The organism is Arachidicoccus ginsenosidivorans (genome assembly GCF_007971385.1).
Taxonomy (GTDB): domain Bacteria; phylum Bacteroidota; class Bacteroidia; order Chitinophagales; family Chitinophagaceae; genus Arachidicoccus; species Arachidicoccus ginsenosidivorans.
The window spans coordinates 3171930-3229600 of record NZ_CP042434.1 but is presented as its reverse complement, the minus strand read 5'-3'; the positions used below and the strand labels follow the sequence as shown (position 1 = coordinate 3229600).

At 41.8% G+C, this 57671-nt stretch carries 52 protein-coding genes and 3 pseudogenes (2 of these 55 cut by a window edge); 30 read left to right on the top strand and 25 right to left on the bottom strand.

Going from position 1 to position 57671, the window contains the following annotated elements; genetic code table 11:
* The 16 genes from rpoC to FSB73_RS12860 form a co-directional block, all read left to right on the top strand.
* Positions 1-3962, top strand: partial view of a DNA-directed RNA polymerase subunit beta' gene (gene rpoC / locus FSB73_RS12920; protein WP_146782846.1) — the 3' portion only. The gene continues 331 nt to the left of window position 1, outside the view; only the last 3962 of its 4293 coding nucleotides appear in the window; its start codon lies off the left edge, out of view; it ends in the stop codon at positions 3960-3962.
* Between the two features lie 340 nt (positions 3963-4302).
* The gene (locus FSB73_RS12915) at positions 4303-4923 is read left to right on the top strand and encodes an OmpH family outer membrane protein (protein ID WP_146782843.1); all 621 of its coding nucleotides are present in this window, start codon (positions 4303-4305) and stop codon (positions 4921-4923) included.
* A gap of 375 nt (positions 4924-5298) precedes the next feature.
* Positions 5299-5631, top strand: coding sequence for a hypothetical protein (locus FSB73_RS23515; protein ID WP_192904059.1), 333 nt, complete (start codon positions 5299-5301; stop codon positions 5629-5631).
* Between the two features lie 83 nt (positions 5632-5714).
* Positions 5715-6068: a hypothetical protein gene (locus FSB73_RS23510; RefSeq protein WP_192904058.1), complete on the top strand. Its 354-nt coding sequence runs from the start codon at positions 5715-5717 to the stop codon at positions 6066-6068.
* Positions 6069-6080: 12 nt separating this feature from the next.
* Positions 6081-6521 carry an ATP-grasp domain-containing protein gene (locus FSB73_RS24965; RefSeq protein WP_225973982.1) on the top strand — a complete coding sequence of 147 codons (441 nt, stop codon included), beginning with the start codon at positions 6081-6083 and terminating at the stop codon, positions 6519-6521.
* The gene (locus FSB73_RS24960; protein ID WP_225973981.1) at positions 6473-7045 is read left to right on the top strand and encodes an ATP-grasp domain-containing protein; all 573 of its coding nucleotides are present in this window, start codon (positions 6473-6475) and stop codon (positions 7043-7045) included. The genes FSB73_RS24965 and FSB73_RS24960 overlap by 49 nt, the downstream gene beginning before the upstream one ends.
* 48 nt (positions 7046-7093) lie before the next feature.
* Positions 7094-8191 carry a carboxylate-amine ligase gene (locus tag FSB73_RS12900; protein WP_146782840.1) on the top strand — a complete coding sequence of 366 codons (1098 nt, stop codon included), beginning with the start codon at positions 7094-7096 and terminating at the stop codon, positions 8189-8191.
* A 205-nt stretch (positions 8192-8396) separates the two neighbouring features.
* A complete protein-coding gene (locus tag FSB73_RS12895; RefSeq protein ID WP_146782837.1) occupies positions 8397-8597 on the top strand; it encodes a hypothetical protein in 201 nt (66 codons plus the stop codon).
* Between the two features lie 53 nt (positions 8598-8650).
* Complete coding sequence (locus FSB73_RS23300) at positions 8651-8821, top strand: hypothetical protein (protein WP_158639535.1); 171 nt, start codon at positions 8651-8653, stop codon at positions 8819-8821.
* A gap of 26 nt (positions 8822-8847) precedes the next feature.
* A complete protein-coding gene (locus FSB73_RS12890; protein WP_146782833.1) occupies positions 8848-9123 on the top strand; it encodes a hypothetical protein in 276 nt (91 codons plus the stop codon).
* Between the two features lie 119 nt (positions 9124-9242).
* A complete protein-coding gene (locus tag FSB73_RS12885) occupies positions 9243-9749 on the top strand; it encodes a toxin-antitoxin system YwqK family antitoxin (protein WP_146782830.1) in 507 nt (168 codons plus the stop codon).
* Positions 9750-10157: 408 nt separating this feature from the next.
* Positions 10158-11015 carry a type 1 glutamine amidotransferase gene (locus tag FSB73_RS12880; RefSeq protein ID WP_146782827.1) on the top strand — a complete coding sequence of 286 codons (858 nt, stop codon included), beginning with the start codon at positions 10158-10160 and terminating at the stop codon, positions 11013-11015.
* Between the two features lie 345 nt (positions 11016-11360).
* Positions 11361-11840, top strand: coding sequence for a GNAT family N-acetyltransferase (locus FSB73_RS12875; protein WP_146782824.1), 480 nt, complete (start codon positions 11361-11363; stop codon positions 11838-11840).
* A 230-nt stretch (positions 11841-12070) separates the two neighbouring features.
* A complete protein-coding gene (locus FSB73_RS12870) occupies positions 12071-12382 on the top strand; it encodes a nucleotidyltransferase family protein (RefSeq protein WP_146782821.1) in 312 nt (103 codons plus the stop codon).
* A 420-nt stretch (positions 12383-12802) separates the two neighbouring features.
* On the top strand, positions 12803-14161 hold the full coding sequence (locus tag FSB73_RS12865) for an AAA family ATPase (RefSeq protein WP_146782818.1): 1359 nt from the start codon (positions 12803-12805) through the stop codon (positions 14159-14161).
* A gap of 11 nt (positions 14162-14172) precedes the next feature.
* On the top strand, positions 14173-14388 hold the full coding sequence (locus FSB73_RS12860) for a hypothetical protein (protein ID WP_146782815.1): 216 nt from the start codon (positions 14173-14175) through the stop codon (positions 14386-14388).
* Positions 14389-14461: 73 nt separating this feature from the next.
* Here FSB73_RS12860 and FSB73_RS24955 read toward each other — a convergent pair whose 3' ends face one another.
* The 6 genes and pseudogenes from FSB73_RS24955 to FSB73_RS12835 all read right to left on the bottom strand — a co-directional run bounded on the left by FSB73_RS24955 (position 14462) and on the right by FSB73_RS12835 (position 22797).
* Positions 14462-15190 (bottom strand): DUF4982 domain-containing protein, encoded by a 729-nt coding sequence (locus FSB73_RS24955; protein WP_225974829.1) that lies wholly within the window; start codon positions 15188-15190, stop codon positions 14462-14464.
* A gap of 396 nt (positions 15191-15586) precedes the next feature.
* Positions 15587-16863, bottom strand: a pseudogene (locus FSB73_RS24950) (glycoside hydrolase family 2 TIM barrel-domain containing protein); the annotation flags it as partial.
* A gap of 286 nt (positions 16864-17149) precedes the next feature.
* Positions 17150-17530, bottom strand: a complete 381-nt coding sequence (locus tag FSB73_RS12850) for a YccF domain-containing protein (RefSeq protein ID WP_146782810.1) — start codon at positions 17528-17530, stop codon at positions 17150-17152.
* Between the two features lie 120 nt (positions 17531-17650).
* Entirely contained in the window at positions 17651-18223 is a 573-nt protein-coding gene (locus tag FSB73_RS23505) for a hypothetical protein (RefSeq protein WP_192904057.1), read from the bottom strand.
* 40 nt (positions 18224-18263) lie between these two features.
* Positions 18264-20942: a DNA mismatch repair protein MutS gene (mutS, locus tag FSB73_RS12840; RefSeq protein WP_146782806.1), complete on the bottom strand. Its 2679-nt coding sequence runs from the start codon at positions 20940-20942 to the stop codon at positions 18264-18266.
* A 355-nt stretch (positions 20943-21297) separates the two neighbouring features.
* Positions 21298-22797 carry a catalase gene (locus FSB73_RS12835; RefSeq protein ID WP_146782803.1) on the bottom strand — a complete coding sequence of 500 codons (1500 nt, stop codon included), beginning with the start codon at positions 22795-22797 and terminating at the stop codon, positions 21298-21300.
* Positions 22798-23290: 493 nt separating this feature from the next.
* Here FSB73_RS12835 and FSB73_RS12830 point away from each other — a divergent pair, with 493 nt between their 5' ends.
* Complete coding sequence (locus FSB73_RS12830; RefSeq protein WP_146782800.1) at positions 23291-25690, top strand: TonB-dependent receptor domain-containing protein; 2400 nt, start codon at positions 23291-23293, stop codon at positions 25688-25690.
* 54 nt (positions 25691-25744) lie between these two features.
* A complete protein-coding gene (locus tag FSB73_RS12825) occupies positions 25745-26701 on the top strand; it encodes a hydrogen peroxide-inducible genes activator (RefSeq protein ID WP_146782797.1) in 957 nt (318 codons plus the stop codon).
* 298 nt (positions 26702-26999) lie between these two features.
* On the opposite strand, the gene FSB73_RS12820 is transcribed toward FSB73_RS12825, so the two are convergent.
* Positions 27000-28034 carry a c-type cytochrome gene (locus FSB73_RS12820; RefSeq protein WP_146782793.1) on the bottom strand — a complete coding sequence of 345 codons (1035 nt, stop codon included), beginning with the start codon at positions 28032-28034 and terminating at the stop codon, positions 27000-27002.
* Between the two features lie 338 nt (positions 28035-28372).
* On the opposite strand from FSB73_RS12820, the gene FSB73_RS12815 reads away from it, so the two are divergent.
* Positions 28373-29032 (top strand): response regulator, encoded by a 660-nt coding sequence (locus tag FSB73_RS12815; RefSeq protein ID WP_225973980.1) that lies wholly within the window; start codon positions 28373-28375, stop codon positions 29030-29032.
* A gap of 568 nt (positions 29033-29600) precedes the next feature.
* Positions 29601-30779 (top strand): aminofutalosine synthase MqnE, encoded by a 1179-nt coding sequence (gene mqnE, locus FSB73_RS12810; RefSeq protein ID WP_146782790.1) that lies wholly within the window; start codon positions 29601-29603, stop codon positions 30777-30779.
* A gap of 201 nt (positions 30780-30980) precedes the next feature.
* Here the strand turns inward: mqnE and FSB73_RS12805 are convergent, their stop codons facing one another.
* Complete coding sequence (locus FSB73_RS12805; protein WP_146782787.1) at positions 30981-31394, bottom strand: BrxA/BrxB family bacilliredoxin; 414 nt, start codon at positions 31392-31394, stop codon at positions 30981-30983.
* Between the two features lie 323 nt (positions 31395-31717).
* Here FSB73_RS12805 and FSB73_RS12800 point away from each other — a divergent pair, with 323 nt between their 5' ends.
* A complete protein-coding gene (locus tag FSB73_RS12800; protein ID WP_146782784.1) occupies positions 31718-32146 on the top strand; it encodes an Hsp20/alpha crystallin family protein in 429 nt (142 codons plus the stop codon).
* 142 nt (positions 32147-32288) lie between these two features.
* Here FSB73_RS12800 and FSB73_RS12795 read toward each other — a convergent pair whose 3' ends face one another.
* Entirely contained in the window at positions 32289-33281 is a 993-nt protein-coding gene (locus FSB73_RS12795; RefSeq protein ID WP_146782781.1) for a GlxA family transcriptional regulator, read from the bottom strand.
* A 207-nt stretch (positions 33282-33488) separates the two neighbouring features.
* On the opposite strand from FSB73_RS12795, the gene FSB73_RS12790 reads away from it, so the two are divergent.
* Entirely contained in the window at positions 33489-33941 is a 453-nt protein-coding gene (locus FSB73_RS12790; RefSeq protein WP_146782778.1) for a VOC family protein, read from the top strand.
* Between the two features lie 75 nt (positions 33942-34016).
* A complete protein-coding gene (locus FSB73_RS12785) occupies positions 34017-34481 on the top strand; it encodes a VOC family protein (RefSeq protein WP_146782775.1) in 465 nt (154 codons plus the stop codon).
* A 115-nt stretch (positions 34482-34596) separates the two neighbouring features.
* On the opposite strand, the gene FSB73_RS12780 is transcribed toward FSB73_RS12785, so the two are convergent.
* Both FSB73_RS12780 and FSB73_RS12775 read right to left on the bottom strand, forming a co-directional pair.
* Positions 34597-35040 carry a hypothetical protein gene (locus FSB73_RS12780; RefSeq protein WP_146782772.1) on the bottom strand — a complete coding sequence of 148 codons (444 nt, stop codon included), beginning with the start codon at positions 35038-35040 and terminating at the stop codon, positions 34597-34599.
* On the bottom strand, positions 35012-36238 hold the full coding sequence (locus FSB73_RS12775; protein ID WP_158639534.1) for an AAA family ATPase: 1227 nt from the start codon (positions 36236-36238) through the stop codon (positions 35012-35014). Before FSB73_RS12775 ends, FSB73_RS12780 begins: the two co-directional genes overlap by 29 nt.
* Before the next feature lie 860 nt (positions 36239-37098).
* Here FSB73_RS12775 and FSB73_RS23295 point away from each other — a divergent pair.
* Positions 37099-37821 carry a carboxypeptidase-like regulatory domain-containing protein gene (locus FSB73_RS23295; RefSeq protein ID WP_158639533.1) on the top strand — a complete coding sequence of 241 codons (723 nt, stop codon included), beginning with the start codon at positions 37099-37101 and terminating at the stop codon, positions 37819-37821.
* A gap of 125 nt (positions 37822-37946) precedes the next feature.
* Positions 37947-39845, top strand: a complete 1899-nt coding sequence (locus FSB73_RS12770) for an outer membrane beta-barrel protein (protein WP_158639532.1) — start codon at positions 37947-37949, stop codon at positions 39843-39845.
* A gap of 4 nt (positions 39846-39849) precedes the next feature.
* Here FSB73_RS12770 and FSB73_RS24945 read toward each other — a convergent pair whose 3' ends face one another.
* The 14 genes and pseudogenes from FSB73_RS24945 to ileS all read right to left on the bottom strand — a co-directional run bounded on the left by FSB73_RS24945 (position 39850) and on the right by ileS (position 52635).
* A complete protein-coding gene (locus FSB73_RS24945; RefSeq protein ID WP_449371701.1) occupies positions 39850-40383 on the bottom strand; it encodes a DEAD/DEAH box helicase in 534 nt (177 codons plus the stop codon).
* Between the two features lie 120 nt (positions 40384-40503).
* Positions 40504-41489 (bottom strand): annotated as a pseudogene (locus FSB73_RS24940) (DEAD/DEAH box helicase); the annotation flags it as partial.
* A gap of 833 nt (positions 41490-42322) precedes the next feature.
* Entirely contained in the window at positions 42323-42811 is a 489-nt protein-coding gene (locus FSB73_RS12755) for a hypothetical protein (RefSeq protein WP_146782758.1), read from the bottom strand.
* 170 nt (positions 42812-42981) lie between these two features.
* A complete protein-coding gene (accC, locus tag FSB73_RS12750) occupies positions 42982-44325 on the bottom strand; it encodes an acetyl-CoA carboxylase biotin carboxylase subunit (protein ID WP_146782755.1) in 1344 nt (447 codons plus the stop codon).
* A gap of 218 nt (positions 44326-44543) precedes the next feature.
* Complete coding sequence (accB, locus tag FSB73_RS12745; RefSeq protein ID WP_262712637.1) at positions 44544-44915, bottom strand: acetyl-CoA carboxylase biotin carboxyl carrier protein; 372 nt, start codon at positions 44913-44915, stop codon at positions 44544-44546.
* A complete protein-coding gene (locus FSB73_RS24935; protein ID WP_225973979.1) occupies positions 44885-45028 on the bottom strand; it encodes a hypothetical protein in 144 nt (47 codons plus the stop codon). The genes accB and FSB73_RS24935 overlap by 31 nt, the downstream gene beginning before the upstream one ends.
* Positions 45029-45260: 232 nt before the next feature.
* Entirely contained in the window at positions 45261-45827 is a 567-nt protein-coding gene (gene efp / locus FSB73_RS12740; protein WP_146782752.1) for an elongation factor P, read from the bottom strand.
* A gap of 99 nt (positions 45828-45926) precedes the next feature.
* Positions 45927-46538: a DNA-3-methyladenine glycosylase family protein gene (locus FSB73_RS12735; protein WP_146782748.1), complete on the bottom strand. Its 612-nt coding sequence runs from the start codon at positions 46536-46538 to the stop codon at positions 45927-45929.
* Positions 46539-46596: 58 nt separating this feature from the next.
* Positions 46597-46896 carry a hypothetical protein gene (locus FSB73_RS12730; protein ID WP_146782746.1) on the bottom strand — a complete coding sequence of 100 codons (300 nt, stop codon included), beginning with the start codon at positions 46894-46896 and terminating at the stop codon, positions 46597-46599.
* Positions 46897-47034: 138 nt separating this feature from the next.
* A complete protein-coding gene (gene surE, locus FSB73_RS12725) occupies positions 47035-47649 on the bottom strand; it encodes a 5'/3'-nucleotidase SurE (RefSeq protein WP_225973978.1) in 615 nt (204 codons plus the stop codon).
* Positions 47646-47846: a hypothetical protein gene (locus FSB73_RS12720; protein WP_146782743.1), complete on the bottom strand. Its 201-nt coding sequence runs from the start codon at positions 47844-47846 to the stop codon at positions 47646-47648. Before FSB73_RS12720 ends, surE begins: the two co-directional genes overlap by 4 nt.
* Before the next feature lie 116 nt (positions 47847-47962).
* Positions 47963-48115: a hypothetical protein gene (locus FSB73_RS23500; protein ID WP_192904056.1), complete on the bottom strand. Its 153-nt coding sequence runs from the start codon at positions 48113-48115 to the stop codon at positions 47963-47965.
* Positions 48116-48276: 161 nt separating this feature from the next.
* A complete protein-coding gene (locus tag FSB73_RS24930; protein ID WP_225973977.1) occupies positions 48277-49215 on the bottom strand; it encodes a TraR/DksA family transcriptional regulator in 939 nt (312 codons plus the stop codon).
* A gap of 4 nt (positions 49216-49219) precedes the next feature.
* Positions 49220-52635, bottom strand: a pseudogene (gene ileS, locus FSB73_RS12710) (isoleucine--tRNA ligase).
* 569 nt (positions 52636-53204) lie between these two features.
* Here ileS and FSB73_RS24925 point away from each other — a divergent pair.
* The 5 genes from FSB73_RS24925 to FSB73_RS12690 form a co-directional block, all read left to right on the top strand.
* The gene (locus FSB73_RS24925) at positions 53205-53828 is read left to right on the top strand and encodes an HD domain-containing protein (RefSeq protein ID WP_225973976.1); all 624 of its coding nucleotides are present in this window, start codon (positions 53205-53207) and stop codon (positions 53826-53828) included.
* A gap of 26 nt (positions 53829-53854) precedes the next feature.
* The gene (locus FSB73_RS24920) at positions 53855-54421 is read left to right on the top strand and encodes an HD domain-containing protein (protein WP_225973975.1); all 567 of its coding nucleotides are present in this window, start codon (positions 53855-53857) and stop codon (positions 54419-54421) included.
* Between the two features lie 90 nt (positions 54422-54511).
* Positions 54512-55552, top strand: a complete 1041-nt coding sequence (gene lpxD, locus FSB73_RS12700) for a UDP-3-O-(3-hydroxymyristoyl)glucosamine N-acyltransferase (RefSeq protein ID WP_146782740.1) — start codon at positions 54512-54514, stop codon at positions 55550-55552.
* A 114-nt stretch (positions 55553-55666) separates the two neighbouring features.
* Positions 55667-57088, top strand: a complete 1422-nt coding sequence (locus FSB73_RS12695; protein WP_146782737.1) for a bifunctional UDP-3-O-[3-hydroxymyristoyl] N-acetylglucosamine deacetylase/3-hydroxyacyl-ACP dehydratase — start codon at positions 55667-55669, stop codon at positions 57086-57088.
* 268 nt (positions 57089-57356) lie between these two features.
* A protein-coding gene (locus FSB73_RS12690) for a helix-turn-helix domain-containing protein (protein WP_146782734.1) crosses the window boundary here: on the top strand, positions 57357-57671 show its 5' portion. 606 nt of this gene lie beyond the right edge of the window; 315 of the gene's 921 nt are visible here — the first part of the coding sequence; the start codon lies at positions 57357-57359; its stop codon lies off the right edge, out of view.

Genomic DNA, 57671 nt, shown 5'->3' with positions numbered 1-57671 from the left:
GGTACTTTAAATCCCTGCCCAATAAGATTGGTTATTTACTGGGTACCAGCTCTAAAAAGCTGGAAACCATTGTATATTATGAAAGATATGCTGTCATCCAGCCGGGTGTCCTGGAAGAAAAGGGCATGAAGGTCGGTGATTTGTTGACAGAAGAAGAATATTTGGATCTGCTGGAAACCCTTCCAAAAGACAATCAGTTCCTGCCTAATGATGATCCTCAGAAATTTGTCGCCAAAATGGGCGCCGAGGCTGTGGCAGATCTGCTGAACTTGTTGGATCTGGATCAGCTGAGCTTTGATCTGCGTAATGCTGCCGCCAATGAGACCAGTCAGCAGCGTAGAGCGGATGCACTTAAAAGACTAAGCGTTGTGGAATCATTCCGTGACGCCTCTACCCGTATTACCAACCGCCCTGAGTGGATGGTAATGCAATATATTCCGGTGATTCCACCGGAGCTTCGTCCATTGGTACCATTAGACGGTGGCAGATTTGCCTCCTCTGATCTCAATGACCTTTATCGCCGGGTTATTATCCGTAATAACCGTCTGAAAAGGCTCATGGAAATTAAGGCGCCTGAGGTGATCCTGCGTAATGAAAAACGTATGTTGCAGGAAGCCGTGGACAGCTTATTTGATAACTCTCGTAAATCCAATGCGGTTAAGGCTGAAGGTGGACGTGCCCTGAAATCTTTAAGTGATGTCTTAAAGGGTAAACAAGGTCGTTTCCGTCAGAACCTGCTGGGTAAACGTGTGGATTACTCCGGTCGTTCTGTTATCGTGGTTGGCCCTGAAATGAAAATGCATGAATGCGGTCTGCCAAAAGATATGGCAGCCGAGCTCTTCAAGCCATTTATCATCAGAAAACTGATTGAAAGAGGTATTGTAAAAACGGTAAAATCCGCTAAGAAATTAGTGGATAAGAAAGAAGCCATTGTATGGGATATCCTGGAAAACATCATGAAAGGACATCCGGTACTGCTGAACCGTGCCCCAACCCTGCACCGTCTGTCTATCCAGGCCTTCCAGCCGAAGATGGTAGAAGGAAAGGCCATCCAGCTACATCCGCTGGTAACCGCTTCTTTCAACGCTGACTTTGATGGTGACCAGATGGCCGTACACGTGCCGCTGAGCAATGCAGCGATCCTGGAAGCACAGTTATTAATGCTGGCCTCTCACAATATCTTAAATCCACAAAATGGTACGCCTATTACCCTGCCTTCTCAGGACATGGTACTGGGTCTCTATTATATTACCAAACAAAAGAAAAGTACACCAGAGGAAATCGTTAAAGGGGAAGGCATGACCTTTTACAGTGCGGAAGAAGTACTGATTGCCCGTAACGAAAAAAGGGTGGATTTACACGCGGTCATCAAACTGCGCGCTGCTGTGCGTGAGAAAAATGGTGATCTGGTAACCAAACTGGTGGAAACATCTGTGGGTCGTGTACTGTTTAATCAGTTTGTACCTAAACCAGTAGGTTATATCAATGCCCTGCTGACTAAAAAGAGCCTGCGGGAGATCGTAGGGGATATTATAAAGATTACCGATGTTCCTGCTACCGCAAAATTCCTGGATGACATCAAACAATTAGGTTTCCGTATGGCATTTGAAGGCGGTCTGTCCTTCTCCATCAATGACCTGATCGTTCCTGATACCAGGGATGAACTGCTGAACAATGCGAAGATTGAAGTAGAAGAGGTATGGGACAACTACAATATGGGGCTGATCACCAATAATGAAAGATACAATCAGGTGATCGATATCTGGAGCCGTGTGGATACACGTCTGACAGAAACCCTGATCCATGAGATGAAGACCGACAAACAGGGCTTCAACTCTGTATACATGATGCTGGATTCCGGAGCGCGTGGTAGTAAGCAGCAGGTTAAACAGCTGGCTGGTATCCGTGGTCTGATGGCCAAACCAAGAAAATCCGGTAGCACTGGCTCTGAGATCATTGAAAATCCGATCCTGTCCAACTTTAAAGGCGGTCTTAACGTACTCGATTACTTTATCTCTACCCACGGTGCCCGTAAAGGTCTGGCGGATACGGCACTTAAAACAGCGGATGCGGGTTATCTGACCCGTCGTCTGGTAGACGTTTCTCAGGATGTTGTCATCACAGAAGAGGATTGTGGTACGCTGCGTGGTATTGCGACTTCTGCACTGAAAGACAATGAAGAGATCATCTCACCGCTCTCTGACAGAATAGAAGGGAGAACATCACTGCATGACATCTATAATCCGCTGACCGGTGAGCTGATCATTAAAGCAGGGGAAGAAATCACGCACAGCAAAGCCGTTGAAATCGAAGAAGTGGGCGTGGATACCGTTGAGATCCGCTCCGTACTGACTTGTGAGGCTAAACGCGGTGTTTGTGTAAAATGTTATGGTAAGAACCTGGCTACTGGGTACATGGCCCAGAAAGGGGATGCAGTAGGTATTATCGCTGCCCAGTCCATTGGGGAACCTGGTACACAGCTGACGCTGCGTACATTCCACGTGGGTGGTATCGCAGGTTCTTCTTCTGTAGAATCTTCTCTGCTCGCCAAATTTGACGGAACGGTCCAGTTTGACGGTCTAAGGACGGTTCAGACAGAGAATAATGACGGAGATAAGGTAGAAATTGTTATCGGTCGTACGGGTGAAATCCGTATCTCTGATGTTGAAAATGACCGCCTGCTCAATACCCATAATATTCCTTACGGTTCTACACTGAGCGTGAAAAACGGTCAGAAAATCAAAAAAGGAGAAGTGATCTGTACATGGGATCCGTTCAACAATGTAATTATTGCTGAACAGGCCGGTACAATCGGATTTGAACATATCATTGATGGTATTACTTACCGTGAGGAAGCAGATGACCAGACTGGCCACCGCGAAAAAGTAATTATCGAATCCAAGGATAAAACCAAACTGCCTTCCATTATCATTGATGGTAAGGATCAGAAAGAATATAACCTGCCAACCGGTAGCCGTCTGGCTGCTGAAGAAGGCGACACCGTCAGAGCTGGACAGGTAATCGTTAAGATTCCTCGTACCATGCGTAAAGGTGGGGATATCACAGGGGGTCTGCCTCGTGTTACAGAGCTGTTTGAAGCCCGTAATCCAAGCAACCCGGCTGTTGTAACCGCTATTGATGGTGTTGTTACCTTTGGTAATATCAAACGTGGTAACAGGGAAATCGTGGTAGAAGCCAAGGATGGTATCGTGAAAAAATACCTGGTGCCGTTAACGCGTCAGATTCTGGTGCAGGACGGTGACTTTGTAAAAGCCGGTACGCCAATGTCTGATGGACAGACTGCGCCGATCGATATCCTGTCTATCAAAGGACCTTATGCCGTTCAGGAATACGTTGTCAACGAAATTCAGGAAGTATACCGTCTGCAGGGTGTAAAAATCAACGATAAACACATTGAGGTAATCGTTCGTCAGATGATGAAAAAGGTTGAAATCGTGGATGCTGGTGATACTAGATTCCTGGATAATGACCTGGTGGATCGCTTTGAATTCAATGACGAAAATGATAAGATCTTCGACAAGAAAGTAGTAACCGAAGCTGGTGATTCTCAGACCTTCAGGGCCGGTCAGATCGTTGGTGTACGTGAACTCAGAGAGGAAAACTCCCTGCTTCGCAGAGAGGACAAAAAATTGGTTGAAGTTAGAGATGCACAGCCAGCTACCGCTCATCCGGTACTGCTGGGTATTACCAAAGCTTCCTTAGGTGTGCCTAGCTGGATCTCAGCGGCTTCCTTCCAGGAAACAACCAAGGTATTAAGCTCTGCAGCTATACAAGGTAAATCTGATGAAATGATCGGTCTGAAAGAAAATGTAATCACTGGTCACCTGATTTCTGCAGGTACTGGTTTACATGAATTTGAAAACCTGATCGTAGGCAGCAAGGAAGAATATGAATTGCTGGCTACCGCCAGAGAGGCCATGAGTTTTGACGAAGAAGAATAAGGTTTATAAATCGAGACCTCATAAGAGCTCATAATTGAAAGAAGGCAGGAAAACGCAAAAGTGCGTTTCCTGCCTTCTTTCTTTTTTACTTTCTTTCTTCTCGCGACCAGCGGCTACCTTCCCTCCACTTTAACTATCAGTGTTGCCCTAGGTATGCGAAGCGGCCTGTTTGAACGGGATTTAAAAAATTAGGCAAAGTTTCCCAGAATTAAAGGGGCTGCTTAACAGTTTTTAGTACAATAATTGGTATTTTCACAGCTGAAATAGGAGCTCCTGCTGATAAGGAGCTAAAAACAAAGAAAATCGCAAAAGAAAATAGAAATTAGAAATCAAAAAGAGCATGAAGAAATTTTTTATTGTATCTAACATAGTGCTGATTGTAGCTGTCATTATTTTGTTTTTCCTGCAATTTGGCGGTAAGAACAAAACGGCTGGTCACCATGTGACTGCCTCCAGAGATTCTGCTGGTACCGTGCTAGCCGCACAACATATTGCTTATTTTGAGATGGACTCCATCGATGATAGTTATAAGTATATGAAAGAAGCCAAAGAGGCACTTATCAAGAAAAACAAACAGGTGGAAGATCAAATTGGTGACCTGCGCAAGGAAGTGGCGGCCAAAATACAGGAAGCCAACCAAAAAGGTCCTTCCATGAGCCAGGCGGAACAATTGTCGTACAGCAAAGAAATTGATGAGTTGACCAAGAAAAACCAAGATAAGGCGCAACGTCTGGGGCAATCGCTGAGCATGGAAAGAGATGTCCAATTGCAAAAAGTCAGAAGTAAAATCCAGGCATACCTGAAGCAATTTGCACAGGAAAAAGGCTATAGTTTTATTGTGGGAACCAATGAGAATGATAATTTCTATTACAAGGATTCTACCCTGGATATTACTAATGAGTTACTCTCTGCCTTAAATGCGCAGTATGATAAGGAAAATAATAGCAAAAAAGGAAATTAACCTGACCTTACTGGCCTCTTTGAAAAAGCGAAGCCAGTGGTCCTAAATAGCAAATAAAGCGAGCGCTTAAGTATTAGCGTAAAGTATTAACAGCCCGGCCTCCGTTATACACTGGAGGCCGGGCTGCTTTTGTTACCTGGACTTACTAATTGTGCAATTGGAGTTTTTTTAAGAAAGGCTTGCGTCGCGCTTTGGAGAAGGCTTACCTCCCACCCGACCTTTGCTTCGCGTTTCTTTATTTTGATTTGATTGGATTGGATTTGCTTATAAAAAAAGATTGTTTGATGGTTGGTTTTGAAGAATTCGTATCTTTAGTTGGAAGGATCAGATGGGGGAGAATCAAAACCCGCAAACACCCGTCTGAATAATTAGAGCGTGAAAGAAGCTTATCACAAATGGTATTCGCCAAATTTGCAAGAAGATGCTGAAATGCTGGTTTTTGGCTATGCAGGACGGCCTGTGGTATTATTTGCTACTTCTATGGGCCGGTATTTTGAAGCCAAAGACCGGGGTTTGATTGACAGTGTGCAGTGGTTTATTGAAAATGGGGATATTACGGTCTATTGTCCAGCTAATATAGATCACCGCAGCTGGTATAATAAAGAGATTCATCCTGACCAGCGGGCCCAGGCACAGCAAAGCTATGATCAGTTTATTTTGGAGGAAGTCTATCGCCGGGCCACGGCGGAAACGGGTCGAAAAAAATAATCACGGCCGGTTGTAGCTTTGGAGGGTACCATGCCGCCAATTTTGGTTTTCGCCATCCGGAAATTACGGAGGCCATTATTTCTATGAGTGGGATTTTTGATATCAGCAGTCATACAAACGGTTTTGAAAACGACACGATTTATTATAATAACCCAATGGCCTTTTTGGCAGAAGATAACAGAGCGGAATTATGGGAACAAAAGATCATTTTAGGGACTACCTGGGCGGATATATGCCTGGAACAAAATCAGCGACTTGCCGGGATTCTGGAACGCAAAAATATGCAGCATTGGCTGGATATCAGAGGCGATGAGCCTCATGACTGGCCCATCTGGAAACAGATGTTCCCCATTATATATCTACGCTTTAAATTTGATTTTAACAACAAAGACGCAACTGGTATTCTGACACCTGTTACCCAACACGCAAACCCTTAAACAAACAAACATATGAACGATGCAAAAAAAATCGGGATTCTATTTGGTCAGGAAAACAGCTTTCCTCAGGCCTTTATTGACCGGGTGAATCAATTGGGTCAAGGAGCCTATAAGGCAGAAGCAGTGCTCATAGATAAGGTTTTCCAGGGGATGCCAACGACTTATCACGTAATTGTAGACAGGATCTCCCATGATGTGCCTTTTTACAGGGCTTACGTGAAAAATGCAGCCCTGCAGGGAACAGCCGTCATCAATAATCCGTTTTGGTGGAGTGCTGATGAAAAATTCTTCAATAATTGCCTGGCAGAAAAGATAGATATCGCACTGCCCAAAACAGCCATCCTCCCTCTTTTGACCTCCCGGAGGATACCACGGGTGAATCCTTCCGCAACCTGGCCTACCCTTTGGACTGGGATAGCATTTTCAGCTATGTCGGTTTCCCGGCCTATATGAAGCCTTTTGCCGGCGGGGGCTGGAAATCCGTTTACCGGGTGGAAAACGCAGATGATTTTTATAATATTCATCAAAAGACCAGCCGGCTGGTTATGCTCTTGCAGGAGGAGATCGTTTTTGACCAGTATTACCGCTGTTATGCTGTTGGCGGTAAATATGTTCGCATTATGGGCTATGACCCCAGAAATCAGCCCCATTTGCGTTACCAGGCTGATTTTAATCCCAGTCAGGATTTACTGACTCGTATGGAAAATGATGTACTGAAAATCAATCAATATCTAGGGTATGATTTTAATACGGTTGAATTTGCGGTGAAAGACGGGATTCCATATGCGATTGATTTTTGCAATCCCGCTCCGGATGCGGACAAAAATTCGGTCGGAGTGGAAAATTTTGAATGGGTCGTGGAGCATATGGCCAGGTTCGCTATCGAAAAAGCCAGTAATTTTAAAGAAGGTATAGATAATCTCACCTGGGGTAAGTACCTTCGTCAGGTCATCAAAAGAGAACCCTTGATTTCATAAATAAGTTATACCTTAATCACTTAACAGCCGTTTTTCAATTTTCCCAACATGAACTTAGCGCAATTTACCATCGGGATTGAGGAGGAGTATATGATTATAGATCCTCAGACTTTTGAACTCAAAAGTCATCAGAACAGGATTGTTGAAAAAACAGAACTGGCTCTGGAGGGCAAGGTGAAAGCAGAAATGCACCAGGCGGTGGTAGAAGTGGGGACTTCTATCTGTACAAATGTCGAGCAGGCCAGCCAGGATATTCGTCAGCTCCGAACCACCATCGCTGAAATAGCTGCCTCGGAAAACTTACTGGCCGGTGCCTCCGGCACCCACCCTTTTTCATTATGGCACAAACAATCCATTACTGAGAATCCCCGCTACCATGAAATCGTCAATGAAATGCAGGATGCTGCAAGGTCAAATTTAATTTTTGGCATGCATGTACACATCGGCGTTGAATCCAGGGAAATGGCGATCCATATTGCCAATTCCGTGCGTTATTTTATACCGCATATCTATGCGCTATCCACCAACTCTCCTTTTTGGGAGGGAAGAAATACCGGTTTTAAATCTTACCGATCTAAAGTTTTTGATAAGTTCCCCAGAACGGGCATTCCTGACTTTTTTGAATCTATCGAAGAATATGACAATTATATAAAAATACTGGTCAAAACCAATTGTATAGATAATGCAAAAAAAATATGGTGGGATTTAAGGGTGCACCCCGTCTATAATACCATTGAATTTAGGGTCTGTGATGTGGCGCTTACTACAGATGAATGTATTTCACTGGCAGCGCTCTTCCAGGCGATCTGCGCGAAGCTCTATAAGCTGCGCATCCAAAATATGAATTATATGATCTACAAGCGCTTTTTGATTAATGAAAATAAATGGCGCGCTTCCAGATATGGCCTGGATGGATTATTAATCGATTTTGGGAAAGAAATCGAGGTGCCGGTCAGGCTTTTGATTGGTGAACTACTGGAATTTGTAGATGATGTAGTTGATGACCTGGGCAGCCGTAAAGCCATTGCTGATGTGGAGAAAATCCTGCGCGAAGGCACAGGTGCTGACAAGCAACTTAGTATCTTCCAAAAAACCGGGCGTTTAGAAGATGTGGTTAAATTTGTAACCGATGAGTTTTTAAAATAACCAGCAACCCATTATGAGTACTTTCTGCCAAAGAAAATGGCAGCTATGGAAGATAAAATAGCGAGTGTAAAATATCGATGTAGCTTATCTAATACAAATTGAATTAAGATTCCAAAACCAGGATAACACCTATATCGGAGGAACCGTCTATCGCAATGACACACTGTAGTTCTTTGGCACTCCGAAAGGCGCATTATGGGTTAATATGGCCAGAAACATCTGGGTATATGATTACTTCCTGAAGGATCACCTGGGTAATACCCGGGTGATCACAGATGATTATAACTTATCCAGTCCAACACTGGAAGCCTATAGTTACTATCCATTCGGCTTGCAGCAAAAAAGAATTGGGGTACAGCAAACTACAGAGCCTCAGCATAACAAGTATACTTATAACGGAAAATAATTACAGATAGATTTTGGGCTTGATCAATAATCCATTATAATATTGATGAGCAAGTGATGCAGCATTTCGGTGACAAGAAATCTTTATATTTAGGAGGCGAGGTCAGAGGTATGGCTGGAATATTTTCTTCTTCCGTTTTTTACCTTGGAGATTATGATATTTTAAACCTCGCATATCGCTATAATGCAGGATATGCAGAAGGTGAACACAAAGCAGAAAAATAATTATAAGTTTTGCAAAAACAAATGAAGTGATTACTGAAATTATTAAAGTTATGGCTCACAGAATGGCTGGAGCATATGCAAAAGTGTTGATTCAAGCTATTGCAAATGCAATAAAGCATCCTGATGAATGCCGAGAGCTAAAGATTACTGAATTTTATTTGGCTTCCTTTCAACAAAATGACCCGTCTAATAAGGCTGTTATTGGTACTTCTTTAAAGCAATATGAAAATGCAAGAGATAACGTCAATTGCGATGGTTACACGGCAATGATTTTTCAAATGAAAATGCACAGAAAAGGGTAAGGAATCATGGCTCAGGAAAAGGACATTCTATTTTTTATTTTTGGAATCAGATTAATACACATCCAGAAGGAACATATGTTTTTCAGAATGAGAAATTTATAAAAACTAAATAACGGAACATGTTCAAGAAATTAAATCCATTCAAATTAATATTACTTTGGTTAATTATTCTTTTTATAATAGGCGCTTTAGTTATACCTATACTATTCGCCACAACGGTTGGAGGAGAACAAAAGCCACTCACTTTCTTTGTTACTTTGCTGTTGGCTGCAAAATATGGCGTTCTAATCATCACTATAATTACTCCTTTTTTTTATTTTAATTGGATTAAAAAATACTGGTACATAAGTTTAATAGCATTTATAATAAGTGGATATTATGTCTTTAAACATCAACAAGGAAAATCCAAAATTAAGTATGGCTTCGATCAGGAAATTGAGTATGTTGGCAAAGATGAGATAAAGCATATAAAAGAATACTATAGTTTTAATCCAAAAAAAATTCGAAGTGAAAAACATTGGATTAACGGAAGAAAAGATAGTATATGGACTGTTTATACTAAAGAGGGCAGCATCCAAAGTCAAGTAGAATACAAAAATGGTTCTTTGATTAAAACAATAAAATAAAGAACTTCTTTAAAGCGGAGAACTTTTATCTGATTGTATTACAGAAGAAGAAATTGAACGGAAGTTAACAGCAATCAACCCTGCGAAAGAATTTAAAATTTTGCCTCTATGTGGGGAGTGTGCTGTTTTGTCACCTCTATAAACATGAATGATGAGGTCTCAATTAGCTTAAAATAAATAATTTTACTTTTAAAGATGTGGAGAAAATCCTGCGCGAAGGCACAGGTGCTAATAAACAACTCCTTTATCTTCCCAAAAAAGCAGCCTTTAGAAGATGTCGTTAAATTTGCAATGAAATATATTCAACAACAATACATTACTACCTGATAAATAATGTATTATAAAACTGTCACCGTTAAAAAAGCCATATCCAAATTCTTAAAAATATAATTTTCGTACCTTTGCAGGATGTTAATCAAGGAAACGCAGACAACTAAAATCAATATTGCGGTGCTGGATTTAAATAATGGTGTCCCCAATCAGGGGTTGCGCTGTATATTAAACATCCTGCAGCAATATCAAAATGAGCATGAGCTTCCCTTTGACATTACCGTATTTGATGTACGGCAAAAAGATGAAGTTCCGGACAGCTCTTTTGATATCTACATCTCCAGTGGAGGCCCAGGGTCTCCTTTTGATGAAGAAGGCTGGGAATGGGAAAATAAATACTTTGACCTGATCAATCAGCTTTATTATTACAATACCCAGGCTACTGAAGACCAGAAAAAACATGTGTTCTTTATTTGTCATTCGTTTCAACTGGCCTGTCGCTTCTTTAAAATCGGCAAGGTTTGCCAAAGAAAATCCACCTCATTTGGTGTATTCCCAGTACATAAGATCTGGGGCGGTCTGCATGAACCGATCTTTGAACAGTTACCTGAACCATTTTACGCCGTAGATAGCCGGGATTACCAGGTTATACAACCCGATTTTGACCAACTAAATGGCATTGGTGCTACTGTATTGGCTCTAGAAAAAGAAAGGCCTCATGTCCCTTTGGAAAGGGCAATCATGGCTGTTCGATTTTCTGCAGAAATGATCGGTACCCAGTTCCATCCGGAGGCAGATGCAATCAGTATGCGGGATCATTTGCTGAAAGACATCAATAAAGCCCGCGTGATTGCAGAACATGGAGAAGCTAAGTACTGGGATATGTTGGATAAACTTGATGATCCAGATAAAATTCTGCTAACGCAAAAAGTAATCTTACCCGCATTTTTAGATAAAGCACTTGAAAAGAAACTGGTAGCGACCAGTTTGGCCTAACAAAAATTGAATCGTTTTTTACACGCGGATTGATGGATAATATACCCACATAATTTTTATAAATTTTGGGTTCAAATTAATTATGGCGCTGCTTCCACAACCATTCCGAAGGAATAACATCATTATAATGTTAACACATTTAACGTTTATAATCCGCCAAAAGTCGAAAAAAAAAAGGACTTTTGGCGGATTATAAACGTTAAATGGCACTATAGTACTGTCTGTAGTCTGCTTATATATTATTAGGCGCATTCATATAACGCATCAATTTACTATCTGGGGAAACAAAGATTAAATGTTATATTTGTTTTTTGCGATATTGCACCTATTCATAAAGGCCATCATATGCCCTCCTACGAGCTACAACTTCACCCGTCCAAGCTAGCAGACCTGGATCAGTTTTTCAAATTTCAGTTAGATCAGGTGGCTGGAAATATGGCTGCTTTTACAGCCAAGGATCCTACAGATAAAGAGGCCTATATGCAAAAGTATACTCCCCTGTTATCCGATCCCACTATCAACATGAAAACCATTTTTATCATGGACAAAATTGTGGGCAGTATTTCTAAATTTGAGATACAAGGAGACGCAGAAATCACTTATTGGATCAACCGTAAATACTGGGGAAAAGGTATAGCAACTAAAGCACTTGAACTATTTCTAATCCAGGAAAGAATGCGGCCCATATTTGGGCGGACTGCTTTTGATAACATCGGTTCGCAAAAAGTACTGCTCAACAATGGGTTTTTCAAAACAGGTAGTGACACTGGATTTGCCAATGCGCGCCAGGCAGAAATTGAGGAATTTGTATATCGATTAGATTGAAATTAATTAAAAACGAACACGCTAAAGCCACTTTTTAACAAAATTTATTAATTATAAGTCCTTAACCAAATTACTCATATCCTAATCAAAATAAATTATCCCTTAGATTCTAAAACTTCCACTTTGACAAAGCTGTCATATATATTATATATGTGTGTGTGATTGGGGACAATAGAATTCCCTGTAACATTCTAGGTGAAGATAATTCAAATATTTCATATCTTTATATAGTGAAACATAATATTCAAAATAAGGATCAATTACTTCTTTTATTGAAGCTAAACGGATTAAAAATTAAGGCTTTCGGTGTTGAAAAAATAAGCCTTTTCGGCTCCTTTGCCCATGGTACGCCCACTGCAAAAAGTGATGTTGATTTGCTCGTTTTTTTCAAACCTGAGCAAAAAAATTTCGACAACTTTATGGATCTTTCCTTTTTTCTTGAAGAGTTACTAGGTCGAAAAGTAGAACTTGTTACTCCGCAGTCTTTAGATAAATATATTGGACCTCAAATTTTAAATCAAGCGGAGAATGTCGTCATCTAATTTAAAATTGTTACAACATATATCCGATGAAATATCCTTTATTCTAGATGCAACCTGAAACTTAAAGATAATTGACATCTTTGAGGAAACTAGCCAGATCCACAATTCCAAAATAGGAATTTCTGGTTGGGAACGGATAGAGAGTAAGTTCGTCAACATAAACAAATCCTGTCCAAACACACCTACTGCCCAAAAAAGGTAAGTTGAGTAACCCCTTCAAATTTAAATTCTACTCATGGATTAATCTCCAGGGGGCAGAATTGTTGTCATAGGCGGAGCAGACATAATCTGGTGCTCCCTCCTTTTATCACCATTAGTAAAAACATAAAAAACGTCAATAAATTCCTGTAAGATAAATACTCAAATAAATAATCAATTGTGAAAAAATCACTACATTTGCATTAAAACATTCAATAAATTATGCTGATTAGGTACTCAGTAGAGAATTTCCTGTCTTTTAATGAACGACAAATATTCTCTTTAATCCCAGGTAGAGGCACGCTTAAAGCGCAACATAAATCATCACCCGTTAATGGATTAACGGTTCTTAAGTCAGCAGTAATTTATGGGGCAAATGCATCGGGTAAGTCAAACCTAATAAAGGCAATTGAATTTGGTAAAAATCTGATATTGAAGGGAACTAAGGCCGAACAACCAATCAGTTTTGAATCATTCAAATTGGATAAAAATGCAGCCAATGCTGATTCAAGGTTTGAATACGAAATCCAACATAAAAATAAAAATTATGCCTATGGTTTTGTTTTCAATTCCACCGAAATTAAAGAGGAATGGCTCTTTGAGATAACAAAAACATCCGAAACAAAAATATTTGAACGCGAAACAGTAAAAGGATTTGATTTAAGTTATTTTAAAAAATTAAATAAGAAAGAAGAAAATCAATTTATTGAATTTACCGCCAAGAGCACTCCACGTAATCAATTATTTCTAACACAGATAAGGAATAGCAATATTACAGAACATGTCAGCAATATTGAAGACCTCTTAAATATTATTGATTGGTTTCAAAATGCATTAACCGTAATTTACCCTAGTTCCAAAAATAAAGAAAATTCATTTAAACTGTTTGAAAATACGGATTTGCAGAATTTATTTACTGAAATGCTTGATTATTTTGATACAGGTATTAACGGAATCGATCTTAAGGAAATATCATTCGACAAAATTGATGTACCAGAAGACTTAAAAGAAGATATCAAAGCAGAATTATTAAGTAAGAAATCAGAAAAAACAAGTGCCTTTCTATCAAATCCACAAGATGATAAATATTATATCATTTTGAAAAAACAACCTGACAAATTAGCGGCAAAAATCCTGAAAACAAAGCATGAGATTACTGGTGGCGGCCATGAATTATTTGATTTAAGAGATGAATCAGATGGAACAAGACGAATTATGGACTTAATCCCCTTAATGATTGATCTATTCAAAGGGAACAATGTATTTATTGTCGATGAACTTGAAAGAAGCTTGCATCCAAATTTAGTGTATGATTTAATGGATTTCTTTTTAGATAAATGCGAAGGCATAAACAGTCAATTTATTGTCGCCAGTCACGAATCAATATTATTTACGCAAAAATTATTAAGAAAGGATGAGATTTGGTTTATCGTTAAAGATAAAAAAGGTGGCAGCCATTTGCATTCTTTGGAAGACTATAATATTCGATTCGATAAAGAATTAAGGAGAGACTACTTACTGGGTAGATATAAAGGAGTGCCTAAATTAGGAAATCGAAATAATTTAACAATATTGCCATAAAAAAGATTTAAATGCCTAGAGACCCGATACCACTAATTCGAATTGGAGGATTTATGGATGCTGAGAAGTTATATGTTCTCTTATATGAAGGAACCGTGACAGAAAAAAAATATTTAGAGGACTTAAGCCACTCTGAACTTTTTAATGATAATGGGCTGATAGAAATAATACCTCTAAAAAGACCAAAAAACAAGGGATCCGATCCTTTCAGTGTAAAAGGGTTATAAAAGCAAATAATATAAAAGCCCCGACTGATCGGGGCTTTTATATTATTTGTGCTTGTTCTATCCAACGCTTATTTTATTTAACTTCGATGTCTACGGTAGCAGGCTGCAGGCCTTCACTGGTCACTGTCAATTTTAGATTGCTTTTACTATTATGCGCTTTAATGATGGCAAGGCCCAAGCCGTTATAGGCACTCCGCGCTTCTTTATCACTGAAAGGCCTGAGATCCGTCTCTTTACCATTATCCAGAGCAGCGATTTCCCCATCCCCGCTAAGGGAGAAATGCAGCAAATTATCTGCATAAGGCACCAGGTTGCCATTTTGATCCTCTACCTGAATTTTGACAAAGGATAAATCATGGTTATCCGCCTGTAAAGTAGAACGGTCAGCAGTTGCGATCAGTTTGTACGGCTTACCTGCTGTATGGATTTCCGTTACCTTAACAATCTTGCCATTTTTTCTGGAAATGGCTTTTAAGGTGCCTGCCACAAATGGAATACTGTCCCAGGCCACATGCAGGTCATCTCCCGTCTTTTTACGGACACCCAGAGACTTACCATTAAGCAATAGTTCTACTTCGTCTGCATGATTATAATAGGCCCAGATATCGATCTTTTGACCGGGTTTCCAATTCCAATGGGGGAAAACATGCAACACATCTTTATCCGTAAACAGGCTCTGATAAAGATAATAGACATCTTTAGGGAAACCTGCCAGATCTACAATACCAAAATAGGAACTTCTGGCAGGGAATGGATAAGGAGTCGGTTCGCCTAAATAATCAAATCCGGTCCAAATATACATACCGCTCAAAAAAGGATATTTGAGTAATTCTTTCAGGGTTTCCTCATGGGTAGATCCCCAGGGGGCAGAACTGTTGTCATAGGCGGAGCAGATATAATCTGGTGTTCCCCCATTTTTTTCTTTGGTAAAACCTGCCCAACGTCTGATTGAATCGGAAGGTTGTAAATATTCGCCCCTTGATTGCAGTGATGACACAGTTTCTGTCAGTATAAATTTCTGTCCAGGGAATTCCTTTGGCAAATTCGCCCAGCCCTTATGATGATAATTGACACCAATCAATCCCAGTTTTCCGGTACGGGCAATATTATTGTCTTTTTTGGGATCATTCAAGGCAGCAGTTGTCGGCCGGTTGTCCAAACTGTCTATAATATGGGTCAATGCTCTGGTAATATTACGACCTGACGTATCCTTATCTCCTCCCCATTGCTCTGGGATCTCATTGCCGATGCTCCAGATAAATACACTGGGATGATTGCGGTCTCTGAGCACCTGATCTACCAGGTCTTTATGGTACCACTGATCCCAATACAAATGATAGTCAAAATTGTTTTTCTTTTTCTTCCACATATCAAACGCTTCATCCATGACGATAAAGCCCATCTTGTCACAGAGCTCCAACCACTCAGGTGCCGGGGGTTATGCGAGGTTCTGATCCCGTTTATCCCCATGTCTTTAAGAATCTGCAACTGCCGCTCCATGGCACGGTAATTCACAGCACTTCCAAGAGCTCCCATATCATGATGCATACACACCCCAATAATCTTTATGGATTTGCCATTTAAAAAGAAGCCTTTTTCCCTGTCAAAATGGAAGCTTCTAATGCCAAAGCTGGTGGTGTACGTATCTTCCTTTTTGCCACCTCTGTAAACTTCTGTTACGGCCTTATATAGATGTGGCGTTTCCAGACTCCATAATTTAGGGGCAGTGATAGGTGCCTCTTTGCTTCTTTCCAATAGCTGGCCAGCCGCGAGTGTAAATTTATCGGTTAGAATTTTTACTACTCTTTTATCATCGTCAAAAATTACCGTCTTGACTTCTACCGGAACGGATCTGTCCAGCGTGTTTTTGACTTTGGTTTGCAGTTTTATCGTAGCCTGACTGCTGGAAACTTCAGGTGTCGTAATATATGTGCCGTAATGCTCTACGTAAACATCTCCTTTTTTCTCCAGCCAGACATTGCGGTAAATACCACTGCCACTATACCATCTGGAATTAGGCTGATGATTGTGCACTAATACCTTGATTTCATTTTTGGCACCAAATTTTAAATAAGGAGTGAGTTCATACTGAAAGGAGATGTAACCATTAGGGCGCGTGCCGAGCTGATGCCCATTAATCCAAACGGTACTGTTCATATACACACCGTCAAAATCAATAAAAAGGTGTTTGTCCTTATCTGAAGCTGGCAGGGTAAATTCTTTTTTGTACATGGCCGTTCCACCTCTGAGTGATGCGCCCCCATTGGTACTGGGGCTATACTGATCAAAAGGTTGTTCAATACTCCAGTCATGGGGTAATTGCACGCTTACCCAAGGTTTGCTTTCTAATCTGGATGGCACATAGATATTGGCCGTATCCAATTGGATCTGCCAATCATTATCAAAAGATTCGCGGGTGCTTTGTGCCTGAAGTGTTAGTACTGATGCCAATAACAAGCAGGTGCCTGCGAGCATCTTACGGTTTGTTTTCATCGATCGTCCTTAAATGTTTTAAAATGATCCTGAACATCTGCGCTCCCTTTGAAATTAAAACAGTTATCCAAGTAGCCGTCAATTCCGGTGATTACAGATATCCCGAGTGATTTGTGAATGGGTGTTATTTGATAATACTTATTCAAAGCATGATCAAATAGCATGCTTCCTCCAAAAATAGGAAAATAAAACAATAATGCGCCGGCAAAGCGCATTTAAGGATAAAAAGTTAGTTTGACATTTCTTGTAATACAACCGTGCTAATTGTCTAAATCAGTGCTTTACCAAAAGGCATCAAAGAAAGGCTCATTAGTTTAAAATGTTGTCTGCCAAAAGGAATGCCGATAATGGTAATACATAATATTACCCCGAATACCAGATGGGTCAGTGCAATCCAGATCCCGCCACATAAAATCCAAAGTATATTTAAAAAGGTGGTAAGGCATCCTGGGGCGCTGCCCTTAATGGCGGCCTTATCTATAATTTTTAATCCAAAAGGCGCCAGGGAGGCAATCCCCAGTTTAAAACTTTGCAAACCAAAGGGAATACCGATTATGGTTAAACAAAGAATAATACCGCCAATAAAATATTCCAGGCCTACTAAAAGTCCGCCAAATATCAACCAGATAATATTGCCTATCAAATTCATATGGATTAATTTTATTATTTATAAATGCATTATTTTTTAGGTTGATGCAAATAAGTTATTCTTTATTCTTTATTCTTCATTACCCATTCTCTATGCTTTAGCCTTAGACTTATTTTTAATTTACTGATTTTCAAGGTCAGTGTGCTTATCAGTATCTCCTTTCGTATCTCCCTGCGAATCAGCTTCTGCATCAGTGTTGCCACTGGCTGGCTGATTTTCAGAAAGTTGATCTTCTGCGGCTGGCGCTGGGTCCGTTTGCGCTAAGTCCACTTCATTTTCATCATTTTCATCATTTTCGCTGCCTTGATTTTCCGCAGGCTGCTGATCTGCGCTTTGGGTCTCGCTATCTGTATTAGATTCAGTGTCAGCTGCCGTAGCATTATCCTCATGCTCATTATCTTCTTTTGGACGCTCAATGCCTAGTTTCTCCAGCCGGTTTTCTGTCAGAAAATCAAAGAGTTTCTGGGAGTTAAGCGTCAGCTTATCATAATCAATTTTTAGCTGCGGAATCAAATCAACCAGTGTATTAACCCTTCCTTCCGTATTTAAAAACTTATTGAGCACCACCACCCTTTTATGGTCGAGCAAACACCAGCCACTCTGAAAATTGCCTCTTTCATAGCGCACAGTGTATTTAGATTCTTCTAAGATATCCTCTAATTTATCGACAAATCCAGTGGTATATTTAATCATTTTTAGTTTTCTAACTTTGTGTGAATATATTCTAATTTGTTTATTTGAGCAAACCCTTGATCTGATTGAGTTTTAACAACGCCTCTACCGGCGTCAGCTCATTAATATTTATCTCATTAAGCGCACTGCGGATCTGGTCAAAAACCTCCGTATGCGTATCAAAAATACTCAGTTGTAAATGCGGCGCATTCGCTTTTTTCAAGCCTTCCGAAGCAGTTTGAACGCTCGGCATCCTAGCCCCTTCTGTTTTACCCTCTTCATGACTGTTTAAGTTGGAAACACTACCACCTAATCCGTCGTCATCTCTTTTCAGCTCCAGCTGTTTTAAGATTTCTGTGGCTCTGTCTGTCAGAGATGGCGGCATGCCGGCCATCTTTGCTACATGGATACCAAAGCTATGGGTACTACCTCCGGGTGCCAGTTTACGAAGGAAAATAATCTTATGGCCGATTTCTTTATTGGTGATATGATAGTTTTTGACCCTGGGTAAATAAGACTCCAGGTCATTGAGCTCATGATAATGGGTGGCAAACAAGGTCTTTGGTTTTCCAGCAGCCCCATGCAAATACTCTACAATGCTCCAGGCAATAGAGATCCCGTCATAGGTGGATGTACCCCGGCCGATCTCATCGAGCAAAATGAGGCTCCTGGTAGAAATATTATTAATAATACTTGCCGTCTCGTTCATTTCTACCATAAAAGTACTTTCACCGCCACTCAGGTTATCACTGGCCCCTACACGCGTGAAGATCTTATCGGTCAAGGGGACTTCTGCCTGACTAGCCGGCACAAAGCTACCCATATGTGCCATGAGTGTGATCAGGGCCGTCTGGCGCAAAAGTGCACTTTTACCACTCATATTAGGACCCGTCAAAATAATAATCTGCTGGTTATCGGCGTCCAGTACAATATCATTGGAAACATAAGGTTCTCCAGGTGGCAGATGCCTTTCTATGACCGGATGACGGCTTTCTTTCAAATGTAAACCTGTGCCTTTGTGTAAGGTCGGCTTATGGTAATTATATTTTAATGCATTACTGGCAAAAGTCCCCAATAAATCAAGCGTGGCCAATAACTGCGCATTGACTTGCAGACTACGGGTATGACCGGCAAGCACTTCTAATAATTGCGTATAGATCTGGCTTTCCAATACGGCTATTTTCTCCTGAGCACCGGTTATCTTTTCTTCGTACCCTTTTAACTCTTCTGTTATATATCTTTCGGCACTGGCCAGCGTCTGTTTACGGATCCAGTTGTCAGGGACTTTATCTTTATGCAGATTAGTCACTTCCAGATAATAGCCAAATACGTTATTGAAGCCCACTTTTAAAGAAGAAATGCCTGTGGCCTCCGCTTCTCTTTTCTGCATGGCTTCCAGATAGCTTTTGCCATTAGCGGATATCTCTCTGAGTTCATCCAGCTCGCTGGATACACCTGGTGCAACAATACCTCCTTTTGAGGCCTGCGCAGGCGGCTCAGCCACCAATTCCCGGCAAATTTTTTCTCTGATTTCTTCCAGTGGCGTCAACTGTCCCGACAGACTACCAAGCAGCGGATCTTTTTGGCCTTCCAAAAGCGATCGTACCTGCTGACAGACCTCCAGACTACTGGCTAGTTGTACCACTTCTCTGGGGCCTACTCTTTTCATAGCGACTTTGCTGGCCAGGCGTTCCAGATCGCCAGATCCGGAGAGCAAATTTTGCAAAGATTGTAAGGTGTCGGGGCTGAGAACCAGGGCTTCTACACTAGATAAGCGCTGCTGGATCTTGCTTAGATCAATGAGTGGCATAATCAGCCATCTTTTCAAGAGCCTGGCCCCCATAGCGGTGCGGGAATTGTCCAGTACCTGTAACAGGCATTGCTCCCCGGCCTGCCTGCCGGCAGGCAACAGTTCCAGATTACGAATCGTAAAACGATCCATCCAAAGAAAATCGTCCTTTTCAATGCGTTGAATCTGGGTAATATGATCCAGATCCGGATGCTGGGTTTCTTTCAGGTAATAAAGGATTGCCCCTGCTGCAATGATGCCACTATCCAATTGGTCGATCCCGAAGCCTTTGAGGCTATGGACCTGAAAATGTTTTAAAAGCGCCTCTTTTGCAAAGGACAGTTCAAAAATCCAGGACTCTAAAGTATAAGTGAAGATGTCGGTTCCAAACTGTTCTTTTAATATTTTCTGGTGGCTGCGCTGATAGATGATCTCTGCTGGTCTAAGGGACTGTACTAATTTTTCAATGTATTCTCCACTTCCCTCGGCCACAAAAAACTCACCAGTAGAAATATCTAAAAAAGCGGCCCCCATCTCGTGGGGCGTATAATGGATGGCGGCTAAAAAGTTATTGCTGCCGTTTTCCAATAGCTTATCATCAACCGCCAGACCGGGTGTCACCAGCTCTGTTACCCCTCTTTTGACAATCCCCTTGGCAGCCTTTGGATCTTCCAACTGATCCACGACTGCTACCCGGTAGCCACCCTTAACCAGTTTATGCAAATAAGCATCCAGGGCATGATGCGGGAATCCCGCGAGCTCCATGGCATCGGGATTGCCACTGTTACGCTTGGTCAGCGTAATACCCAGTACCCTGGCTGCATTGACAGCGTCCTGTCCGAAGGTTTCATAAAAATCTCCTACCCTGAATAGCAGAATTGCATCGGGATATTTTTGTTTGATTTCCCGGTGTTGCTGCATTAAGGGTGTTTCACCTTTAGTTTTTGCCATAGGGACAAAGATAGGCGTCACCGCAGGATTTTAAAATGACCATTAAAAATTGTGTATAAAAAGTGGAAATCCTATGATTTAAAGGTTTGGCAGGCAGATTTAAATTGATTTCTAACTGCTTTTAGCCTGAAAAAAGCGATAATAGGTGCGTAGTAAGTGATTTTTTATGGGTTTGGGTCAAAAAAGCCGCCGGCTGTGACAACTTTTGGTGGCAAAACACCTGTGCACAACCAGCGGCTTGTTATAAAAAACTAACGCAAAATCCCGGAAATATTAGAAGTATTTTAGGGATTAGTAATATTGAGCGTCAGCGTGGCAAGACTGCCCGAAAGGGCAGCAGTCACTAGCCTCTTTTCTAAATTTCCGTTCTCGGCATCTGATCCATTACTTTGGTCACATCTACGCCCAGGCCCTCGGCAACACCCATACCCAAGCCCGTATCTGCCCGAAAGAAATGACAAAGTTGCCTGTTGATAATCTCCGCTCTTTTAGGACCTGTAATGCCACTCATGGCACCTACGATATTTTCAATCAGGTGTTGCTTACCGGTAGCGTCAAGCACTTCCCTAAAGAAAATGCCCGGTTGAGTGTAATGATCATCTTCTCCAGGTCCATTGCGGTCAAACCAATCTGCGACATCGCTGTCCAGCTGATCTGCCGGACGTGTATAAGACGGATCGGGGCGTACATCACTGAAGCTATTGGGATAATAATTGGGCGATTTTCCCCCGTTGCCATCGATACGCATATGCCCGTCCCTTTGGTAGTTATTAACTGCAAAGGGGCAACGGTTAACCGGAATCTGTTCATAATTGGCCCCCAAACGGTAACGCTGGGCATCCGTATAGCCCAATATACGACCCTGCAGCATTTTATCCGGTGAAAAACCAATCCCGTCCACAATATGAGCCGGCGCAAATGCCGACTGTTCAATCTGGGCAAAATAATTTTCGGCATTCTCGTTGAGTTCAGCAATCCCTACTTCTATGAGCGGAAACTCTTTCTGTGACCAGGTCTTGCTGACATCAAACGGATTAAACCGATGGGTTTTGGCTTGCTGCTCAGTCATTACCTGAATGCACATTTTCCACCTAGGAAAATCGCCTTTATCAATGGACTCCAGCAAATCTCTTTGGGCAAAGTCGGCGTCCACACTTTTCATCTGGGCTGCGTCCTCACTGCTAAAATTCTTAATGCCTTGTTCGCAGCGCATATGAAATTTTACCCAAACTTTTTCACCCTCTTTATTGATCAGACTGAAGGTATTGCTACCATAGCCGTGCATATGGCGGTAGCCATAAGGCGTTCCTCTGTCAGACATCACAAATAGCACTTGGTGCAAACTCTCCGGACACAGGCTCCAAAAATCCCAAACAGCTGTAGCACTCTTACAATTAGTGTAAGGATCTCTTTTTTGTGTATGGATAAAATCCGGAAATTTCTTAGCGTCTTTGATAAAGAAGATCGGGGTATTGTTTCCTACCAGATCCCAGTTCCCGTCCTCGGTATAGTATTTCATGGCAAATCCCCTGGGATCTCTTTCTGTATCTGCACTGCCTCTTTCTCCCGCTACTGTAGAAAATCGAAATAGAATTCTGGTTTTCTTCCCTATCTCACTAAACAGCTTCGCCTTGGTATATTTTGTAATATCGCCGGTTACGGTGAAGGTGCCAAAAGCGCCGGAGCCCTTGGCATGCACAATGCGTTCGGGGATTCTTTCCCGGTTAAAATGAGCCAGTTTTTCATGGAGGATAAAATCCTCTAATAATAACGGTCCTCTTGGACCAACACCCTTGGTGTCTTCATGATCTACATAAGGTATGCCGGAGGCACTGGTTAATTTTTTGTCACTCATGATTATTTGGTTTTAAATTTTAAATATTTTTTGAAGGATCGTTTCTGTAATTGGACGATGCGTTAGACAAATATAGGCAAACAGGAAAGGACTAACGATTGATAGCACCTATATCCCATAGACGAAATCTATCAACCTTTCAAATCACATCGACACCATTAAGTCTTATTTCCCTAGGCTGCTTCAGTCCGCTATGAAGACTCATGCTACCATTTATAATAAAGTTTTTAAAGGCTGCAATCCTCCGATTCGGGGATAAATGAGCAATAATTTGTCTCGATAATGGCCTCGATTTTTGCCTTTTTATTTAAAAAATCTATTAAAGCAAATTCCCTCATTCGATTTAACATTTCATTAATTACTATTAAATAATTGTATTAAAACAATATACATTTTATCATATAAAAAATATAATAAAATACATAATACTATGCATTGCATAGTACCAATAGATACATAGTTTTGTGGTATTAATAGTACTAAACAAACTACAATGAAAAAGTTTTTGCTCCTTTTAGTGATGACCGTAACCGTAATGAGCGGTTTTGCCCAAAAATCTGCCGCTGTGCTTTTAGGCCATGTGGAAGATGAGAACGGTCAGCCGGTGGCTTTCGCCACCCTGCGTTTCCTACCTTCAGATTCCTCATCCAAGGCCGTAGCCGAAAAGATCGCGGATCAGTCGGGTGATTTTATTATCGATTTGCCGGTGGGCAACCGGTATTACCTGATCGCTACAGGTGCCAGTTTTACCCCCACTAAAAAATGGGTACAAATCAGTGATAGCGCCATGACAATTACATTATTTAAAAAGACAGAAGAGCTGGAAGCTGTCACTGTCAAGGCCAAGGTTCCATTGGTTACTAGAAAAATCGACCGGGTTGTACTCAATGTTCAGGACAATGCACTGGTGGCAGGCAAAAATTCTATGGAGATTATGGAGATGGCGCCCGGCATGTTTGTAGACCGTAACGGCGGTATATCCATTAACGGCAATACGGGTGTCCGGGTAATGGTGGATGGGGTCATGTTGCAACTCAGCGGTGATGATCTGACGGCGTATTTAAATAACTTGCAGGCCGCAGATATTAAATCTATCGAGGTGATTGCCCATCCTTCCGCTGAGTATGATGCGCAGGGTAGCGGCGGTATCATCAATATTATTCTAAAAAAACAACGCACTGCAGGTCTTTCTGGTAGTGTTAATACGGGCTATTCCATCGGCCGCTATCCTGGAAACGACCAGGGGTTGCAACTGAATTATCATAATAACAAACTGACGCTCACAGGTAATTATAGCCATTACCAGAATAAAGCCTTTAATGATATCCATCAGTCCAGGACTTTTCCTGAAAATGGCCTGTATACGGCCTCTAATCTGATTATTAACCGTTACAATGGACAAAGTGTTCGATTGGGCGCCACCTATGATATCAGTAAGGGACAATATATTGCCTTGGGCTATAACGGATCCTTCAATCATAGCAGCAGTGTGACGCACTCAATTAGCAGCATTGATTACCCTGCAAGTCCGGCGGACAATTTTAGTTCAGATGGTCACTTTACGGATCAAAAAGCCCGTAACCTGAATAATTTCACCTTTAATTATCACCTGGATACAGACAGTTCCGGCTCTAATCTTGAAATTATGGGAGATTATACCGCCACACATAATAACAGCTCCAGCCTGGCCATTAGTCAGGACCTGGACGCTGCTGGCCTTCCACTCAGTGATAGTAGTTTTAGGTACAGCATGCCTAATCAGGCGAAAATCTTAACGGCGGATATTAAATATATGAAGGTATTTACCCCCACCACCAAACTGCATATCGGCGGTAAATATACAGGCACCCAGATTGACCATATCAATCAGTTTACCCGCGTTTTGGATAATAGCTGGACCGAGGATCCTGACCGGTATTATCAATTCCATTACCGTGAAAATATCCTGGCTGGTTTTATGACCCTGGAAACTAAAGTATTACAAACTGAAGTACAATTAGGACTCAGGGGAGAATATACCAAAACAAAAGGGTCGCTAGACGCTGCTGTCAGCAGCGTCAATAAAAACGATTATTTTAATCTCTTTCCGACCATCTTTTTTAAAAAGGACCTGAATGAAAAGGGAAGTAATTACTTAAGCCTTTCTTACAACAAAAGAATCGAACGCCCTTATTATAGTGATCTGAACCCTTATGTTTCTTATCTGGACAATTATACAATAGAAACTGGTAATCCAAATCTTAAACCTCAGTTTGCAGACAATTATGAATTGGGTCTTACCTTGGATAATAAGTATAATTTTTCCGTAGGCTATACGCAGTTTAAAGATGAGATTTCTCAGATTACGCATATCAACCAGGATACAGCGCTGGTAGAGATTACCCGTGGTAATACGGGTTCCACCAAAAGATATTCAGCAACCTTAAGTATTCCTATCCAGGTCACTAAATGGTGGCGTACCAATAATACGTTGCAGTTCCGTTATGAGGATATTAAGACCAGTGGGTTTGCCATTAAACAGCCCCTGTATTATTTGCAGACTGCGCAAGATTTTAAATTAGCTAAAACCTGGTCTGCCAATCTGAGTGCTTTTTACCTAAACCATGCAATTGAAGGAAATATCTTTGTTGGTAATATCTCAAAAGTGGACATCGGCATCGAAAAAAAGCTCCTGGATGGCAATTTGAAGATCCGTGCCGGCGTAACGGATTTATTTTTAGGGCGAAAAATTACGGCTGACATCAAATACGATGATAACCTGATCCATCTCACGCAGGCCAGGCAAAGCAGGATGTTTAAATTGTCTTTAACTTATAATTTCAGAAGAGGTAAATCCTTTAAAGCCAAAAAGATAGAAAGTTCCAGTGAAGATGCCCAAAGCAGACTGCAATAAGCACTTTATCAATAAAATTGAATAACTTTGTTCACTTAATAGATATTAACAATAATGACTTTTACACAATTAGAATATATCGTGGCGGTCAATGCCTACCGGCATTTTGCAGATGCTGCTCAGAGTTGTCATATAACGCAACCCACGCTAAGCATGCAGATTCAAAAACTGGAAGAAGAGCTGGCGGTCAAAATTTTTGACCGCAGCAAACAACCGGTCGTGCCAACCGTGGCCGGGGAAGAGATTATTGAACAGGCCAGAAGGATCCTTGCAGAAAAAGCGGTACTTACTGAAATGATCCAGGAGAAAAAGGACCTGGTAACAGGAGAAATCAAGGTAGCAGTCATTCCTACCCTCGCCCCCTATTTATTACCCTTATTTGTACCGGTATTTACCAAGAAGTTTCCGCAGGTTAAACTTAGTATTATTGAACTGACCACCGAGCATTTGATTAAAAAACTAAGAGAGGGGCAAATTGATATGGGCATACTCGTAACACCGCTACATGAAAAGGGGATCAAGGAAGATCCGCTTTTCTATGAGGAACTCATGGTATACTCTTCCGGCAAAAATAAATTGCTGCGCAAGCACTTTATTTTGTCTGGAGATATTGACCCCAATGATCTTTTACTATTAGAAGAGGGGCATTGTTTTCGCTCCCAGATCATTAATTTATGTGAGCTGAGAAAACGCGGCAGTCATGCCCCGCATTTTGAATACGAGGCAGGTAGTCTTGAAACACTACGCAGGATGGTAGATGCGGGAGAAGGTATTACGATTTTACCGGAACTGGCAACTTATAGCTTGAATCCGGAACAAAAAGAAAGGCTGCGGATGTTTAAGTCTCCTGCTCCCGTCAGAGAAGTAGGTATTGTTACCCACCGGGATTTTGTCAAAAGAAAACTGGTGGGTGCCATTAAGCACGCAGTGCTGGACAGTATCCCTGTAAAACTGCGCAGCAATGAAAAGAAATCCATCGTTCCGATTCTGCATAGCAGTCTGCATGCATAGTTGAACGTATGAGGCATTACCATAACATAAACAAGCTGGAACAGTTTTAGTCAGTCAAGTTGGTTAGGTAGCAGGTTCCGAATTTCTGCTACCTGTCCAATTCCAGAGAGCACTCCAGGCAATTAATAATTGACCAATTTCTACAACCAAAAATCAGCCAACGCTTTTAGCGCCTTTTTTTTTAGATTAGCTGTGACCTTAACTATTATTATGGCTGCAACTTAGGCTATAACGCAGCCAGGCTAGAATGCATTCACTGTATTATAGACGAATGGATTGTCGTCCTAATTATTCCACATCATCGCCCTGCCAGCAGGGTCGTTGACTTTTTGGCGGGCAGACTCCTGAGATAAGCATAGATCGCAGCCAGGTCGGTGGAATCCATACCGCTATACATCGACCATGGCATAATGGTATTTTGATCACCAGGTCTCATCTGGCCTAAATTAGCTGTATCTGCGTAGAACTTAAACTTTGCCACAAAGTTGTGCTCCGTCCACTGGCCAATGCCCGTTGTTGAATCGGGGGTTATATTGGACGAATACAAATCTCCTGATGGCATTTTAAATAGACGGCCACCGGCAAAAAGTCTGGCCTGGTCAATACGCCCATGGGTAGCCGGGGTATGACACTCCGCGCAACCAGCAATGGTGGTCAGATAGCCACCATAAGCCACCCGATCTGTTTTAGGTGGCATAGGTTTAAAATCTGCTGGTTGAGGTATCAGCCTAAGTAGTAAATTCATGGGAAAATCAATGGATCTTGGTGGGGATTGTTTAGCACTCGGTTTAAGGGTTCTGATATATGCAATAATTGCGGCTGCATCTGTGGGATCCAGGTGCCGGTAATAGGGATAAGGCATCACTGGAAAAAGTACTTCTCCATCTGGTTTTACGCCCGTTGTAAAAGCTCTTAGGACTTGGTCATCGGTCCAATTGGCTAAATGTCCGGGGGTGATATTTTTGGCATAGAAAACACCTGGAAATCCCATTTGCTGATTAAACACTTCTCCACCTGTGCCCGCTGTTCCCTTTACAGGTGGTCCGCTATAACGAGTCCAGTCTCTTTCACCGTGGCAATCCATACAAATCGTTACATGATTGGCCAGATAAGCGCCTCTGGCGATCACTTCTGGTGTCACCTGTGGCAGCTTGGCGCTCAGTTTTGTATCCCTGGTACGGATGATTGGAAGATAATAAAGCACCAGCGAGATCGCAATAATCACTGCTGCAATGCTCAAGAACCAAAAATTAAATTTCCGGGCTCTTTTAGTAGCTCGCCGTGCCTGTGATCTATTACCCTGACCATGCGCATTTTGTTTTGACGTTTCCATTTATATTTAATTTTTCATTATTTAAGATGCAGACAAACTTTACTTTAGCAGTTATGAACCCAGCTATGGCTCATCTATTCAACACATTTCACAACTTTGTTTATCACTGGTTTTATAAACAGCAATTCCTGTAGCCGGACAAAGATCAATCATCCCCTTTTAGCAAACAATCCCCTATTGAGGGGATTTTTGGAATTTAAATTTTCTGGTTCAAAACATGGATATTCTACGTACAATAAGCTTGCTTTTGGAAAGTCCGGAAAATTTAAGCAATTTTAAGGGAGCAAGCATCATAAAAATGCTGCCACTTGTGACTTTATATTTCTAAATGCTTCAATATGAGTACAAATAACGTAACCGGCATGAATGCCATCTCCTCGCTCTTAATTGTAGATGACCACCCTATGGTTATTGCAGGACTTCAGCAGTTGCTGTCCAGTCTGGATTTTGTCCAGGTAAAAGCTACGGCCTGCAGTGCTGCCATGGCAATGGCTAAATTAAAAGAACAGGCAATTGATATCGTCCTTTTGGATATTAATTTGCCAGACGTCAATGGCATTGATCTTTGCAAAAAGATGAAAGGCAGTTTCCCGGAGGTTAAAATTGTGGGACTAAGCACCTTTAGTGAGCGCAGCTATATTTTAAGGATGCTGGACAATGGCGCATCCGGCTATCTGATTAAAAGTGCCTCTGCGCAGGAAATCGAAAATGCACTGCGAACCGTGCTGGATGGGAAGCTGTATCTGAGTCTTGCCATGGAGCATATGCTGCAACCAGCGGCTACTCTGCAGGCAGGTAGCTTGCCTGCACTCACCAGAAGAGAAAAAGAAGTATTACAATTGATTGCCAATGGGAAAACCAATACGCAAATAGCCGCAGAATTATTTATCAGTCCACTTACTGTAGACAGCCACCGCAAAAATCTATTAACCAAACTGGATGTCCACAATACGGCAGCACTTATTAGGCTGGCAGTGGAGCAGCGGTTACTGGACTAAGGCGACTCTTAGATCCTTGTGGTATTCATCCTCGAACCTCGCTTCAAGAATATCATTTAAATAATTTTTATTTCAAAAACATAAGTATATCATTGGACCTAATTCTTATTTGTAAACTTTCTTCAATAACAAAATAGTTTGATTTTTTCAATACGGATATCATCAAACCTTAGACATTCATCTTTAGTTTTATCTTTGACATGCAAATCAAAAATTTAAGCCTCACCCTCTCGTTTTTTGCTTATAGTTAGTGCTTCTGAAGCCTGTCCATTTCGTATTGATTCAAAATATAATATATCGCACACAATGTTTATTGGCAAATTAGGTTCTTTCTTGATTAACAATGTTTCTTTTTCAATCACTCAAAGATGCATTTAAGGCAAATCTACCCACTCCGTGGGTAAATTTCACCCACGGAGTGGGTAGATTTGCCCTCTAAAAATCAACTTTCGTTGCTTAAAACAACTTTCCTTTCAAAGTGCTTTATCAGCTTATAACAGCAGATCTCCTTGATATTGTGATTGCTTTTAGGCAATAAACCTTAAATTTGTGCATTAAATTTGTGATTATGGTGGAAACTTATAGTGGAGTCGAACAATTGATTTCCAGTGAAAAGGATGCCGAACTTAGAAAAATTGGTGAAAAAGTATTAACTGAGCAAAGGCTGAGTTTCCAGGAGGGTATTACCTTATTTGAAAAGGCATCTCTTGGCTTTGTAGGTGGACTGGCCAATTACGTAAGGGAGAAAAAGCATGGTGACAATACTTATTTCAACCGCAACTTCCATATTGAGCCAACCAACGTCTGTGTATTTACCTGCGCCTTTTGTTCTTATTCCAGATTATACAAAAACAGAGAAGAAGGTTGGGAGCTCTCCGCGGATCAGATGATGCATATTGTCAAAAGCTACGATGGCAAACCCGTCACAGAGGTTCATATAGTAGGTGGTGTACATCCTAAACTCACCATGCAGTTTTTTATTGATGTCATGAAACGCATCAAGGCACACCGCCCGGAACTGCACATTAAGGGTTATACAGCCGTAGAACTCGACTATATGTTCCGCAAAGCCAAAGTTAGCCCTGAAGAAGGCATGCAGTTACTTAAAGATGCGGGTCTGCAGTCTTTGCCAGGTGGCGGTGCTGAAATCTTCCACCCCGATGTACGTAGTAAGATCTGCCATGATAAGGTAGGTACAGAAGGCTGGCTTCGTATTCACAGGGCAGCCCACAATCTGGGTATGCATTCCAATGCAACAATGCTGTTTGGACATATTGAGGATTATACACACCGTATTGACCATATGGACAAACTCAGGAACCTGCAGGATGAAACCGGTGGCTTCAATACGTTTATTCCCCTTAAATTCCGTAACAAAAATAACGACATGTCTAATGTTGCAGAAAGCTCCGTTGTTGAGGACATGCGGCTCTATGCTATTTCCAGGTTGTATTTAGATAATTTCCCTCACATGAAAGCCTACTGGCCGATGCTGGGCAGACAAAATGCGCAGCTAACACTCAGTTTTGGTGTTGATGACCTGGATGGGACTATTGATGATACAACAAAAATCTATACAATGGCTGGCAGTGAGGAACAAAAGCCAGCACTCTCTACAACCGAATTGGTATCACTGATCCGCCAGGCTGGCCGTCACCCAATAGAGAGAGATACATTGTATAATACCATCAAAGATTACAGTGAGGAAGATTTGGATGCATTAGAGGCCAATCCACATTATAACTAGCTGTACCGACAGCGTTATACATAAAGGCGAATGATAGCAAAACGGGCCGGTAAAATTTAAATTTTACCAGCCCGTTTTCTTTTAGCTCACTAACTGCGTTTGTAGGAAAGGTAATTATTGCTTACAATATTATTCTTGCTATTACCTTATATAATTAATGACAAAGCCCCACCCAAAATATCTTTCAAATGCCATTAGGTCTTAGCAATTTTCTTCAAATGCCTGCATTAAGGCACCGGCGATCAATTGAGCTGAACGGCCTTCGATCATGTGTCTTTCTATAAAATTCACCAACTTACCGTCTTTAAATAAGGCAATTGAAGGTGAAGAGGGCGGATAAGGCAATAAGAATTCCCTTAATCTGTTGACAGCAGCACCGTCAAATCCAGCAAATGAAGTGGCCAGATTATCGGGCTTTTTCTCTGAATTCTGTACAGCCATCAGTACACCTGGACGGGCACTTCCTGCTGAGCAGCCACATACAGAATTAATAACGATCAGTGTAGTACCGGGACGCTGCAAGGCAGCATCTACAGATTGCGGGGTCGTTAAATCTTCAAAACCGTAATCAGTCAACTCCGCCTTCATCGGCATTACTATTTCTTCAGGATACATAGTAAATGTTTTTGTTTTTATGAACCACAAAGATACAAATTTATCCATGCTCCTATGGTTATTGCCCCGTTTCCAATTGTAAACGCATCAACTGATTAAAGTAGACTGCATAAATGCGCCATTATGTCACTGCGAATATTAAATATATGCCATATTGGCGTACATATATATATTCATACTGCCTTTTCGGCCTAAAAAAGACTATTTTTTCGCCTGGTATGCCATTTGAAACCCTATTATTGAATTTAAAAATAAAAATACGGATTTAAGAACATTACCAGCTAATGGTAAAATCAATTATTCACTTTAAAAATTAAAAACATATGTCAACCTTAGTTAAAAGAAATTACGGAACCTTGAATAACTTATTCGAAGAAGTATTTGGCGGTTTCCCTGCAACAAATTTTTCAAAAGAACTACATGTTCCAGCTGTCAATGTAAAAGAAAACAAGGAAGCTTTCCAATTGGAAGTGGCCGCTCCAGGTCTTGAAAAAAAGGACTTTAAATTAAATGTGGAGGATAACTTGCTCACGATTTCTTATGAAAAGCAAACTGCTACTGAAGAAAAGAGCGAGGACACTAAGATCCACCGTCAGGAGTTCACTACCAGAAGCTTCAAAAGAACTTTTACCCTGGATGAAAAAATCGATGCAGACAAAATTTTGGCTAAATATGAGAATGGTATTTTAAGTGTGACACTTCCTAAAAAAGAAGAGGTAAAAATCACGCCTAAAGCCATTGAAATTCTCTAATAGTCATGGAACAACCAACATGAAATAACTTTGTTTAATGCTTCGGCTCGCCGGCTGAAGACATCCCACAGCTTTCCAGCTTAGTGGGATTTTTTTTGACCATACCTTAGGCAGCCCTTCCTTATTATCCTACCCCGGTCTTCTAATTTACAGCAGCGGTTTCTGGGGTCAGGTTTCTGAACTTATTTTTATAGGCCAATGGGGAGAGGCCTGTTATTTTTTTAAACATTTGTCGGAAGGTTTTCTGATCAATATACCCAACATCAAACATTACCTCATTGACATTTTTTTCTTTTTGCTCCAAATGCTGCTTCGCCACCTCTATTTTCACTCGTTGAATATATTCCAAAACTGTATTATTGGTGGCTTTTTTAAATCTTCTCTCAAAGCTCCTTCGGCCGACAGCCACCATATCGCATAACTGATCTACTGAAAGCTTATCGCCAAAATGCGTTTCAATATAATCCTGGGCAATTCTTACTTGCTGATCGTCATGGTCTTTCTGTCCCCTAAATACAGTAAAAGGAAGTTGTGTACTGCGGTCAATTTCAATGGCAAATACTTTGGCACATAAAAGGGCCATTTGCCTGCCCGCATATTTTTCAATCAGATATAAAATGAGATTCAGATATGAAAATGCGCCGCCGCTGCAATAAATCCCTTTGTCATCAGTAATCACCTTTTCAGTCACCAAATCAGCAGTAGGATAACGCTGCATAAATTCATCTGTTGCCAGCCAATGTGTTGCACACTTTCGACCTGCCAACAGGCCTGTTTCAGCGAGCAAAAAGGCTCCCAGGCAAAGACTGGCAACTTCTGCTCCTGCCTCATATTGAGCTTTAATCCAGGGGACAAAAGCACTGTTTATGCGGACAGCCTCACTAAGATCTCCATCAATGGCCGGAATAATAATCAAATCTGTCGTTGTGACTTCACTTAGTAAATGCGTCGCATTCACTGTAAACAGGCCTCCGCTGACTTTAGTGTCATACTGCATTCCAACTAATTGAACATCAAATAGTGGTGCTTGTCCGCTTTGCAGACAAAACCCATTAACCTGGGTAAATAACTGCCTGGTACCTTCCAGGCTACCAAGGATCGCTCTTTCAGGAACAAGGATGGAGATGCGCTTCATAGATTAAAGATAATAATTACGTCGCAATCACCCCCCTTTTTTGCCGTACAATCATACTAAAAGTTTGTTTTTAAGGTTATAACTTTGTTATGGAAACATTTGGGCTACCCCACTCTATCCGATTTCCTCGGCACACAAAATCACCGTCTAAAATAATAAGCCACGGTAGCCGGACAATTCATTCCAAAAACAAATAACTTAAAAATCATGGAAACACTTACAATCAACCCCTATTTGATCTTTGATGGTAACGCTACGCAGGCATTTGAGTTTTACCAATCCGTTTTTGGTGGCGAATTTAGTTTTAAGATGAAAGCATCTGAAAGCCCTGCTCAAGGTGATCAAAAATTAGATCCAGCGGAAAATGATAAGCTCATGCATATCTGTCTTCCGCTACCAGGAGGTCAGATGCTGCAGGCATCTGATATGATTCGTTCCTATTGCAACGGCGAAACCTATTCTTTTAACCAAGGCAACACACAATTTATTGCCATTAGAACAGAAAGCGAAGCTGATGCCAAAGAAATATTCACCAGACTTTCCAAAGAAGCAAAAATCCAGGTGGATATGCAACCCATGTTCTGGGGCGATCTTTTTGGTCAACTCACTGATCAGTTCGGTGTTCAGTGGATGATCAGCTGTCAATTGAAAAAACCATAAATAAAGCTGACAGAGTAATGGGTATTAATCGGAACAGTCAGTATCAAAGTTTTATAATCAATTAAAAAAAACATTATGCGAACATCTGAAATTTGTTTATGGTTTGATGGCAACGCTGAAGAGGCCATTGCCTATTACGGGGAGATTATCAAAGAACTGAAAGTCATCAGTAAGTTTTATACTGAAATTGCACCACCCAGACAGGGCAGTCAAGTACCGCTTACCATCGAATTTGAAATGGCTGGAATAAGATATATGGCACTTAATGGTGGGAATGCATTTAAATTCACACCGGCTATTTCTATTATGCTCCTTTGTGAAACACAACAGCAAATAGATACCGCGTGGGAGCATCTGGCAAAAGATGGCCAGACAATGCAATGTGGATGGCTAACCGATAAGTTCGGGATTTCCTGGCAAATCGTTCCAGCCGAGTTTAGCCAGTGGCTGCTAAGTAAGGAACCGGGGAAATCAGACAGGGTTATGCAGGCTATGATGCAGATGGTCAAACTGGATCTGGAGACGCTTAAGAATGCATAAAAAAGCATCAAATGTGCAAAACAAGGTTTTCCGTTCTGTAAAAATTTCAACCACAAGCAAACATATTAACCTAAGTTGAAGTGCCCGCCCCAGTACCTAAGCCACTTTCTGGAATTTAAGTCCCTCTTTTTCTAGATTTCCAGAATTTATGGTATTGATCGAGAAAAACTATATTGAAAATATGGTCAGTAAAATATCCAATAACACACTCCTTACCTTGAATATGCATTGAGCACCAGGCAATGTCTGGTGCAATATGTTTAGGATGATAAAAATCACTATCAGGCGGAAAGGTTCCCTTTGGATATTCTTTAATAATTTGCTGCCTAGTCGCTTCCTGTCTAGTCAGACTGCAGACCATTTGAAGCTTTGTTATTGCAAGAGAAAGTAATTCGTCCTTTTCCCACTGCTCAAAAGTTTGACCTTGCGTATTTTCAAAATCTTTCAGACTTAAAACTATATATGGTTTGCCAACATCCTCTCGAATTTCTAAGCCCTTATTTTCCCTTTCAATGTGTCCACTCCTTTCTTTAAACTTCCCCTGCCTCCCTTTTTTCATATAGCATTTTTTTCAATTGTTCATCTTTTTCAAAATAAGGAACAGCTCCATATTTGCCTTCCATATAATTCTTATCAAAGGCTGTTTTATTCCTTACTTTATCGGTTTTAAAATCTCCTAATGAATATAATTGTGTCGCCCCAAACTGGTTTTTCTCTACAAACCATATCTGATCCCTCCTGAAGGTGTCTTTATTCAATAAAGAGATGTCATGAACAGCACAAATAAGTTGTGCACCGTTCAAGTTAAAAAAATGAAACAGATTAAGCAATCTCAAAGTAAGATGCGGATGAAACCTTGAATCCAGCTCATCAACAACTAATATTCTCCCATTTCTCAATGTATCATAGCATGGACCTAAAAGGTACAACAATTTTTTAGTTCCTTCTGACTCTTGAAGGTCAAAATTAAAAGGCACCGTATCAACCAGGACGTTATGTTCATCAAATTTTCTATGATAGGTAACTAATTTTTCACTTGAAGTAAGGGTGTGAAAATTTGAGAGAATTTTATTGACCAATTCGCCATCATCCTTACCTTGATTTTTCTTAAGCTCAAGCTCCTTTAACGCTCTATCATTAGATATATTAGAAATCTCTAAAAACTTTAAAAAGTGCAGCGCCCAATTAAAAAACTGCTTGTCACTGCTTAACTTTTCTAATGTATATCGTTTATGGCCTCCATCATGAACCCCGTTTACAAAATTAAAATCATCAAACCAGGCAATAATTCTATTAGAGATGTTTGATTTTTCGTAAAAAGATAGAAAGGACAAAAATAACACATTCTCTTTTACGTCTTCTTCCTTACCAAGTCCTTCTTTAAAGGCTGACTTATTGATTTCAAATTTTTGTCCGTCTCTTCTAAATAAATAAACCTCCTTGCTGGTCGTATGAAAAAGCCATTCGGCTACGACGCTATCATAATCCAGTTCAAAACCATAACGATACCTTGTCCCATTTTGAATAAATAAAATTTCAAAGAAACTACTCTCCTTTTCAGATTTAGAATTTAATGCAAATTTCTTCAAAGGAAATTTCTTATCCTTATTGCCATTTAATGCCTCTTTAAAAGAATTCAAAACCATAGACTTCATGAATCCCATCGCCTCCAGAAGGTTACTTTTTCCACTGGCATTATTACCATAAATAATTGTTGATTTCAATAACCTAAAATCAACTTTCTCCGGCTGAATCAAATTGGACAGTTCATGTTCCTTAAAAGATTTGGCAGCGACCATGGAAAGTGTCGTCAGATCTTTGAAGGAAAGAAAATTCTCAACATTGAACTCGATTAACATACTTATTCCTTTGATTTGATAATACGCAAATATACATCAAAATTACATATTTGCACTTTTTTTTCATTTTTTAATTTATAAAGCCAATTTTTCCCGATTATAAATAGAATAAAGACTAGTATCATAGCCTTTCTGCCTTCAAAATATATTCTGCGTGACAATCAAAATATTAATCTTCAATTTTGACTATTTAAAAACCCGGATGATCAAATCTGCTTTAAATTGCCCCTATCATTAAACCTTTCTGTATTTCAACGATCTAACAGCAGGCTTAAGCGTCGTCGTCCTGTCTTTGCGGCATGGACCTCGTTCAGTTACATTTATTTTCAGAAATTTTCAAACAGTAGACACAAAGATTGATTCTGGGGCGCTTTCCCCTGAATTTCTGCGTGCACATCTGTCTAGTTAGCTGTAAATTATAGGGAATTATCTCTAAATGGGTCCTTTATTTATAACTGTAATTAATCTATACATAAAGCAAGTTTCTATGTTGTCATTTCAACAGATAATAAATCGTATAAGATTATCTCATAATAATAATGATGAAGAGATAAAATACGTGCACCAAGTATGGAGTTTATCACTTCCTCAGAGATTACTGCCTATTCAGCACAAAAAAACTTTATCACCTGCTCATAAAATACCATATTAACCGCTTTTAAGTAAATATGCATCATTATTTCCACGTACATTCTATTTTAAAGTATATCAATAGGTTTTTCTTTCGCCCTTACGCCCGCTATTATGGGTTGTGCTTCATGTCGCTGCTTATTTTGTCCGTGACCGGGCTGAAGGCACAGCAAAACAGTCATCAAACGCAGGAGGTAATGATAGGCATACTCAAGGATTCCAATAAAACAGCCATCTACGGAGCGACGCTTAAACTGATGAAAGCCAGTGATACAGCCAAGGTTAAATATCAAATTTCCGACAGTCTGGGTCATTTTTCATTTACCGGCATAACACCAGATACCTATATACTGGATATTCAATCCCAGAACTTTGTTCGATTGCAAAAATACCTTTCTATTGATAATGAGCAGGACACTTTAAATATTGGCACATTACTGCTGGCCGATCATTACAACGATATGGACGTGGTATCTGTCACCGCAGTGAGGCCGGTCACCATGAACGGTGACACGACCGAATTTAATGCCGATGCCTATAAAGTTAAGCCAGATGCCACTGCTGGCGATTTACTCAATAAAATGTCTGGAATAGAGGTAGACAAAGACGGCAATGTGCAGTCCGACGGCCAGGCCGTTCCCAAGGTATATGTCAACGGTAAACCTTTCTTTGGGGACAATCCCGCTATGGCCATCAAAAATCTACCGGCGGATGCCATTAAAAAATTCAGGTTTATGACGCGCAGACCGATCAGAGTAAATTCACGGGTTTTGATGATGGAGAAAGGATTCGCACTATCAATATTGTTACCCGACGTAAATTTAAGGGCTTATTCGGCAAGCCTTCCATAGCCATTGGCAGCCGGGCAGCCAACCTTAAAACACCATTATACCGTATTGACGGGAAGGCTTTCCTGTATGGCCCAGATAAACAGATTTCTTTTATTGCCAAGGCCGATAACACCAGGGGTTCCAGAGTGGGCAAAAGCCACGGTTCTACCTATGGCCTTAATTACCGCAATAAAGTGGGACAAAAATCCAAGGTAACGGCCAGTTACACCCTGAACAAAAATGCCGGTAACCAATCTTCCAAATCCTGGCGCCAGGACCTTTACACCAACGACACCGTTTTTAATAAGAACTCAGTACGCGGTTCCTGGAACAGCCAGGTAAACCATAAATTCACGCTAGACTGGGAGACCAAATTCGATTCTACCAATGAGCTGTATATCCGGCCTAGATATAGTTTTGGCAGCGACCATAGTACAAACAGCTCCACCACCACTATTGACAGCGCCTATCTGGATAATGTTGTGCATAAAAATAAAACGGAGAACAGCGGAAGATCAGATGGCAGTCAGCACAATTTCAGCGTAGCGACCACCTATAACCACCGGTTCAAAAAACGGGGCCGGTCCATATCCCTGGATGTGAACATAGGCCATAACAGCAATGATCGCACCCGCCTTAGCAATACTGATCTGTACGATTTTGTAGCAGATAGCCTGGATGCGACCCGGCGTCAGTTCATAAATACTTCCGCCAATAGCTCATATAGGGCCAATCTGGATTATACAGAACCTTTGGGGCTGCACCATATGCTACAGCTGGAATTAAATGGCGCCTATTCCCAAAGTGAATCCAACCAGCAGACCTATAATTATGATGAGGCGACTGGCGGGTATACAGATATTGATTCTACCCTAACCAATTTATACGGTAATACCTATAGGTCTACCCGTTCTACTCTCAGTTACCGCTACCATGATGAACATGTCAGGTTCAGTGTAGGATCCGGAACGCAGTGGGGTAAAGTTTCCAGCCTGAACCACACGAAACATACCGATATCCACCAGGATTATGTCAACCTATATCCTTCTGCCAGCTTTACTTACCGGTTCAGTAAATGGCGTCGACTCAGGATGCGGTATTCAGGCAGAACCAGCCAACCCAGTGTGGGTCAGATGCAACCCATTGTAGACAATTCTAATCCTTTGTATATCCGGGCCGGTAATCCGGATCTGAAGCAAAGGTTCAACCACAATGCGTTTATTGAATACCGAAATCGTGACAGTGCCACTGGTCGTTCCTTTTATGGAAAACTCGATATGGAGATCGCTAATAACAGTGTGGTAAACTCAGTAAAGAGACTGGATAATGGTGGTCAGTATTCTATGCCGGTCAATATCAACGGAAATTATCAGTTAAGTGCCTATTTAGGCTTTGGTCTGCCCATTCGTTGGATCCCCTCTAATCTTGATTTGCAGACCAGGATCAACCAACAACATATGGTGAGTCTGATTGATGCGGTTAAAAACTACACGACCAAGGTTTCCTTCTCTGAGACCTTCCGGTGGCGCTCTAATTTTGAAAAATCCCTAGATATCAATTTCACCACAAGACCTTCCTATAACCTGACCAGTTATTCAGTTAGTCGCTCTACCAATGGTAACTATTTTGACCAGGTATTCTCCTTTGACGGCACCTGGTATAGTGAATCCGGTTGGGAATCTTCCGCAGGTTGCCATTATACCTTATATGCTGGTCTGCCTAAGGAGCAGCAAAACAACAGTACCATCGTTAACTTATCTGTCTCCAAATCTTTCGCCAACAAATCCGCCAAACTTACCTTTTCGGTAACAGACCTGCTCAATCAGAGTAATGGGCTTGATTTTGTCCGCTCTGATAATTTCATTCAACAAACCCAAAATGATGTATTTAAACGCTATTTCCTACTGACGTTCTCCTATAATCTGAAGAACCTGCATCTAAATCTTAGCGGCAAAAAAGATAGTGGTGATCATAGCGAAAAAAGTAACGACTCCCAACATGAACGCCCTGAGCATAAACGAGGAGGACGCCACTGGGAGTCTTAATTATTCACCAGCTATTACGAGGATATAGCATAACGCAAGCCGAGTATGCTTTAGCTAAACAGATATTCCAGTTCCTCCTCCGTAATTTGTTTGACAAATCCTTCTTCTGCTGTGATGAGTTCATCGGAGAGCATTTTCTTTTCTGTTGGATAGCCAGTATTTTTTCCTCAATGGTGTCCTTGCAAATCATCCGGTAGGCAAAGACATGACTTTGCTGTCCGATCCGGTGTGTACGGTCAATAGCCTGTTGTTCCACCGCATTATTCCACCAGGGATCCACTAAAAAGACATATTGTGCAGCCGTCAGGTTAAGGCCGGCATTTCCGGCTTTCAGGCTGATAAGGAAGACGGTTTTATCATCTCCCTCACTTTGAAATTTACTGACCATCTCATGACGCAGTGGCGTAGGGGTGCTACCATCAAAATGATAATAATCGATACCGTTTTCAAGGCAGGCATGGGCGATCAGGTGTAGCATACCGGTAAACTGAGAGAATACCAGGGCCTTGGCGCCTTCTTCTTTAATGCCTTTCAGCATATCGATCAGGTAATCTACTTTTATGGATTCCTGACAATCCTCATCTGTCGTATCTTTCAGTAGTTTTGGGGCATTGCAGATCTGGCGAAGCCTTTGCAATCCCTGAATGATGCTGAGTCTGGCTCTGCCTAGTCCTTCATTTTTAATATCTAAAAATACGCTGTCCCTGATTTCTAGCTTTGCCTGTTCGTAGAAAAAACGCTGCCCTTCATTCATCTCACACCAGAGTGTTGATTCTGTTCTGTCCGGCAGATCTTTAGCTACCTGGGATTTAGTACGCCGAAGAATAAAAGGGCTGGTAATGGCACGTAACGCTTCCATTTTCTCCAGGTCCCCTTCCCTGTCAATGGGCGTTACATATTCATTATTAAAAAAGCTTTTGGTGCCTAGCAGACCCGGCAGGACAAAATTGAGCTGGGCGTATAGATCAAAAGTATTATTCATGACCGGTGTTCCGCTAAGGGCAATTTTATGCATGGCCCGGATCATACCAACCGATTTGGTGATACTGGCAGCAGTATTTTGATATTATGGCTCTCGTCAATAATAGCGACCTGCCATATGTGCGTTGAGAGCTTTTCTATATCCTGACGGACAGTGTTATAACTGGCAACGAGTAAATCCTGGTCACCAGCCCAAAAGGCCTCAAAATCTCTTGTGGGACCTCTATAGACGCAGGTCTTTCTGGAAGGCAGGTATTTATTCATTTCCTGCTCCCAGTTGTGCAGCAAAGAAGCCGGACAGATAACAATGCTTTTGGCCTCGGGGTTCAGTTCCCACTGTCTGGCCAGAAAGCAAATAGTCTGCAGGGTCTTGCCCAGCCCCATATCGTCGGCCAGGCAGGCACCTGCCTGCATTTCAGATAGCAACAGCATCCACTCATACCCTTTTTGCTGATAAGGCCTTAAGGTTGCTTGCACCGCTACAGGTACAGGATAGATATTTTCACTGCTCTCTTGCCATTTTTGCCAATTGACGCGCCAATTATCCGGTAATATACCCGCCGCGATTAATTTGGCATCCTCTTTTTTGTTTTGAACCTCCCAAAATAGCCAGCTAGGTAATAATAAACGGTCCTTTTCAATTTGGGCATGCTTGATAAACATACCATACTGCTGTTGCCACTGCTCAGGAAACACGGCAATGCTATCGTCTTTGAGCAATACATTGTGTTGACCTGCGAGCAGCATTTTCTGGATGGTTAATGCAGGAATCTTTTCCTTGTCAAAATATACTTTAAGTTCCAAAAGCACACTAGGGCCCTTACTACTGACCAGCTTCATGGTCGTGGCCGGCTCATGCGGGCTATATTTGAAATTACTTAGTCGGTCAAGTCCCGTAATAGTAACATTTGAATCCAGCAGGTTCCTATAAGCTTTTAAAAACCACTGTCTTTTTCTGGCTTCTGTAAAGGACAGATAATAAAAGCCTCTTTTGACCTGGGCCGGAAAACCGGGATGTAGGCTCTGGACATAACTTAAAAAAGCAGATTCCACTTCCTGATCTCTGTAAACCTTATAGGTCACTCCTTTATGGTTAACCTCCTGAACAGGTACATAGGCATCTTCCACCATCAAATTATCATAACTCCAACGGGGCATAAATACCAGAAAAGCATCATTGAGTTCAGAGAGTTGAATGCTGCACTGCGCCGTGGCTTTTATCTCTTTTATTTCAAAAAAGCCATTTTTGACGACTTGATACCCCCAGTCGCGTTCCAGTTTATGCAGGATCTTTTGGGAAAAAGCCGCTTCGGTGAGATTTTTTGGCTCTGCCTCCATCTCACGCAGCCACTTAAGGGTTTTATAATCTTTATATTGCAAAAACAGCCAGGTACTGCTTGTCTTTGCATTACTCAACTTGCCTGCTACCTTTTGCGTGCTGATCTGGACCATAAATTCAAAATGGTCTTGCGGTAAAAGCGGTTTGGCATCGTCCTCTAATTTAATATAAGGAATGGCGTGATAAAGTCCTTTTTCTTGCACCAGCTCAAAGTGGAGCGCAACATGATTATTTTGATCTCGCAGACCTGCAATCTTTTATTACCTGTGGCAGGATCCTGGACCCAGTGGTAATGCATGAGTAAATGGTGGATCCTGGCAAACCTTTCTACCTGTTCATAGGTATGTTTACTAATCTGCTCAGCCACCATCTTCTCTACGCCAGGATCACCCCCTGACTTTTTGACCATGAGTGCTGCTGCGCCAATTTTCATCTGGTTCGCTTCACGACCAATGGATTCTAAAAAATCATTATAGGTGACCGAGAATCCTGCTCTAAGGTTTTTAATATTTTTCTTATTGATTTCCCCTTTTTTGTAAGTGGTGACTTTGCCATTTGTTGCAATGGACAAAAAAGAAAAATAACCATTATTTTTTTGCAAGTTTTCCGGCTCCCATAATAGAGCCAGCTCTAATTTTCCACTCATACTTTCTGTTACCTGTAATTCTTTTTCAGTAAGCTTTTGCCTGCAATTCACTGCCTTATTACTACAGCGAAAATACGGTATAAAAATCAAAAGAGGATAGGCTCCTGCCTTGGGGTACTGGGGCGCCTATCCTCTCTTGGGTATTGCTTTTAATGGTTAAGCAATCCAGATTATTTCATTTTGAATGATTCCATGAATTTAGTCGTAAACTCTCCTTTACGGAAGTTCTCATCCTGCATCAGTTGCAAATGGAATGGAATGGTGGTTTTTATACCAGGTCCTTCTATGATATATTCACTTAATGCGCGGTACATCGTATCGATAGCTTCCTCTCTGGTTCTGGCCACTGCGATCAGCTTGGCGATCATGGAGTCATAATAGGGCGGAATCGTATACCCGGAATAAACATGACTGTCTACACGCACGCCGTGTCCTCCTGGTGTATTAAGTGTCTTGATGGTTCCAGGCGAGGGTCTGAAATCATTATAGGGATCCTCCGCATTGATACGACACTCAATGGCGTGCATAATCGGAAAATAGTTTTTACCGGAAATTTTTTCACCCATCGCAATTTTGATCTGTTCTTTGATCAGATCAAAACTAATAACTTCCTCCGTAACACAGTGTTCCACCTGGATACGGGTATTCATTTCCATGAAATAGAAGTTACGGTGTTTATCTACCAGAAATTCAATGGTACCCACACCTTCATAATTTATCGAGGAGGCTGCTTTAATGGCGGCCGCACCCATGGCTTCTCTAAGTTCTGGGGTCATAAAGGGAGAAGGAGATTCCTCCACCAGTTTTTGGTGGCGGCGCTGGATAGAACAGTCTCTTTCACTCATATGACAGACGGTACCAAACTGGTCACCGGCCACCTGTATTTCTATATGGTGCGGTTCTTCTACGAACTTCTCCATATAAATTCCATCGTTTTTAAAGGAGGCAGCGGCTTCCATTTTAGCCGTTGTATAGTTTTTCTCCATTTCAGATTCCTTCCAAACCACGCGCATGCCCTTGCCACCACCACCGGCAGTAGCCTTTAGAATTACCGGATAACCGACAACTTTAGCGGACTGGATCGCATGCTCCAGACTTTCCAAAAGACCTTCCACACCAGGTACGACTGGTACACCGGCCTTGATCATGGTTTCTTTTGCAGTTACCTTATCGCCCATCATATTGATCATCTCTGCAGTCGGGCCAATAAATTTTACGCCGTGATCATTACAAATCTGGGCAAACTTGGCATTCTCGGCCAAAAAGCCGTAGCCGGGATGAATGGCATCACTGTTGGTAATTTCTGCAGCCGCCATGATATGGGGTATATTCAGGTAAGAGTCAACGCTGGATGGTTTACCGATACAAACGGCTTCGTCTGCAAATCGTACATGCAGGCTTTCTTTGTCTGCTGTTGAATAAACAGCAACGGTTTTAATGCCCATTTCCCGACAAGTTCTAATTACTCTTAGCGCAATTTCACCGCGGTTGGCAATTAATATCTTCTTAAACATTATTTGAATTTGGTCATGAACAATTGGAAACTGCCCAGTCTGGAATGTAACTAAGTTCAATCATAATAAGTTACAGTTCCGCTCCTGCCTTTGCAATATCCTTATAATCTGCTTATCCTGGTTGAGGGGTCAAACGAATGATCAGATGGATAATACCTCCCCATCAGTCTGCCCTAAAAAAAACAGGCCAGGCATTTAGCCGGGCACTATCCCTTAATTTAATTAGGCTCTACCAAAAATAAAGGCTGATCGAATTCTACCGGAGAGGCGTCGTCCACTAATACTTTAACAATGGTTCCAGATACTTCACTCTCAATTTCATTGAACAACTTCATGGCTTCAATAATACAGACTGCCTGCCCGGTTTTTACTTCCTGACCTACTTCTGCAAGCAGTGGCTTATCCGGGGAAGAACGGCGATAAAAAGTGCCGATCATTGGGCTCTTGATGGCTACCAGGTTGCTGGTATCTGCTGCAGCAGGTTTCTTTTCCTGAGCGGCAGCAGGCGCGCTTGGTTGTGGCAGCGGCGTCTGCTGGGCCTGGGGCAGAAAATTCGGCGCTACTGGCTGCGCATTAACAAAAGTCTGAATATTTTCCTTTTTCTGTTTGATCGTAATTTGAAGTCCTTTTCTTCGATGGAAAGTTCACCGATATTGCTTTTGTTAATGGTCTTGATAAGTTCCTGGATCTGTTTATATTCCATGGTTAAAAATTAATTATGAATAATTACAATTTTATTGAAAATTACCGAATTTTTCTGTTTTAAAAAAACTAGATGATCAACGACGCCTTCGGGCCTGCCTATCCCGAAAAAAAATGACGGGTGCTAGAAAACGGGTAAAAAAGTCTTCTCTCAAATAAGTCAGAGAAACCCATTTTACCCGGCTTCGTTTTATAAATTAAACTGCCCTGGAGCGGTGTGTAGGTAAAAGAAATTATTCTTTTACTCTTTCCACGTAATCTCCTGTCTTTGTGTTGATACGGATAAGTTCACCTTCATTTACAAAAAGCGGTACATTGACCGTAGCGCCTGTTTCTAATGTAGCGGGTTTGGTCGCACGGGTAGCCGTATCACCTTTAAGACCTGGTTCACAGTATGTCACCTGTAAAACAATCTTTTCTGGAAGTTCTGCACCAATGGGCTGTTCCGTTTCTGTATTGATAAATACATTGACTTCACTGCCATCTTTCAAAAATTGAGGCGCATCAATCATTTCCTCAGCCAGGGTAATTTGTTCAAAGGTCTCATTGTTCATGAGATTAAACCCGGTCTCATCCTTATATAAGTACTGAAATGCGTGTTTTTCGACTCTGACAGGAAAAATGGTTTCTCCACTGTTCCAGGTCTTTTCAATCGTGCGATTGTTGTCCACTCCTTTTAGCTTAGCCCACACTTTGGCAGCGGCTCTGGCGGTTTTGTTTTCGCCGAACTCTACAACAGAGTAAAGGTTATTGTCTAATTTCAGGATTAAACCACGACTGATATCAGAAGTTGTAGCCATAAAATTCTTTGCTTATTAAGTTTTTTAAACGTTTATAGGAGGCAAATGTAGTGATTAGGGAGCAAATCCCTGCTATTTTCCTAAAAAAATAGCCTTTTTCTACCCGGGAGAATTGTCTTTAAAAGCCCATAAATGCATACATCCATAGCTCCTATAGGGACTCCATTTTTGGGAAATTTCTACCAGGCGGCTTTTGAAGGCCTTATCATTTGGTTTTTCAGGGCGCGTCAACCCATAGAGGCTGACCATCGCCAGCTGGAGACCTAAATCATCCGCTGCAAAGATATCCTCCCTGCCCAGGGTAAACATCAACAGCATTTCTACCGTCCAGCGTCCTACTCCTTTTATCTCCGTTAATAATTCAATAATGTCTTCAGAGGGCATGGCCCGGAGTTTACGGTCGGTTATTTTATTTTCCAGGCAAAACCTTGCTACATTCTGCACGTAACTGGTTTTGGCATGACTCAGACCAATGGCCCTGAGTGTTAAGGGATCCAGATCACAGATCTGCCTGAGGGGCGGATTTTTCCGGCCACAAAGTGCAAAAAACCTTTCATGCAACACATGCGCTACTTTTACGCTCAGTTGTTGACTCATAATACTTTGCATCAGGCGGATGGGGGCACCTGAATGCACTTTTAGGGGCGGCAGCGGACTTAAAAGTGCTTTTTTAAGGTACTTATCTTTACGTAGATGGGTAAAATATTCCATGGGTCTCTGTTGGCTTAATCGGATTTAAATAATTAATGATTAACTAATCATGCATTAATTATCCGGTGAGCTTATAGACCAGTACTGCCAGGATATAAATACAGGTGATCAAAAAGATGCCTTTGGCTGTCTGGTCGATCTTGCGGTTGATATAATAGGTGAAGATAATTACATTGGCCATCAGCGAAATACTCGAGACAGCTGTGAGTACCGATTTATTATGGATAATGGCGTTGAAGTATTCTCTAAATGAAAATACAGGATAGAACTTGACAAGATAATAGCCTAGTATACCGACCGAAGGAGCCAGCAGTCCTATCAGTATGCCTAGTTTGAGATTATCTTTTTTATGAATCAAATTGTAGCTGTTTTTCCAGTATTTCTTTTAAACGGTAGTTGGTCAGATCAAACTGTACGGGTACTACACTAACGTAATTATTGGCCAGGGCCCATACATCTGTATCCGGCTTTTCATCAAAATTAACGAATTCGCCGGTCAGCCAGTAATATTTTTACCGGCAGGGTCTATTCGCTCTTCAAAGTCTTCCTCATATTTGGCATAGGCCTGCCGACAGGTTTTTACGCCTTTGATTAATTCCGGCGGTACGGCAGGAAAATTGACATTCAGGCAAAGATGTTTGTCCAGCTTTTTGTTGAGCAGGCTTTCCACTAATAGTTTCGTGTATTTTTGGGCGCCGGCAAAATCTGCTTCCACACTGGGATCCAGTAAGCTCAGTCCCAGACTGGGAATCCCTTCAATACTGGCTTCCAGGGCAGCAGACATGGTTCCGGAATAAATAACGTTAATGGAGTGATTGGCGCCGTGATTAATACCGCTTAAGCAAATATCCGGTTTTCGGTGCAGTACTCTATCCACGGCCAGCTTTACGCAATCCACAGGGGTGCCGGAGCAGGTATAACTTTCTACCGCAGCGCCGAATAAGGACACTTTGGCCAGCCTTAAGGGTGAGCCAATGGTAATCGCATGGCCCATACCGCTTTGCGGCTTGTCGGGTGCCACAACCACCACCTCGCCCAGGCTGGCAACGGCTTCCACCAGCGCCCGGATACCGGGTGCATGAATGCTGTCATCATTGGTAATCAGGATCACGGGACGCTGCCCTTTGTTCTTGGAGGATGCAGGCTTATTTTAGCGGATTTTTTTGCAGTGCTTTTTGCAGTAGTTTTAGCATTGCTTTTGACACCACTTTTAGCCGGCTTATTGACGCCAGATACTGGACTAACTGGACTATCTTTTACCTTTTTATTTACTTTTTTATTTACCTTCTGCTTTTTTGCTGCTGTCATATCTGCTGCCTGCTTTTATAATTCTGCCCGTTTATAAATACAGCGGGCATCACGTATCATCCTCATGCGATCCTTACTATACTGCTTCAAGTATTGCATTTTTTTTGCCGGTATTTCTACTGACCGTTAGCGGCAAAGATTTTATCCACTGCATCACTGAGCATTGGAAATTTCTCTTTCACAAAATCCTTCACCACTTCAATGGATTTAGCGGCTTGCTGATCATTTAGATCTGCCTCTTGTTTTAATCGTTTTAATAGCTCTTCCATAAACTTAAACAGTTATAAATTATTTTTAATATTTTTATTGCTTTTTCTATTTCCTTATTGCTCACCTATCAATCAGAAGGAATACTGACTGCAAATTAGCCTATAAATTGAACAAAAAAGCAGCCTGGGATAATTTATCTGGCTGCTTTTTGGGTATAGGATTAATTTTGTTCTTTCGGTTTAACGATGCCTAGTTTGGCTTCCAGACTAAGCGTTGCATGCGGTACGGCCCTGAGTCTTGCTTTGTCGATCAGTTTACCGGTAACCCGGCAAACACCATAGGTCTTATTCTCAATGCGAATCAGCGCCTTTTTCAGGTTATCAATAAAGGAAATCTGGCGACTGACCATCTGGCTCATTTGCTCTCTTTCCATACTGACAGTACCATCTTCCATGGTCATATACCGACCGTCTACATCGCCGCCCATATCGTCCTTACGGGTGATAATACCTTGCAGGTAAGCGACTTCTCGGCTGGCATCTGCCAGTTTTTTATTGATCAACACTTTAAATTCTTCCAGTTCCGCATCTGAATAACGGATCATCAACTCATTGCCATTATCTGCCGCTTTTCTTTCTTCTAAGGGCTGGTAATGGGGTTCATAAGGTTTACTGGTTTTTACGCTGGTTTTAGGGACTTTTACTTCCTTCAAAGGGGCTACTTTCTTCTTCACTGGTTTCTTTATTGCCACAGATGTACTTTCTTTACTTTTTGATTGCTTGGATGTTGTTTGTTTTGCTGCCGGCCGTTGTGCACTCACTGGAGTGCTCGGGGTGGCGGCAGGTGCCTTTTTAGTAGCTGCCGGTGGCGCGCTTTTGGGCGCAACTGTACTACTTTTAGCCGACGGCTTTGCAGCTGGCGCAGTTTTTTTCACTGCGGGTTTAGATGCTGCTGGCTTGGCGGCAGTTTTTGTAGCCGTTTTGGCAGCCGGTTTCGTAGCTGCTTTCACAGGTTTTGCTGCTGCAGGCGCTTTCTTTGCGGGCGCTGCTTTTTTTGCGGCCGTTTCTGATTTAGCGGGTGCTGTCTTTTTGGCTGCAGGTTTAGCGGGTGCTGCAGCTTTTACAGTTTTTTTATTAGCAGTCTTCTTCGTTGTAGGCATACTTCTAACTGTTTTTTTGGACCTTGATTTTTAGCTTATTATCATCAATATCAATTTCCGTTCCGTTTTTAACATCTGAAACATATGACAAACGATCTGCCAATATTTCAGAACAAATATAATCATTATATCTTTGCAGAGCGGCTTTAATTTTGCTATTATCAAGCACTTCTACAAAAATTCGGTCTGTTAATTCAAATCTTTCTTCTTTACGGATATTTTGAATACGGTTAACAATATCCGGGCAATTCCTTCCTGTTTCAGCGCTTCTGTAATGGTAATATCCAGGGCGACGGTGAGTTGTCCACGGCTCGCTACACTCCAGCCTGGCACATCCTCGGCCGTGATAATAACATCTGTTTTTTGGATCTCAATCATTTCGCCATCTACCGCTACCGCCAGCTTGCCTTCTTTTTCCAGACGCGCAATCTCTTGGCCCGAAAACTGTCCAATCAGGCTGGCTACTTGTTTCATTTTAGCCCCAAGACGCTTACCCAATGATTTAAAATCCGCTTTGATCTTTTTATGAATGATGCCCTGATCATCCTTAAGATAAGTAACTTCTTTAATATTGGTCTCTGATTTAATCAGATCCTCTACTTTGGATAGCTGCTCTTGCATTTTGTCATCCAATACCGGGATCAGTACCTTCTGCAAGGGCTGCCGGACAATGATATTTTCCTTTTTGCGCAGCGATAGGATCAGCGAAGCGCTGTCTTGGGCCAGTTGCATGCGCTCTTCCAGGGCCAGATCTATTTTTAAGGGATCGGCGGTAGGGAAATCACTGTGGTGCACACTTTGAACAGTAAAGCGACGCGTAACCTGATTTAAGTCTCTGAACAGTTCATCACTGAAAAAAGGTGATAAGGGTGCCATCAGCCTGGTTAAGGTTTCCAGACACTCATACAAGGTCTGGTAGGCAGAGATCTTATCCTGTTCGTATTCACCCTTCCAGAAGCGTCTTCTACACAGTCTGACATACCAGTTACTGAGCTGCTCTCCTACAAAACTGTCAATGGCCCTAAAGGCACTCGTGGGTTCATAATCATCGAGCTGTTCATTGACCTGGGCAATAAGAGAATGCAGCACTGACAGGATCCAGCGGTCGATCTCTGGTCGGTCTTTCAAAGGTACCGCTGCTTCTTTAAAACTAAACCCGTCCAGATTGGCATACAGGGCAAAGAACTGGTAAGTATTATATAAGGTGCCGAAGAATTTTCGCTGTACTTCTTCGATTCCCGCTAAGTCAAATTTTAGATTGTCCCAGGGAGAGGCATTGGTCATCAGGTACCACCTGGTGGCATCGGCACTATATTTTTCAATGGTCTCAAAGGGGTCGATGGTATTGCCCAGCCTTTTTGACATTTTATTGCCATATTTATCCAGCACCAGGCCGTTGGATACCACCGTGCGGTAGGCCAGTCCGGGATATTTGTCCTCAGATACGCTGAATCCGTCTTTTTGGAGTTCCTCCCATACATCTTCTTTCAGCATGGCACTGATGGCATGTAAGGTATAGAACCACCCTCTGGTCTGGTCCACCCCTTCACAGATAAAGTCTGCCGGATAGTTATCTGCAAATACCGCTTTATTTTCAAAGGGAAAATGCCACTGGGCAAAAGGCATGGCCCCGCTATCAAACCAAACGTCCACCAAATCGGGTACCCGCTTCATGGGTTTGCCCAAGGGTGATAATAAGATGATCTCGTCCACATAAGGTTTGTGCAGATCCAGTACGCCGCCTGTTAAAAATTTAGCGTTGACATCACCGCCCAGGCTGTCATGCGCTTCTTTAATGGCTGCTTCCAGCTCCTGGATTGAGCCTATACAGCGCTCTTCTTTACCATCTTCTGTACGCCAGACGGGAAGGGGTGTCCCCCAAAAGCGCGAACGGCTTAGATTCCAGTCCACCATATTTTCCAGCCAGTTACCAAAACGGCCTTCGCCGGTTGCGGCAGGTTTCCAGTTGATGGTTTTATTAAGTTCCACCATGCGCTCTTTCTGCGCCGTGGTTTTGATAAACCAGGCATCTAAAGGATAGTAGAGAATGGGTTTATCCGTTCTCCAGCAATGGGGGTAATTATGTTCGTATTTTTCAATTTTAAACGCTTTGCCGGCCTGCTTGAGCGCTACGCAGATATCCACATTGACATCTACATAATCTGGTGCATCTTTATAATCTTTCACATAGCGACCACTATAAGGCCCCATGCCGTCTATGAATTTCCCTTCCTTATCTACCATGATCAGGATGCCGATGCCGTATTTCTGACCGACTTTATAGTCATCGGCACCAAAAGCGGGCGCTGTATGGACAATACCAGTACCGTCCTCGGTAGTCACAAAATCACCGAGCATGACTTTAAAAGCATTGGTATTTTCGGTGTGATTTGCCTCAAAGGGTAATAACTGTTCATAGCGGATGCCTTCCAGCTCTTTGCCTTTGAAAGTGGCGAGCGGACGCCAGGGGATGACCTTATCCCCTGCTTTATAAGCCGTAAAATCTAGGTTTTCGGCCTCGGCTTTAAAATAACTATTCACGAGCGCCTGGGCGACCAGAAGTACTTGGGCACTGCCGGTATAAGGATTAAAACTATCCACCAATACATAGTCGATGTTTTTACCAACGGTCAGTCCCAGATTGGAAGGTAGGGTCCAGGGAGTTGTGGTCCAGGCCATCAGACCTATCGGTCTGCCGGCACTTGCTTCAAACAAGGCCTTGGATTGTTCGTTTTGAACGGCATTAAATATAACAGTGGCCGATGTGTCTTTAACATCTTTATAGGTGCCTGGCTGGTTGAGTTCATGGGAGCTTAAACCGGTACCAGCTGCTGGTGAATAGGGCTGTATACTGATGCTCTCATAGAGATAGCCTTTTTTATACAGCTTTGCCAACAACCACCACAGGGTTTCTATATATTTATTATCAAAGGTGATATAAGGATTTTTCAGATCTACCCAATAACCCATCTGCGTGGTCAACTGGTCCCATTTATCCTTATACCGCAATACGGCTTCTCTGCATTTTTTGTTATACGCTTCAACAGAGATTTTTTTGCCGATATCCTCTTTGGTGATACCGAGTTCTTTTTCTACACCTAATTCCACGGGCAGTCCATGGGTATCCCAGCCGCCTTTGCGACGTACCTGGAAACCTTTCATGGTTTTATAGCGACAAACCATGTCTTTAATGGTTCTGGAAATAACGTGATGAATGCCTGGCATACCATTAGCGCTGGGCGGCCCTTCGTAGAATACGAAGCTAGGCGCTCCTTCTCTAAGCGCAATGCTTTGCTCAAATGCCTTGTCTTCTTGCCAGGTTTTCAGTATGGATTTTTCTACCGCAGGTAGATCCAGTTTTGAAAACTCCTTATATTTAAGACCACAATTATTACCAGTTGTATTATCCTTATTGCCCATTGCTTTATAATTCGATGATTGACCAAGGAGGCGAAATGCAGCTGGCTGTATCTGCTTGCCTGATCAATCGCTAATTGACTAAAATGATCTAATTTTCTAATCTACACTTAAAAAATACCTTCAAAAAAACTTTAAAAGAGCAGTTGCCCAGTCAGCACTCAATGAAGCTACCCGAAAAACGGCTCTTAAAATGTGTGCAAAGTTAAGGATATTTTACGATTTAAATTGTCAAGGCATTTTGGGTAAACATTAATTAATCATCTATATCTAAATAGCTGTTTAAAAATATATTATATAAAACAAAACGAACAACTAGCGCCCCATCCTCCAGGTCGAAGCTGTTAAAAAAAGCGCAGAAAGGTTCATTATAGGCATCCTTACCCTTGGAAATTTGCATTAAAATCAATAAGGCGATCGCCGTTATTTTGAATTTTTAAGGGCCGCCTAAATATAAATTGGCGGATGGAAAGGTGATTTTAAGCTTGATCTCATTTGTTCATAAATACTAAAATTTATTATATAAGCAATGCTTTGGGCTTTTTACCACCCTAAAGCGTTAAATTTGCTGCATGAAAAAGCCCACAAGAAAGATCATCAATGATCCTGTCCATGGTTTTATTACAATCAATCATCCGCTGATTTTCAAAATCATAGAGCATCCTTATTTTCAAAGGCTGCGCAGAATCAAACAGATGGCGATGGCAAGTCTGGTCTATCCGGGCGCTGTGCATACTCGTCTGCATCATGCACTGGGTGCTTATCATCTGATGTGCAATGCAGTTAGTGAGCTGAAAGATAAAAAAATCGCGATTACCCCGGAGGAGGATCTGGCCGTTAAATGTGCCATTTTGCTCCATGATATCGGGCATGGACCATTTTCCCATGCGCTGGAGCATATGTTGGTCCAAGGGGTGCATCATGAGGATCTGAGCCTACAGATTATGCAGGCGCTCAATCAGGAGTTTGACGGGCAGCTGGATCTGGCCATTGAGATTTTTACCGGTAAATACCATAAGCCCTTTTTGCATCAGTTAATCTCCGGTCAACTGGATATGGACCGTATGGATTATCTCTCCAGGGACAGCTTTTTCACCGGGGTGAGTGAAGGAGTCATTGGCTATGGGCGTATCCTTAAAATGCTCTCAGTCCATGAGGATCAACTGGTCATTGAAGAGAAGGCATACATAGTGTAGAAAAGTTTTTAATTGCCCGCAGGCAGATGTACTGGCAGGTTTATTTGCATAAAACGGTACTTGCCGCCGAAAAAATGATGGTCAAAATACTGCAAAGGGCCCGTTTTCTTTATGACAATAAGGATGAACTGGTGGCGGTTCATGCACCGTTGGATTATTTCTTTTTGGATTTTAAAGGGGTCATGGACCGGGATTCACTGGACAGGTTCTGCAAGCTGGATGACGGAGATATTGAATCGGCGATTAAAAAATGGTCCACGCATCCGGATCCGGTCCTGGGCACTTTAAGTACCAGTCTGCTCAATAGGAAGCTATTTAAATGTCAGCTACAGGGGCACAGTTTTGAGGATCATTTTATCCAGGAGAAAAAGGACAAAGCACGCAAAAGATATCAGCTTACAGAGGCGGATTTGGATTATTTTGTCTTTACCGGTGAAGCGGCCAATACGACCTATCAGGTTGGGGATGAGAATATTCTACTCATGAGTAAAGATGGAACCGTTCAGGAAATCTCTCATGTGGAGAATGCATTAATCCAGGGAGCATTATCGATGCCTGTTAAAAAGTTCTACATTTGCTATCCCAAAAAGTAGCATCTGGCTTGGGGGACGCTTTTCGGGTAGGGTTTCTTAAATGGATTACCTATATATTTTTTTTAATTATTTATTACATATAATACGCACATGCAGTTTACAGCTCAGCAAATAGCCGGTTTAATTAATGCCACCATTCAGGGAAATCCCCAGACGGTTGTCAGCAGCTTTAATAATATTGAGGCGGCAACCAAAGGTGATCTGACCTTTATGGGTAATGCTAAATATAATGAGGCTTTACTCAAATCAAAGGCGTCTATTATACTGATTGGCAAGGATATGGTACCTGACCAGCCGCTCAAGGCAACGCTACTCGTTGTGGAGGATGCTTACGCAGCCTTTGCGACGCTTTTGCAGATTTATCAACAGATGCATGTTGAGGGGCTTAAAGGCGTGGAAGAACCCGCTTTTGTCGCTGAATCTGCCCGGTTGGGTGAAAATATTTATATCGGGGCCTTTACTTATATTAATAACAGAAGTTCTATTGGGAAAAATACAAAGATTTATCCCGGCTGCTATTTAGGGGAGAATGTCACTGTCGGTGAAAACACGGTAATTTATGCAGGTGTTAAGATCTATCATGACTCGGTTATCGGCAGTAATGTGATTATCCACGCTGGGGCCGTAATCGGGGCTGATGGTTTTGGTTTTGTACCAGATAAAGCGGGTATATATAAGAAGATTCCACAGATCGGCAATGTAATTATTGAGGATGATGTGGAGATCGGGGCGAATACCTGTATTGACAGAGCAACCCTTAACGCAACAGTGATCAAAAAAGGCACCAAAGTGGACAATCTGGTACAACTGGCTCATAACGTTGTTGTGGGTGAGCATACCGGAATCGCTGCCCAGGTAGGTGTCAGTGGCAGTACACAAATTGGCGCTCATAGTATGATCGCTGGTCAGGTGGGTATCGCAGGACATTTAAAATTACCTGAACGTTTGGTGGTTACAGCCCAAAGCGGTGTTTCTAAATTAAGTGATACACCCGGACAAATAGTGAGTGGATCACCAGCCTTTGCCATGCGTGATCATTTAAAAAGCAATGTTTTTTTCAGGCGGTTGCCTGAACTGGAAAAAAGGATCGCTGAACTGGAAAAAGCACTTGAAAAAAGCAAAAATGGCTAATTATTCCCCTTTTACCTCATGAATTTGTAATTTTGCCGGGCGGTGAACCCAACCTTACCCAGTAAGCTTCACCAGCAAACGGCTCAGACACCCTATTTAAAGACAAAAAAACGTATGACGCAGAAGTTTAACCAGAATAAGCAACACACTTTAGTTAATCCTGTCAGTATCAGTGGCACTGGCTTGCACACGGGCGCCATTGTAGATATGAAACTCTGCCCCGCTAATCCGGGGTTTGGTATTCAGTTTCAGCGAATTGACCTTCCACAAAGGCCTATCATCAAGGCGGATTGTGACTTGGTGACGGATACCAGTAGAGGCACAACCCTACAGGTTGGTGACGCTAAAGTATCTACGGTAGAACACATCCTGGCTGCTTTGGTCGGCCTGAGCGTAGACAATGTGCTCATTGAACTAAATGGCCCGGAAATACCCATTATGGATGGCAGCGCCCAACCCTTTATTGAGAGTATTGAAACAGCCGGTATTCTGGAACAGGAAGCAGCCAAGATCTGGTATCAGATTGATGAAAATATCTTTCATTATGATGAGGAAAAGCAGGTCGAAATGGTGGCCATGCCTGCCACCAACGGCTTCAGTGTCACTGCACTCATTGATTTTAATAGTCCGGTATTGGGCACACAATATGCGCAGTTAAAAAATATAAGAAATTTTAAAACAGAGATCGCACCGTGCAGAACTTTTAGTTTTCTCCATGAGCTGGAAATGCTGTTAGAACATAACCTGATTAAAGGAGGTGATATCAATAATGCCATTATCATTGTTGATAAGCCGATCACTGAAAACGAAATGGATCATCTGGCCAAAGTCTTCAAAAGGGACAAGGTGGAGGTGCAAAGTGGTGGTTATTTAAATAATCTGGAACTGCGTTTCCCCAATGAGCCGGCTCGTCATAAGTTATTGGACGTTGTAGGCGATCTTGCCCTCATTGGTTATCCGATCAAGGCCAGGATCCTGGCCCACCGTCCTGGTCATAGTTCCAATGTGGCATTTGCCAAGGCCATCAAGGCGCATATTAAGCGCAACAAGCATGTTAAGGATATCCCGACTTATGATTATACGCAACCGCCGATCTACACAATCGAGCATATAGAAAAGACACTGCCTCATCGCTACCCATTCTTATTGGTAGATAAGATTATTGATCTTACCGACAGCTCCATTGTAGGCGTGAAAAATGTTACGTTTAATGAGCAGTTCTTCCAGGGGCATTTTCCGGGTAACCCGATTATGCCGGGCGTTTTACAAATTGAGGCACTGGCGCAGACAGGTGGCATTTTGTGTATCAACATGATGGGGGAAGGTGAATATGATACCTATTTTCTGAAAATCGACAATTGTAAGTTTAAGCAGATGGTTCGCCCGGGCGATACTTTACTGCTGAAGATGGAGCTGAATAGTCCGATCCGCCGCGGTCTTTGTGATATGCACGGGACGGTTTATGCCAATGGCAAAATCGCCACGGAGGCAGATATGGTCGCTCAGGTTGTCCGCAGAAAGGATAAGGATAAATAATATATATCAAAATACAGGTCTTGGGAAGGTAATTTCTCCTCAGGAAGTCATTATCACGCATTTGTGACAGTTTAATGACAATAAATAAGCGAACTTTGAGGCCTGGTTTAATTATTAACCAGGCTTTCAAGTAATCAGGTGTCAGCGCCACTTTTTTCATTTTTGCGCACTTGGTTTAATTTTTAAGTTCGATCATATACCTGGTTCGTTTTATTATTATGTATATAGTAATCCTGAATCAGTTTATATTATAAAGGCTACTTGTACTATGGATTTAGTTAGAATGACAGAGAATGAATGTTTGAGATCCGGCATGGACCTCGTCTACCGCAAGGAATATGCGGTACCTGGTTCTATTGTGTCCAGTGTTACCGCTTTCGCTTTGTCTGATGACTGGAATAAACAAGACAGTGGCATGCTGCATTACAATACAGCACAAGAAGGTGAAGGTGAGCCAACGCTCAATCTGCGGTTTTGTATCACGGGTAACCGCTACTGCAGTGATACGCAGTGCAAGGTGTGTAGTGCAAAGGATGCCTCTTCTTGCGTAAATGCACTGGATACGCTTAGTTTATTCAATTTT

Excerpts from the sequence above, each read along its gene's own strand:
- FSB73_RS12915 (WP_146782843.1), top strand. The coding sequence starts at position 4,303 with ATGAAGAAATTTTTTATTGTATCTAACATAGTGCTGATTGTAGCTGTC.
- FSB73_RS23510 (WP_192904058.1), top strand. The coding sequence starts at position 5,715 with ATGAGTGGGATTTTTGATATCAGCAGTCATACAAACGGTTTTGAAAAC.
- FSB73_RS24965 (WP_225973982.1), top strand. The coding sequence starts at position 6,081 with ATGAACGATGCAAAAAAAATCGGGATTCTATTTGGTCAGGAAAACAGC.
- FSB73_RS12900 (WP_146782840.1), top strand. The coding sequence starts at position 7,094 with ATGAACTTAGCGCAATTTACCATCGGGATTGAGGAGGAGTATATGATT.
- FSB73_RS12895 (WP_146782837.1), top strand. The coding sequence starts at position 8,397 with ATGGCCAGAAACATCTGGGTATATGATTACTTCCTGAAGGATCACCTG.
- FSB73_RS12885 (WP_146782830.1), top strand. The coding sequence starts at position 9,243 with ATGTTCAAGAAATTAAATCCATTCAAATTAATATTACTTTGGTTAATT.
- FSB73_RS12880 (WP_146782827.1), top strand. The coding sequence starts at position 10,158 with ATGTTAATCAAGGAAACGCAGACAACTAAAATCAATATTGCGGTGCTG.
- FSB73_RS12875 (WP_146782824.1), top strand. The coding sequence starts at position 11,361 with ATGCCCTCCTACGAGCTACAACTTCACCCGTCCAAGCTAGCAGACCTG.
- FSB73_RS12865 (WP_146782818.1), top strand. The coding sequence starts at position 12,803 with ATGCTGATTAGGTACTCAGTAGAGAATTTCCTGTCTTTTAATGAACGA.
- FSB73_RS12860 (WP_146782815.1), top strand. The coding sequence starts at position 14,173 with ATGCCTAGAGACCCGATACCACTAATTCGAATTGGAGGATTTATGGAT.
- FSB73_RS24955 (WP_225974829.1), bottom strand. The coding sequence starts at position 15,190 with ATGTATATTTGGACCGGATTTGATTATTTAGGCGAACCGACTCCTTAT.
- FSB73_RS12850 (WP_146782810.1), bottom strand. The coding sequence starts at position 17,530 with ATGAATTTGATAGGCAATATTATCTGGTTGATATTTGGCGGACTTTTA.
- FSB73_RS23505 (WP_192904057.1), bottom strand. The coding sequence starts at position 18,223 with ATGATTAAATATACCACTGGATTTGTCGATAAATTAGAGGATATCTTA.
- mutS (WP_146782806.1), bottom strand. The coding sequence starts at position 20,942 with ATGGCAAAAACTAAAGGTGAAACACCCTTAATGCAGCAACACCGGGAA.
- FSB73_RS12835 (WP_146782803.1), bottom strand. The coding sequence starts at position 22,797 with ATGAGTGACAAAAAATTAACCAGTGCCTCCGGCATACCTTATGTAGAT.
- FSB73_RS12830 (WP_146782800.1), top strand. The coding sequence starts at position 23,291 with ATGAAAAAGTTTTTGCTCCTTTTAGTGATGACCGTAACCGTAATGAGC.
- FSB73_RS12825 (WP_146782797.1), top strand. The coding sequence starts at position 25,745 with ATGACTTTTACACAATTAGAATATATCGTGGCGGTCAATGCCTACCGG.
- FSB73_RS12820 (WP_146782793.1), bottom strand. The coding sequence starts at position 28,034 with ATGGAAACGTCAAAACAAAATGCGCATGGTCAGGGTAATAGATCACAG.
- FSB73_RS12815 (WP_225973980.1), top strand. The coding sequence starts at position 28,373 with ATGAGTACAAATAACGTAACCGGCATGAATGCCATCTCCTCGCTCTTA.
- mqnE (WP_146782790.1), top strand. The coding sequence starts at position 29,601 with ATGGTGGAAACTTATAGTGGAGTCGAACAATTGATTTCCAGTGAAAAG.
- FSB73_RS12805 (WP_146782787.1), bottom strand. The coding sequence starts at position 31,394 with ATGTATCCTGAAGAAATAGTAATGCCGATGAAGGCGGAGTTGACTGAT.
- FSB73_RS12800 (WP_146782784.1), top strand. The coding sequence starts at position 31,718 with ATGTCAACCTTAGTTAAAAGAAATTACGGAACCTTGAATAACTTATTC.
- FSB73_RS12795 (WP_146782781.1), bottom strand. The coding sequence starts at position 33,281 with ATGAAGCGCATCTCCATCCTTGTTCCTGAAAGAGCGATCCTTGGTAGC.
- FSB73_RS12790 (WP_146782778.1), top strand. The coding sequence starts at position 33,489 with ATGGAAACACTTACAATCAACCCCTATTTGATCTTTGATGGTAACGCT.
- FSB73_RS12785 (WP_146782775.1), top strand. The coding sequence starts at position 34,017 with ATGCGAACATCTGAAATTTGTTTATGGTTTGATGGCAACGCTGAAGAG.
- FSB73_RS12780 (WP_146782772.1), bottom strand. The coding sequence starts at position 35,040 with ATGAAAAAAGGGAGGCAGGGGAAGTTTAAAGAAAGGAGTGGACACATT.
- FSB73_RS23295 (WP_158639533.1), top strand. The coding sequence starts at position 37,099 with ATGTCGCTGCTTATTTTGTCCGTGACCGGGCTGAAGGCACAGCAAAAC.
- FSB73_RS24945 (WP_449371701.1), bottom strand. The coding sequence starts at position 40,383 with ATGCTGAAAGGCATTAAAGAAGAAGGCGCCAAGGCCCTGGTATTCTCT.
- FSB73_RS12755 (WP_146782758.1), bottom strand. The coding sequence starts at position 42,811 with ATGAGTGGAAAATTAGAGCTGGCTCTATTATGGGAGCCGGAAAACTTG.
- accC (WP_146782755.1), bottom strand. The coding sequence starts at position 44,325 with ATGTTTAAGAAGATATTAATTGCCAACCGCGGTGAAATTGCGCTAAGA.
- FSB73_RS24935 (WP_225973979.1), bottom strand. The coding sequence starts at position 45,028 with ATGGAATATAAACAGATCCAGGAACTTATCAAGACCATTAACAAAAGC.
- efp (WP_146782752.1), bottom strand. The coding sequence starts at position 45,827 with ATGGCTACAACTTCTGATATCAGTCGTGGTTTAATCCTGAAATTAGAC.
- FSB73_RS12735 (WP_146782748.1), bottom strand. The coding sequence starts at position 46,538 with ATGGAATATTTTACCCATCTACGTAAAGATAAGTACCTTAAAAAAGCA.
- FSB73_RS12720 (WP_146782743.1), bottom strand. The coding sequence starts at position 47,846 with ATGACAGCAGCAAAAAAGCAGAAGGTAAATAAAAAAGTAAATAAAAAG.
- FSB73_RS23500 (WP_192904056.1), bottom strand. The coding sequence starts at position 48,115 with ATGGAAGAGCTATTAAAACGATTAAAACAAGAGGCAGATCTAAATGAT.
- FSB73_RS24930 (WP_225973977.1), bottom strand. The coding sequence starts at position 49,215 with ATGCCTACAACGAAGAAGACTGCTAATAAAAAAACTGTAAAAGCTGCA.
- FSB73_RS24925 (WP_225973976.1), top strand. The coding sequence starts at position 53,205 with ATGAAAAAGCCCACAAGAAAGATCATCAATGATCCTGTCCATGGTTTT.
- FSB73_RS24920 (WP_225973975.1), top strand. The coding sequence starts at position 53,855 with ATGTACTGGCAGGTTTATTTGCATAAAACGGTACTTGCCGCCGAAAAA.
- lpxD (WP_146782740.1), top strand. The coding sequence starts at position 54,512 with ATGCAGTTTACAGCTCAGCAAATAGCCGGTTTAATTAATGCCACCATT.
- FSB73_RS12695 (WP_146782737.1), top strand. The coding sequence starts at position 55,667 with ATGACGCAGAAGTTTAACCAGAATAAGCAACACACTTTAGTTAATCCT.